Source organism: Klebsiella spallanzanii, from assembly GCF_902158555.1.
Taxonomy (GTDB): Bacteria; Pseudomonadota; Gammaproteobacteria; order Enterobacterales; family Enterobacteriaceae; genus Klebsiella; species Klebsiella spallanzanii.
Window position 1 is genome coordinate 229,034 of record NZ_CABGGS010000034.1, and the last position, 54,218, is coordinate 283,251.

At 48.3% G+C, this 54,218-nt stretch carries 73 protein-coding genes and 3 pseudogenes (2 of these 76 running past the window's edge); 54 read left to right on the top strand and 22 right to left on the bottom strand.

What is annotated here, in order from left to right; all coding sequences use genetic code 11:
* Positions 1 to 302: the start of an MFS transporter gene (locus FN082_RS18905; protein WP_142982125.1), read on the bottom strand. Its footprint begins 1,000 nt before the window's first position; the window shows 302 of its 1,302 coding nt (coding positions 1-302); the start codon lies at positions 300 to 302; the stop codon falls past the left edge of the window.
* Positions 303 to 432: 130 nt separating this feature from the next.
* Positions 433 to 1,275, bottom strand: a complete 843-nt coding sequence (locus FN082_RS18910) for a helix-turn-helix domain-containing protein (RefSeq protein WP_142982126.1) — start codon at positions 1,273 to 1,275, stop codon at positions 433 to 435.
* A gap of 434 nt (positions 1,276 to 1,709) precedes the next feature.
* On the opposite strand from FN082_RS18910, the gene FN082_RS18915 reads away from it, so the two are divergent.
* The gene (locus tag FN082_RS18915; protein ID WP_142982127.1) at positions 1,710 to 1,949 is read left to right on the top strand and encodes a hypothetical protein; all 240 of its coding nucleotides are present in this window, start codon (positions 1,710 to 1,712) and stop codon (positions 1,947 to 1,949) included.
* Positions 1,950 to 1,958: 9 nt separating this feature from the next.
* Here the strand turns inward: FN082_RS18915 and FN082_RS18920 are convergent, their stop codons facing one another.
* On the bottom strand, positions 1,959 to 2,702 hold the full coding sequence (locus FN082_RS18920; RefSeq protein WP_142982128.1) for an aspartate/glutamate racemase family protein: 744 nt from the start codon (positions 2,700 to 2,702) through the stop codon (positions 1,959 to 1,961).
* A 34-nt stretch (positions 2,703 to 2,736) separates the two neighbouring features.
* Positions 2,737 to 3,468, bottom strand: a complete 732-nt coding sequence (locus FN082_RS18925) for a GntR family transcriptional regulator (RefSeq protein WP_139539741.1) — start codon at positions 3,466 to 3,468, stop codon at positions 2,737 to 2,739.
* A 315-nt stretch (positions 3,469 to 3,783) separates the two neighbouring features.
* On the opposite strand from FN082_RS18925, the gene FN082_RS18930 reads away from it, so the two are divergent.
* From FN082_RS18930 to FN082_RS18960, 7 genes are read left to right on the top strand one after another with little or no spacing between them, the layout of a single operon-like run.
* Complete coding sequence (locus FN082_RS18930) at positions 3,784 to 4,809, top strand: ABC transporter substrate-binding protein (protein WP_208431204.1); 1,026 nt, start codon at positions 3,784 to 3,786, stop codon at positions 4,807 to 4,809.
* Position 4,810: 1 nt separating this feature from the next.
* Positions 4,811 to 5,671 (top strand): ABC transporter permease, encoded by an 861-nt coding sequence (locus FN082_RS18935; RefSeq protein ID WP_208436572.1) that lies wholly within the window; start codon positions 4,811 to 4,813, stop codon positions 5,669 to 5,671.
* A gap of 3 nt (positions 5,672 to 5,674) precedes the next feature.
* Complete coding sequence (locus FN082_RS18940) at positions 5,675 to 6,439, top strand: ABC transporter ATP-binding protein (RefSeq protein ID WP_139539742.1); 765 nt, start codon at positions 5,675 to 5,677, stop codon at positions 6,437 to 6,439.
* 37 nt (positions 6,440 to 6,476) lie between these two features.
* The gene (locus FN082_RS18945) at positions 6,477 to 7,202 is read left to right on the top strand and encodes a maleate cis-trans isomerase family protein (RefSeq protein WP_142982129.1); all 726 of its coding nucleotides are present in this window, start codon (positions 6,477 to 6,479) and stop codon (positions 7,200 to 7,202) included.
* Position 7,203: 1 nt separating this feature from the next.
* Complete coding sequence (gene hydA, locus FN082_RS18950) at positions 7,204 to 8,640, top strand: dihydropyrimidinase (RefSeq protein WP_139539744.1); 1,437 nt, start codon at positions 7,204 to 7,206, stop codon at positions 8,638 to 8,640.
* Positions 8,637 to 9,383, top strand: a complete 747-nt coding sequence (locus FN082_RS18955; protein ID WP_139539745.1) for a fumarylacetoacetate hydrolase family protein — start codon at positions 8,637 to 8,639, stop codon at positions 9,381 to 9,383. The genes hydA and FN082_RS18955 overlap by 4 nt, the downstream gene beginning before the upstream one ends.
* 27 nt (positions 9,384 to 9,410) lie before the next feature.
* A complete protein-coding gene (locus FN082_RS18960) occupies positions 9,411 to 10,289 on the top strand; it encodes an NAD(P)-dependent oxidoreductase (protein WP_139539746.1) in 879 nt (292 codons plus the stop codon).
* A gap of 223 nt (positions 10,290 to 10,512) precedes the next feature.
* Here FN082_RS18960 and FN082_RS18965 read toward each other — a convergent pair whose 3' ends face one another.
* The 3 genes from FN082_RS18965 to FN082_RS18975 all read right to left on the bottom strand — a co-directional run bounded on the left by FN082_RS18965 (position 10,513) and on the right by FN082_RS18975 (position 12,475).
* Positions 10,513 to 10,674, bottom strand: coding sequence for a YqaE/Pmp3 family membrane protein (locus FN082_RS18965; RefSeq protein ID WP_139539747.1), 162 nt, complete (start codon positions 10,672 to 10,674; stop codon positions 10,513 to 10,515).
* 273 nt (positions 10,675 to 10,947) lie between these two features.
* Complete coding sequence (locus tag FN082_RS18970) at positions 10,948 to 11,832, bottom strand: SDR family oxidoreductase (protein ID WP_139539748.1); 885 nt, start codon at positions 11,830 to 11,832, stop codon at positions 10,948 to 10,950.
* Between the two features lie 115 nt (positions 11,833 to 11,947).
* Positions 11,948 to 12,475: a GNAT family N-acetyltransferase gene (locus FN082_RS18975; RefSeq protein ID WP_139539749.1), complete on the bottom strand. Its 528-nt coding sequence runs from the start codon at positions 12,473 to 12,475 to the stop codon at positions 11,948 to 11,950.
* Between the two features lie 364 nt (positions 12,476 to 12,839).
* Between FN082_RS18975 and FN082_RS18980 the strand changes: the two genes are divergently transcribed.
* The 19 genes from FN082_RS18980 (at position 12,840) to FN082_RS19075 (ending at position 24,468) form a co-directional block, all read left to right on the top strand.
* On the top strand, positions 12,840 to 13,130 hold the full coding sequence (locus FN082_RS18980; protein WP_125286347.1) for a hypothetical protein: 291 nt from the start codon (positions 12,840 to 12,842) through the stop codon (positions 13,128 to 13,130).
* Between the two features lie 8 nt (positions 13,131 to 13,138).
* On the top strand, positions 13,139 to 13,666 hold the full coding sequence (locus FN082_RS18985) for a hypothetical protein (RefSeq protein WP_049091512.1): 528 nt from the start codon (positions 13,139 to 13,141) through the stop codon (positions 13,664 to 13,666).
* Between the two features lie 2 nt (positions 13,667 to 13,668).
* Positions 13,669 to 14,391, top strand: a complete 723-nt coding sequence (locus tag FN082_RS18990; RefSeq protein WP_016809016.1) for a hypothetical protein — start codon at positions 13,669 to 13,671, stop codon at positions 14,389 to 14,391.
* 9 nt (positions 14,392 to 14,400) lie between these two features.
* Positions 14,401 to 14,670, top strand: coding sequence for a helix-turn-helix domain-containing protein (locus tag FN082_RS18995; protein WP_049090404.1), 270 nt, complete (start codon positions 14,401 to 14,403; stop codon positions 14,668 to 14,670).
* A gap of 137 nt (positions 14,671 to 14,807) precedes the next feature.
* Entirely contained in the window at positions 14,808 to 15,365 is a 558-nt protein-coding gene (locus tag FN082_RS19000) for an ead/Ea22-like family protein (protein WP_142982130.1), read from the top strand.
* A complete protein-coding gene (locus tag FN082_RS19005) occupies positions 15,366 to 15,629 on the top strand; it encodes a hypothetical protein (protein WP_142982131.1) in 264 nt (87 codons plus the stop codon). It begins immediately after the preceding gene.
* 158 nt (positions 15,630 to 15,787) lie between these two features.
* Entirely contained in the window at positions 15,788 to 16,051 is a 264-nt protein-coding gene (locus tag FN082_RS19010) for a hypothetical protein (RefSeq protein ID WP_223227013.1), read from the top strand.
* The gene (locus FN082_RS19015) at positions 16,038 to 16,397 is read left to right on the top strand and encodes a hypothetical protein (protein WP_142982133.1); all 360 of its coding nucleotides are present in this window, start codon (positions 16,038 to 16,040) and stop codon (positions 16,395 to 16,397) included. The genes FN082_RS19010 and FN082_RS19015 overlap by 14 nt, the downstream gene beginning before the upstream one ends.
* Positions 16,398 to 16,399: 2 nt before the next feature.
* Positions 16,400 to 17,278: a site-specific integrase gene (locus tag FN082_RS19020; RefSeq protein ID WP_049091386.1), complete on the top strand. Its 879-nt coding sequence runs from the start codon at positions 16,400 to 16,402 to the stop codon at positions 17,276 to 17,278.
* A gap of 3 nt (positions 17,279 to 17,281) precedes the next feature.
* Positions 17,282 to 17,539 (top strand): hypothetical protein, encoded by a 258-nt coding sequence (locus FN082_RS19025; RefSeq protein WP_142982134.1) that lies wholly within the window; start codon positions 17,282 to 17,284, stop codon positions 17,537 to 17,539.
* Positions 17,540 to 18,616: 1,077 nt separating this feature from the next.
* Positions 18,617 to 19,570, top strand: a complete 954-nt coding sequence (locus tag FN082_RS19030; protein ID WP_142982135.1) for a hypothetical protein — start codon at positions 18,617 to 18,619, stop codon at positions 19,568 to 19,570.
* Positions 19,567 to 20,277, top strand: coding sequence for a phage baseplate protein (locus FN082_RS19035; RefSeq protein ID WP_142982136.1), 711 nt, complete (start codon positions 19,567 to 19,569; stop codon positions 20,275 to 20,277). Before FN082_RS19030 ends, FN082_RS19035 begins: the two co-directional genes overlap by 4 nt.
* 9 nt (positions 20,278 to 20,286) lie before the next feature.
* Positions 20,287 to 20,664, top strand: coding sequence for a hypothetical protein (locus FN082_RS19040; RefSeq protein ID WP_142982137.1), 378 nt, complete (start codon positions 20,287 to 20,289; stop codon positions 20,662 to 20,664).
* Positions 20,665 to 20,878: 214 nt separating this feature from the next.
* Positions 20,879 to 21,226, top strand: a complete 348-nt coding sequence (locus tag FN082_RS19050; protein ID WP_004113032.1) for a hypothetical protein — start codon at positions 20,879 to 20,881, stop codon at positions 21,224 to 21,226.
* Complete coding sequence (locus FN082_RS19055) at positions 21,213 to 22,622, top strand: baseplate J/gp47 family protein (protein WP_142982138.1); 1,410 nt, start codon at positions 21,213 to 21,215, stop codon at positions 22,620 to 22,622. Before FN082_RS19050 ends, FN082_RS19055 begins: the two co-directional genes overlap by 14 nt.
* Positions 22,622 to 23,377: a hypothetical protein gene (locus FN082_RS19060; protein ID WP_142982139.1), complete on the top strand. Its 756-nt coding sequence runs from the start codon at positions 22,622 to 22,624 to the stop codon at positions 23,375 to 23,377. The genes FN082_RS19055 and FN082_RS19060 overlap by 1 nt, the downstream gene beginning before the upstream one ends.
* Complete coding sequence (locus FN082_RS19065; RefSeq protein WP_142982140.1) at positions 23,370 to 23,603, top strand: phosphoglycolate phosphatase; 234 nt, start codon at positions 23,370 to 23,372, stop codon at positions 23,601 to 23,603. Before FN082_RS19060 ends, FN082_RS19065 begins: the two co-directional genes overlap by 8 nt.
* A complete protein-coding gene (locus FN082_RS19070; protein ID WP_096753188.1) occupies positions 23,600 to 23,836 on the top strand; it encodes a hypothetical protein in 237 nt (78 codons plus the stop codon). The genes FN082_RS19065 and FN082_RS19070 overlap by 4 nt, the downstream gene beginning before the upstream one ends.
* Positions 23,836 to 24,468, top strand: coding sequence for a hypothetical protein (locus tag FN082_RS19075; RefSeq protein WP_142982141.1), 633 nt, complete (start codon positions 23,836 to 23,838; stop codon positions 24,466 to 24,468). The genes FN082_RS19070 and FN082_RS19075 overlap by 1 nt, the downstream gene beginning before the upstream one ends.
* Before the next feature lie 376 nt (positions 24,469 to 24,844).
* Here the strand turns inward: FN082_RS19075 and FN082_RS19085 are convergent, their stop codons facing one another.
* The 4 genes from FN082_RS19085 to FN082_RS19100 all read right to left on the bottom strand — a co-directional run bounded on the left by FN082_RS19085 (position 24,845) and on the right by FN082_RS19100 (position 29,097).
* Complete coding sequence (locus FN082_RS19085; protein WP_142982143.1) at positions 24,845 to 25,048, bottom strand: hypothetical protein; 204 nt, start codon at positions 25,046 to 25,048, stop codon at positions 24,845 to 24,847.
* An 8-nt stretch (positions 25,049 to 25,056) separates the two neighbouring features.
* The gene (locus FN082_RS19090; protein WP_142982144.1) at positions 25,057 to 26,853 is read right to left on the bottom strand and encodes a hypothetical protein; all 1,797 of its coding nucleotides are present in this window, start codon (positions 26,851 to 26,853) and stop codon (positions 25,057 to 25,059) included.
* Positions 26,854 to 26,965: 112 nt separating this feature from the next.
* Complete coding sequence (locus FN082_RS19095; protein WP_142982145.1) at positions 26,966 to 27,481, bottom strand: Ref family recombination enhancement nuclease; 516 nt, start codon at positions 27,479 to 27,481, stop codon at positions 26,966 to 26,968.
* Between the two features lie 17 nt (positions 27,482 to 27,498).
* Complete coding sequence (locus tag FN082_RS19100; protein ID WP_142982146.1) at positions 27,499 to 29,097, bottom strand: ERF family protein; 1,599 nt, start codon at positions 29,095 to 29,097, stop codon at positions 27,499 to 27,501.
* Positions 29,098 to 29,397: 300 nt separating this feature from the next.
* Here FN082_RS19100 and FN082_RS19105 point away from each other — a divergent pair, with 300 nt between their 5' ends.
* From FN082_RS19105 to FN082_RS19220, 25 genes are all read left to right on the top strand, one after another.
* Positions 29,398 to 29,745, top strand: coding sequence for a hypothetical protein (locus tag FN082_RS19105; protein WP_142982147.1), 348 nt, complete (start codon positions 29,398 to 29,400; stop codon positions 29,743 to 29,745).
* Positions 29,746 to 29,936: 191 nt separating this feature from the next.
* Positions 29,937 to 30,071: a Hok/Gef family protein gene (locus FN082_RS19110; RefSeq protein ID WP_196552838.1), complete on the top strand. Its 135-nt coding sequence runs from the start codon at positions 29,937 to 29,939 to the stop codon at positions 30,069 to 30,071.
* Between the two features lie 321 nt (positions 30,072 to 30,392).
* A complete protein-coding gene (locus FN082_RS19115) occupies positions 30,393 to 30,938 on the top strand; it encodes a hypothetical protein (protein WP_142982148.1) in 546 nt (181 codons plus the stop codon).
* The gene (locus tag FN082_RS19120) at positions 30,925 to 32,334 is read left to right on the top strand and encodes a PBSX family phage terminase large subunit (protein WP_142982149.1); all 1,410 of its coding nucleotides are present in this window, start codon (positions 30,925 to 30,927) and stop codon (positions 32,332 to 32,334) included. The genes FN082_RS19115 and FN082_RS19120 overlap by 14 nt, the downstream gene beginning before the upstream one ends.
* Positions 32,331 to 33,704, top strand: coding sequence for an anti-CBASS protein Acb1 family protein (locus tag FN082_RS19125; RefSeq protein ID WP_142982150.1), 1,374 nt, complete (start codon positions 32,331 to 32,333; stop codon positions 33,702 to 33,704). Before FN082_RS19120 ends, FN082_RS19125 begins: the two co-directional genes overlap by 4 nt.
* Positions 33,691 to 35,052, top strand: a complete 1,362-nt coding sequence (locus tag FN082_RS19130) for a phage minor head protein (RefSeq protein WP_142982151.1) — start codon at positions 33,691 to 33,693, stop codon at positions 35,050 to 35,052. The genes FN082_RS19125 and FN082_RS19130 overlap by 14 nt, the downstream gene beginning before the upstream one ends.
* Entirely contained in the window at positions 35,024 to 36,037 is a 1,014-nt protein-coding gene (locus tag FN082_RS19135) for a DUF2213 domain-containing protein (protein WP_101836722.1), read from the top strand. Before FN082_RS19130 ends, FN082_RS19135 begins: the two co-directional genes overlap by 29 nt.
* Positions 36,037 to 36,828, top strand: a complete 792-nt coding sequence (locus FN082_RS19140) for an Ig-like domain-containing protein (RefSeq protein WP_142982152.1) — start codon at positions 36,037 to 36,039, stop codon at positions 36,826 to 36,828. The genes FN082_RS19135 and FN082_RS19140 overlap by 1 nt, the downstream gene beginning before the upstream one ends.
* A gap of 17 nt (positions 36,829 to 36,845) precedes the next feature.
* The gene (locus FN082_RS19145; protein ID WP_049091758.1) at positions 36,846 to 37,784 is read left to right on the top strand and encodes a major capsid family protein; all 939 of its coding nucleotides are present in this window, start codon (positions 36,846 to 36,848) and stop codon (positions 37,782 to 37,784) included.
* 3 nt (positions 37,785 to 37,787) lie between these two features.
* Entirely contained in the window at positions 37,788 to 38,042 is a 255-nt protein-coding gene (locus tag FN082_RS19150; protein WP_088296224.1) for a hypothetical protein, read from the top strand.
* Positions 38,043 to 38,051: 9 nt separating this feature from the next.
* The gene (locus tag FN082_RS30345) at positions 38,052 to 38,174 is read left to right on the top strand and encodes a hypothetical protein (protein ID WP_268887526.1); all 123 of its coding nucleotides are present in this window, start codon (positions 38,052 to 38,054) and stop codon (positions 38,172 to 38,174) included.
* Between the two features lie 9 nt (positions 38,175 to 38,183).
* Entirely contained in the window at positions 38,184 to 38,543 is a 360-nt protein-coding gene (locus FN082_RS19155; protein ID WP_049091756.1) for a DUF4054 domain-containing protein, read from the top strand.
* A gap of 121 nt (positions 38,544 to 38,664) precedes the next feature.
* Positions 38,665 to 39,138 (top strand): hypothetical protein, encoded by a 474-nt coding sequence (locus FN082_RS19160; RefSeq protein WP_064353248.1) that lies wholly within the window; start codon positions 38,665 to 38,667, stop codon positions 39,136 to 39,138.
* Complete coding sequence (locus FN082_RS19165; RefSeq protein WP_117102717.1) at positions 39,135 to 39,488, top strand: hypothetical protein; 354 nt, start codon at positions 39,135 to 39,137, stop codon at positions 39,486 to 39,488. The genes FN082_RS19160 and FN082_RS19165 overlap by 4 nt, the downstream gene beginning before the upstream one ends.
* Positions 39,488 to 40,273, top strand: a complete 786-nt coding sequence (locus tag FN082_RS19170; RefSeq protein ID WP_142982153.1) for a phage neck terminator protein — start codon at positions 39,488 to 39,490, stop codon at positions 40,271 to 40,273. Before FN082_RS19165 ends, FN082_RS19170 begins: the two co-directional genes overlap by 1 nt.
* Entirely contained in the window at positions 40,274 to 41,632 is a 1,359-nt protein-coding gene (locus FN082_RS19175) for a DUF3383 family protein (RefSeq protein ID WP_142982154.1), read from the top strand.
* A 2-nt stretch (positions 41,633 to 41,634) separates the two neighbouring features.
* A complete protein-coding gene (locus FN082_RS19180; RefSeq protein ID WP_016808972.1) occupies positions 41,635 to 42,057 on the top strand; it encodes a phage protein in 423 nt (140 codons plus the stop codon).
* Complete coding sequence (locus FN082_RS19185) at positions 42,057 to 42,542, top strand: phage tail assembly chaperone (protein WP_142982155.1); 486 nt, start codon at positions 42,057 to 42,059, stop codon at positions 42,540 to 42,542. The genes FN082_RS19180 and FN082_RS19185 overlap by 1 nt, the downstream gene beginning before the upstream one ends.
* 127 nt (positions 42,543 to 42,669) lie before the next feature.
* Positions 42,670 to 44,556 carry a tape measure protein gene (locus tag FN082_RS19190; protein ID WP_142982156.1) on the top strand — a complete coding sequence of 629 codons (1,887 nt, stop codon included), beginning with the start codon at positions 42,670 to 42,672 and terminating at the stop codon, positions 44,554 to 44,556.
* Between the two features lie 10 nt (positions 44,557 to 44,566).
* On the top strand, positions 44,567 to 44,833 hold the full coding sequence (locus FN082_RS19195; RefSeq protein WP_016808969.1) for a DUF4282 domain-containing protein: 267 nt from the start codon (positions 44,567 to 44,569) through the stop codon (positions 44,831 to 44,833).
* An 81-nt stretch (positions 44,834 to 44,914) separates the two neighbouring features.
* Positions 44,915 to 45,511: a phage baseplate protein gene (locus FN082_RS19200; RefSeq protein ID WP_142982157.1), complete on the top strand. Its 597-nt coding sequence runs from the start codon at positions 44,915 to 44,917 to the stop codon at positions 45,509 to 45,511.
* Positions 45,512 to 45,850, top strand: coding sequence for a phage baseplate plug family protein (locus FN082_RS19205; RefSeq protein WP_032749056.1), 339 nt, complete (start codon positions 45,512 to 45,514; stop codon positions 45,848 to 45,850).
* Positions 45,851 to 46,129: an HP1 family phage holin gene (locus FN082_RS19210; RefSeq protein ID WP_077265743.1), complete on the top strand. Its 279-nt coding sequence runs from the start codon at positions 45,851 to 45,853 to the stop codon at positions 46,127 to 46,129.
* A 19-nt stretch (positions 46,130 to 46,148) separates the two neighbouring features.
* The gene (locus tag FN082_RS19215; RefSeq protein WP_049091773.1) at positions 46,149 to 46,649 is read left to right on the top strand and encodes a lysozyme; all 501 of its coding nucleotides are present in this window, start codon (positions 46,149 to 46,151) and stop codon (positions 46,647 to 46,649) included.
* Positions 46,646 to 47,179 carry a DUF2514 family protein gene (locus FN082_RS19220; protein ID WP_049091742.1) on the top strand — a complete coding sequence of 178 codons (534 nt, stop codon included), beginning with the start codon at positions 46,646 to 46,648 and terminating at the stop codon, positions 47,177 to 47,179. Before FN082_RS19215 ends, FN082_RS19220 begins: the two co-directional genes overlap by 4 nt.
* Positions 47,180 to 47,539: 360 nt before the next feature.
* On the opposite strand, the pseudogene FN082_RS19225 reads toward FN082_RS19220, so the two are convergent.
* The 6 genes and pseudogenes from FN082_RS19225 to FN082_RS19250 form a co-directional block, all read right to left on the bottom strand.
* A pseudogene (locus tag FN082_RS19225) lies at positions 47,540 to 47,739 on the bottom strand (hypothetical protein).
* Between the two features lie 346 nt (positions 47,740 to 48,085).
* Positions 48,086 to 48,286 (bottom strand): annotated as a pseudogene (locus FN082_RS19230) (type II secretion system protein GspD); the annotation flags it as partial.
* On the bottom strand, positions 48,267 to 48,506 hold the full coding sequence (locus FN082_RS19235; protein ID WP_142982158.1) for a hypothetical protein: 240 nt from the start codon (positions 48,504 to 48,506) through the stop codon (positions 48,267 to 48,269). The pseudogene FN082_RS19230 and the gene FN082_RS19235, both read right to left, overlap by 20 nt.
* A gap of 34 nt (positions 48,507 to 48,540) precedes the next feature.
* Positions 48,541 to 48,792 carry a hypothetical protein gene (locus tag FN082_RS19240; protein ID WP_142982159.1) on the bottom strand — a complete coding sequence of 84 codons (252 nt, stop codon included), beginning with the start codon at positions 48,790 to 48,792 and terminating at the stop codon, positions 48,541 to 48,543.
* Between the two features lie 2 nt (positions 48,793 to 48,794).
* Positions 48,795 to 49,112, bottom strand: coding sequence for a DNA-binding protein (locus FN082_RS19245; protein ID WP_047643566.1), 318 nt, complete (start codon positions 49,110 to 49,112; stop codon positions 48,795 to 48,797).
* A gap of 11 nt (positions 49,113 to 49,123) precedes the next feature.
* Positions 49,124 to 50,176, bottom strand: a complete 1,053-nt coding sequence (locus tag FN082_RS19250; protein WP_142982160.1) for a phage/plasmid replication protein, II/X family — start codon at positions 50,174 to 50,176, stop codon at positions 49,124 to 49,126.
* A 167-nt stretch (positions 50,177 to 50,343) separates the two neighbouring features.
* On the opposite strand from FN082_RS19250, the gene FN082_RS19255 reads away from it, so the two are divergent.
* Positions 50,344 to 50,796: a transcriptional regulator gene (locus FN082_RS19255; RefSeq protein ID WP_047643564.1), complete on the top strand. Its 453-nt coding sequence runs from the start codon at positions 50,344 to 50,346 to the stop codon at positions 50,794 to 50,796.
* A 65-nt stretch (positions 50,797 to 50,861) separates the two neighbouring features.
* Here FN082_RS19255 and FN082_RS19260 read toward each other — a convergent pair.
* The 5 genes and pseudogenes from FN082_RS19260 to FN082_RS19280 form a co-directional block, all read right to left on the bottom strand.
* Positions 50,862 to 51,884, bottom strand: a pseudogene (locus FN082_RS19260) (hypothetical protein); the annotation flags it as partial.
* A 214-nt stretch (positions 51,885 to 52,098) separates the two neighbouring features.
* Positions 52,099 to 52,332, bottom strand: coding sequence for a hypothetical protein (locus tag FN082_RS19265; RefSeq protein ID WP_050009898.1), 234 nt, complete (start codon positions 52,330 to 52,332; stop codon positions 52,099 to 52,101).
* Positions 52,333 to 52,366: 34 nt separating this feature from the next.
* Positions 52,367 to 52,618 (bottom strand): hypothetical protein, encoded by a 252-nt coding sequence (locus tag FN082_RS19270; protein WP_142982159.1) that lies wholly within the window; start codon positions 52,616 to 52,618, stop codon positions 52,367 to 52,369.
* 2 nt (positions 52,619 to 52,620) lie between these two features.
* Positions 52,621 to 52,938, bottom strand: a complete 318-nt coding sequence (locus tag FN082_RS19275) for a DNA-binding protein (protein ID WP_047643566.1) — start codon at positions 52,936 to 52,938, stop codon at positions 52,621 to 52,623.
* A gap of 11 nt (positions 52,939 to 52,949) precedes the next feature.
* On the bottom strand, positions 52,950 to 54,002 hold the full coding sequence (locus tag FN082_RS19280; protein ID WP_142982160.1) for a phage/plasmid replication protein, II/X family: 1,053 nt from the start codon (positions 54,000 to 54,002) through the stop codon (positions 52,950 to 52,952).
* Between the two features lie 167 nt (positions 54,003 to 54,169).
* Between FN082_RS19280 and FN082_RS19285 the strand changes: the two genes are divergently transcribed.
* Positions 54,170 to 54,218, top strand: partial view of a transcriptional regulator gene (locus FN082_RS19285; RefSeq protein WP_047643564.1) — the start only. Its footprint extends 404 nt past the window's final position; 49 of the gene's 453 nt are visible here — the first part of the coding sequence; the start codon lies at positions 54,170 to 54,172; its stop codon lies beyond the right edge, outside the window.

The following is a 54,218-nucleotide window of genomic DNA, read 5'->3' on the forward strand; positions in this document are numbered from 1 at the left end:
AAATGAAATGTCGAGCCTAAAGCAAGTAATGTGGTGCCGATGATAATCATGGCCATGGTAATAATAAATACTTTACGCCTGCCGATGCGGTCTCCTAAGCGTCCGCCGGTAAACGCACCAAGCGCAATACATAATGTGAGAAGTCCCGAAAGAATACCTATTTCCGTTGCGGTGGTGCCTATTGTTTTTTGATAAATAACCAGGGCGGTACCGTTTGACACAATAGCGGCGGAGTCGATGTAGGATGCCATTCCCGACACGACCCCGACATACCAGGGGTTGGGTACTTTTTTTACTGACATACTTGTTATCCTCTCTAAGGAGATAATTATAATGAGATAAATATTTGAGGTATGACGATATTCCTTTTCCTTGCATGGAAATACACCTTGTAAATAAGGTGTTTTAATACATGTTTGCTGACTATATTAATTAACGGGTGAGTTTTCTCTCCTGGGACGGCGGGTAGCGGAAGCGCCGCTTATAACTTTCCGTGAATCTGATGGCATTTTGAAAACCGCAGATAATGGCTATCTCATTGATGGTTTTATCCGTGGTACGTAATAGTTCCTGTGCTTTCAACAGACGAAATAGCTGCTGAAAATTCCCCGGCGTATGGCCGGTGATATCTTTAATAAATCTGAACATCGTGCGTTTAGCCATGCCGCTTTCATCGCACAGATCGCCCCAATGAATATGCCGGAGATAGTTATATTTCAGAAAATTAAGCAGATATTTTCTTCCAGAGGCATCAAGAGACTGGCGAGTGGCTCTTCGCTGCGTGCACTGGTACAGCGCGTCTATAATGCCAAAGAAGGCCATTTCGGTGGCCGAGAAATAGGCATCATCGAAATCGTCATCCTGACGACGATTAATAACCTGGCTAAGATTAATGATCCTCTCCAAATCATCCGATGATAAAGAAACATTGTGCTGATTGTTAAGGCTGTTGTTTTTTTCTATTTTTGCAATGAGCTTGCTAACATTTGACAGGAACGCAAAAGGGCGGCTTTTGTGGATCAGGACATTAATTACCGATAAGTTGTTTGTGGATATATAGCTATGCGTGTCGGTTGTTGAGACAAAAAAGAAGTCGCCTTTATAGATAAACTGTACGTTATCGTTGATTATATGAAATCCGCTACCTTCATATACGATAACGATCTCATCAAAGTCATGCCCATGAACTTCTTCAAGATTTTGTTGACCAAGCATAAAAAGGCAGAAGGCATGTTTTTCTGACAAGAAAAACTCGTGGCTTTGCATAATTTTCATATTGTCACCTGCAGTAAATTGCAAACAATAACCATAGCATATCCACCTTCTCATGTTTATGAATGAAGTGTCTGGTTCTTTTTATTGGTGAAATATTCAATTTGGTAACGTATTTGTATTTAACAACAATAGTTATGACAAGTCTATATGGCAATTTGGCACTCAGCCGTAATTACATGTGATTCAACCTTCATTTTTTTACAAATAGGGAGGGTTCAGTGTCAGATTAGTTTTGCGATTTGCAATCAGAGTTGAAAGATTAATTAACGATCGATAATCCTTAATTAGCCTTCGAATTATTGTGGTTTATCACCAGTATGAAGACAAGAAGGGGAGATCCGTGAAGACATGGTTTTGCAGTATCAGGATTGCCTTGACGACAAATCGCGATAGACTGAACGTCCATGTGGATAATACAGGATGTTAATTTCAAAATGCATGACTCCCTCTCCCTGCTGCTAAAAGCGATCATGATTTTACTTCTTGCCCTGGGAATCTGGAGCTTTATAAGACGGAAGGCGAAAAAAGCGGTTCTGGGTATCGACCCGGCTATTGCTGAAGCTAACGCCCGCGAACGTTACCGCTGGCGTTACGCCCAATGGGGATGGCAGACGCTACAATATATTTGTCTGCTGTATTTAGTTGCCTCAGCCCTTAAGTTCATTCTGAGTTAGGACAGCGGGTTACGCGCGATTGAGTAAAGCCAGCATAGCATCATCCAGCCCTTGATTTGGCTTAAGCGGGGGAGGCGCAACGCTACCCGCCCTGGCAATACCTGAATCAAGATGATAAAGCACCTGGGCCTGAGCCACGCCGCAGGATACGCCATCTACCACCGGAACGGGGATTTTACCCGCCAGCGCTCTCGCCAGACCGGCTAATGGTGCGCCGGCAAGAATCAGGACATCGGCGCCATCATCATTCACTGCCTGATGGCAGAGCACCAGCAGGCGCTCTGCGTGCTCCAGCTGCACGCTACCGGCATCACGAAGCGGACTATCCAGATAACGAATGCTGGCAAGACGAGACAACATGCCATAGCGATCTACGCACTCGCGATACCAACCCGTGATACGTCGGGAAATGGCAATAATCGAGAAACGGGGTCCGAGCTGCGCTGCCGTCATTAATGCTGATTCGGTCATACCGATCACGGGTACGTCCAGAACTTCTCTTAGCGGTAAAAGACCCGGATCGCCAAAGGCAGCGACCAGCAGCGCGTCGTAGCTTCCGAGCCGTTGACCTGCAATAGTGGCAACGGCGTGCCCGCCCAGCAACGCTTCAAACCGGGTTTCAATATAGGCTACGCCGCTTTGCGCGGTGGCCATAATAATTTTCGTATCCGCCGCCGCCGTTCGCCGGGCTTCGGTTTCAATCAGCGCGGTAACGCTTTGCGTAATGTTCGGATTGACTATTAATAACCGCATTGCAGCTCCTGATAATGTCCAAGAAAATAGAGCGTTAGCCAAAAATCGCTTCCAGATCAACATCGGTATCGTCATCTACCGAGAGATCCAACGTGGCTTCAATATGATCAAGATGACTAATCATCAGGCGAATGGCTTCTTCTTCGTTGTCCTGTTCCAGCGCGTCAACAATAGCAGTGTGCTCATGATTAGGGCATGCCGGAACGTTCGGAGAGTCATACAACAAAATGATCAGGCAGGTCAGGGATGCTAGCTCGCGCATCAGCTTTGTCAGCGGTGCGCTATCGACCATTTGCGCAATCAACAGGTGGAACTCGCCGGATAAGCGAATAACTGCGTGTTTATCGGCCGCCTCGCGGGCCGCTCTTTCCAGGCTGATATGTTGATGTAGACGTTCATAGAGCGAACGGTCAGCTCTGGCGACCAGACTGCGTATCAAAGCAGGTTCAAGTATTCGCCGGGCCTGAAAGATGTGCCGGGCTTCTTCGATCGAGGGGCTGGAGATAAAAGCACCGCGGTTAGGAATTGTCGTTACGACGCCTTCATAAGCTAAGCGGGCCAGTACTTCGCGAATTCGGGTACGGTTAACCTGGAAAACGCTGGCCAGCTTTTCTTCCACTAATTTCGTGCCTGGAATAAGTCGATGTTCCATAACAGCGTTGAGGATACGTTCATAAATGACATCACGCTTGTCGCTCGTACCGAGGATTTGCCCGGCGTTGCGCGCTTTACGCGAGCGAGGAGTTTCATTGTTTTGGGTCAGCACGTGAGGATCCTTTTAAAATTGCCACTATTTATATTAGTACTGTCACAAAAAATAACAAGACTCGTATTATTCATGCACTAATTTGGTTCGTTTCTGCAAAAAATCGCCAAAATAGTGCATAAAAATGAAGGAGTAAATCGCTATTTTTTTCAATGAATAACAATAATTCCATTTAAATAAAAATATAAAAATCAACATATTAAATGGGTTTTTTCTTTTCTAATAACAGTAAAAATCGACTTACTGCAGTTGTGGCATAAAGTCTGCATTCATATTGTCACAATATACACTAAGTTAGTGACAATAGGAGGCTTTATGTTCACTTTGAACTCACCATTCCGCATGATTATACGCACAGGTCTCATGCTATTCCTTTGCCTGGGCGCCATAACGGCGGCCCGGGCCGACGATCAAAACACCATTAAACTCGGCTATGCAAAGTGCGCTCACTGCACATCGCTCTCCCTAACGCCGGAAAATGCTACAGGAATAAAACTGGAAGCCATTCCGTTTAATACCGGCAATGACGTATTAACAGCGTTATTGTCCAAAAGTATTGATATTGCACAGGTCACCTATCTGCATTATGCCACCGCGCTCGATAAGGGATTTGAGGTTGTCGCGATATCAGGGCAGATAAGCGGAGGTTCGCAGATTCTTATTGCTAACTCGTTGCCCGTTCAGCCCGGAAATTGGCAAGAACTGGTCAAATTGATCCGTCAGTATAAAGCGGAAAATAAGCCATTCCGCGTGGCGGCATCGCGCGGCAATGCGCAGGATATTCAGATGCGCGGTGCGTTCCTGAAACACGGTATTGACATTAATAAGGACGTTCAATTTGTCAATATCCCTAACCCTGCCGATCACACCCAAGCCCTGCGCCGCGGAGAAGTGGAACTGGTGACGTCAGTTGAGCCGTTTGCTACGCAGATCCGCGACGTAAAGGCGGCGAAATTCTTTGATTATCCCTATGACCAAGCCGCAGGTAAGTTAACAAACCTGATTATCACCCGTCCGGACGTGATTAAAGCACATCCGCAAGGTGTGCTGGAGACCGTGCGCGCTATCGTGAAGGTCAACGGGCTTATGTCCGCCGATAAAGCGCTGTTTGCCAACACCATCCAAAAAGTGACTGGCCTTGATGCGGCTATCGCCCGCGGGGCGGTCGACAATCTCTACCCCGACTATGAGATGCATCGCGCTTCGGCGGTTGCCATCGCGCAAATGATGCGCCAGCTCAAGTACATCAATAGCGATGTCAGCGAAGCGGTGGAGAAAAATATGGACTACCAGTTCCTTGAAGCCGTTACCGGCAAACCGAAGACTGAATTAGGGTATTGATATGAAAAGCTCCGCCATGCAAAGCCGAGCGGCAGGCCGCTCTGGTAGAGCCTCAATGTTTGGTCGCATCTATCAACGCATTGAGCGTTTTATCATCCCCGTGCTGCTGATTGTTGGCTGGGAACTCTTCTCTCGTTCGGGGGTTTTACCTCGGGCGCTACTGCCAGCACCATCTCAGGTCGTCATCGCCTGGGCCGATTGGGTATTCGCCACCGATGGGAATACGCAGAATTACAGTGGCAACTGGATTTTTGACGTCGCCTCGAGTTCATATCGTGTGTTCGCCGGATTTGCACTTGCTGCCGTTCTGGGAATTGTTGTGGGTATGGCGATTGGCTGGTCGCGGACGGCTGAGAATCTGTTCGAACCGGTACTGCAAATTTTGCGCCCTGTACCGCCGGTTTCCTGGATCCCGCTGGCAATCATTTGGTTTGGTATTGCCGATAAACCAGCGATATTCCTGGTCTTTATGGGGTCGTTCTTTCCGGTTCTGCTGAGTACCATTCATGGCGTGAAAAGCTGCGACCGCAATCTGTTACGTGCAGGGGCCATGACGGGGGGAACGCCGGGGAAACTGCTGGTACATATCGTTTTTCCGGCGGCGCTGCCCGCTATTTTCTCCGGCTTACGTATTGCTATCGGTTCCGCATGGATGCTCACCGTCACCGCTGAGATGGTGGCGGTGAAAAGCGGTGTTGGCTACGTGCTGTGGGATTCGTACTACTTCCTGCGCTACGACATCGTCATTGCCTCAATGGTCAGCATTGGGCTGCTGGGTTTCCTCAGTGATTACGTTATTAAGCGCATCGGCGCATATTTTCTGCGCTGGCAACGTGGTTCCACTTTACAAAAGGAAGGTTGAGAAATGGCTCTTATCACCGTGGATCGCGTGTCGCGCGTATTTGATGACCCTAAACGCTCTACCGGGGTACGGGCGCTGGATAACGTCAGCGTCTCCGTAGCGCGCAACGATTTCCTTTGCCTGTTAGGCCCCAGCGGCTGCGGCAAATCGACGTTACTGAACATGATTGCCGGGTTTGATCACCCCAGCGAGGGAAGCGTTATTGTCGGTGGGCAACCGGTCAGCGCACCGGGGGCCGACCGCGGAGTGGTCTTCCAGCAGGCGAATCTGATGCCCTGGCTACCCGTCTGGGAAAATGTGGCTTTCCATTTGAAGATGCGTGGCTTTGGCAAAGACATTCGCCGGGAGAAAGCACAGAAATTTATCGAAATGGTCGGTCTGAAAAATTTTGAAAACCACTATCCCAGTGAGCTCTCAGGGGGAATGAATCAGCGCGTGGGTATTGCTCGTGCGTTACTGATGAACCCCGAAGTTATCCTGATGGATGAACCTTTCGGCGCCCTTGATGAGCAAACCAAAATGGATATGCATGCCGAGCTTATTCGTATCTGGCGAGAGAGTAAGGCAACCATTGTTTTTGTAACCCACGGGATTGATGAATCTCTGGCGCTTGGAACCCATGTCGCGGTGATGTCAGCTCGCCCGGGGCGGATCCGCGAACTGCTACCGATAGACCTCGATCGCCCACGCGATCCTACGAGCAAAATCTTTAACGATTACAAACGCCATATTCTGTCGCTGCTACGACCAGAACCAACGGAGGAGTAAGCCGCAATGAAAACCAAGAACAACGGGGAGTATCAGTATGACTAAGCGGATCCGGCTGGGGATACTTACGCCGTCGTCAAATACCGCGCTTGAGCCGCTGACCCAGTCGCTGATCGCTGATTTTCCGGAAGTCAGCGTGCATTTTTCCCGATTCCGCGTGACTGAAATCGCACTTAGCGATAAGGCGCTGGGGCAATTTCAATGCGAACAGATCATCGAAGCCGCGCGATTGCTGGCGGATGCGAAAGTCGATGTCATTGGCTGGAGCGGCACATCTGCGGGCTGGCTGGGCTTTGATGCCGACGTTGAGCTATGTGCCGCCATCACCCGGGCGACCGGAGTTCCGGCAACAACATCGGTTCTGGCTTTGAATCGCGCTCTGGCTCTCTGGCAGGTTCGTCAGCTTGGTCTGGTAACGCCGTATCTGGCCGAGGTGCAGGAGCGCATCATCGCTAATTATGCGCAACTAAACATTGACGCCAGACATGAGAGCCACCTGGCGTTACAGGATAACTTTTCCTTTGCTGAAGTGGACGAAACCACGCTGGAACAGCAAATCGCTAAGGTTGTTGCATTGGGGGCGCAAGCCGTCACCACGTTTTGTACCAATCTGAACGCCGCGCGTAGCGTTACGCAGTGGGAGCAGGAATTTGACGTTCCCGTGTTTGATACCGTAGTGACTGTGGTGTGGGATATGTTGAAAATGATGGGCGTCGATACGCGCCGTGCTACCGGCTGGGGTCGGTTGATGGCGGAGGGATAATATGCAACCGTTCGATACCGTAATTCGCCGTGCTCGAGTCGTGACCGCCGCGGATATATTCACCAGTGATATTGGCATTATTGATGGGCGTATCGCCGCGTTGGGCATGGAGTTGCCACCGGGTAAATGCGAGATTGATGCTGCCGGGCGCTATGTGACGCCTGGAGGGATAGACAGTCATGTGCACTTAGACCAGCCGAGCGAGGATGGGGCGGTGATGGCTGATGATTTTCTCAGCGGCACGCTCTCGGCCGCATGCGGTGGAACGACGACCGTCATTCCATTTGCCTGCCAGCAAAAGGGAGGTTCGTTGCGCGAGGCCGTCGAAGATTACCATCGCCGGGTAGGTGATAAACCGGTGATAGATTACGCCTTCCACCTGATTGTGACGGACCCAACGCCCGATGTGCTGGAAAATGAACTACCGGCGCTGATCGCCGAGGGGTACACCTCGTTTAAAATCTATATGACCTACGATGCGCTTAAGCTAGGCGACCGGCAGATTCTTGAAACGCTGTCGCTGGCACGTCGTGAAGGCGCGATGGTGATGCTACATGCTGAGAACAGTGATTGTATCGCCTGGCTGACGGATCGCCTGCTGGCGGCCGGTCTGCACGCGCCGCGTTATCATGCCGTCGCTCGTCCAATGCTTGTTGAACGCGAAGCAACCCATCGGGCAATTGCCTTTGCTGAACTGGTTGATGTGCCAATCCTTATTGTTCATGTATCAGGTCGTGAGGCGGTGGAACAGGTCCGCTGGGCGCAAAGCCAGGGCCTGAAGGTTTATGCCGAAACGTGCCCACAGTATCTGTTTTTAACCGCCAATGATCTGGGCTGCGATGACAGCTTTGAGGGCGCACGCTGCATTTGTAGTCCACCGCCGCGGGATGCTGCCAACCAGCAGGTTATCTGGGACGGCCTGGAAAACGGTGCTTTCGAGATCTTTTCCTCAGACCACGCTCCGTATCGATTTGAGGGGCCGGATGGTAAGAAAGCGCACGGCGAACAGGCGTCCTTCGATAAAATTGCTAATGGGATCCCCGGCGTTGAGACCCGGATGGCGTTGCTGTGGTCGGAAGGTGTACGAACAGGTCGAATTACGCCGCAGACCTTTGTCGCGCTAACATCAACCCATGCGGCAGAACTTTACGGTCTCTATCCGCGTAAAGGCAGCATTGCTATTGGCGCTGATGCCGACCTGGTTATCTGGGATGATGATCGGGTATTTACGCTGACCAACGACATGCTGCACCACAATGTCGATTACACCCCCTATGCCGGTATGCAGCTAAGTTCCTGGCCCGCGATGACGTTCTCGCGCGGGGACATTGTCTGGGATGGCGAGCCGCGAGGAGAGCAGGGACGCGGACAGTTTCTGGCCTGTGAACGCCCTGGCCCGGCTCAGATCCGTCGGCGTAAAAGCGAGCTACCTTTATGACTGATGTAGAGCGCGTTGCCGCGCGTTTAATTCGCGGGTGGCAGACTGGATCACGGCAGTCAACAGCAGGATTGCACCTGGTATCTGATGCTGACGCCTACGCCGTACAGCAACGGGTGGCCGATGCGCTGGGGTGGTTTAGCGATGATGCAACAAATATCTGGAAGCTGGGCGGGGCGCCGGGAAGCTCCTCCAGCACGGCCAGGATCCCTACGACGGCGGTGTATACATCAGGCTGGCAGATTCCTGTTGGATTCTGTTTTGCCTATGGTATTGAGGCTGAAATTGTTGTGCGGCTTGGGAGAGACCTGGATGCCGGTTGTTCTCTTTCCGAGGTTTATTCCGCCATCGACGTCTGGATGCCGGGAATCGAACTGTGCGATTCCCGGTGGGATGAAGTGGACGCGCCAGGCGCGCTGTTACGCCTTGCCGACCGGCAGCTTAATCGTGCGTTGATCCTCGGTGAAGCGCAGGCGTTTATGCCTTATCCGCAATGGGGCACGATGGGCGTTTCTGTGCAGGTGAATCAGACGCTACTTACGGCCGGATGCGGAATTCATCCTTTCGGCGACCCATTGAGTGCGATCCCCTGGCTTGCCCGCCATGCGGCAGCGCAATCTCAACCTCTACGCGCGGGGGACTTAATCGCCACGGGCAGTTGGAACGGGTTGTACTGGGCTCCGGCAGCAGCACGTATCGCGGTGAACTTTGCCAGTGCAGACCCCGTGCTGCTGCTAACATAATCCGTATTAACAACGTATCAGGAATAAATGATGAACTTACCAAAGGTTACGGTGCTGGGATTGGGCGCTATGGGACATGCATTTGCCAGTAACTTGCTGAAAAGAGGTTTTACCGTCGCCGCATGGAACCGCTCTCCGGGGCGAGGGGAAGATCTAGAGGCTTATGGTTTGACGTGCTATGCGCAGCCCCAGCAGGCCGTATCGGACACCGATGTTATTATCAGCATGCTGAGTGATGCCGAAGCCACGCTTTCGGTGCTGGCTGAGATCGCCCCGGCCTGTAAGTCGCAGGCAATTTATTGCCAGATGGGGACTATTGGCGTACAGGAAACCCTTCAGGCTATTGACTTGCTCAAGCAGGTCCAGCCAGCGATGCAGTTTGTAGATGCGCCGGTTTCCGGTACTAAAGCGCCAGCAGAGAACGCACAAATTCTGGTTCTCGCCAGTGGAGAGCAGGAAAAGTGTGCCGCCGCTGAGCAGGTTTTTGCTGCCATTTCGCGTGGTACTCAGTGGTTTGGCGCTGCGGGTAACAGCCAGAAAATGAAGTTAGTACTGAACGCGTGGCTAATTTCGATGATGCAAGGGGTAGCCGAGAGTACGCTTTTAGCAAAAAATCTTGGCTTCAGCCCAGAGCAGTTCTGGAGCGCGCTAGAGGGCGGTCCGCTGGCCGCGCCGTATGTTAAAGTAAAACTGGACGCTATCGCAAAACATCAATATGCGCCGCAAATGCAGCTCGTGCATGCACTGAAGGATGCGAAGCTGGCGCTAACGCTGGCTTCTCCAGCGACAATGCCGGTGCTGGATAAAATTACCGATATCTGGAAAAAAGCGGCGGAAGAAGGGTTTGCGGCGCAGGATCTGTCATCGGTTTACCAGTGGCTGGAGAGTCAGTCTCCAGAAGCTTAGTTTGACAGGTGATTGCCGTCTTTGCAGGGAGGAGAGGAGGTGGCAATGTTTTTTAGGCAAGATGCTTATATTTCGCTTATTTTAGTCGTTTCACAAACATGTGAATGTTCAGGTATAATATCTTGATTGTTTGTCCAGGAGCGATTACCGCTCCCGGTGTAAGAATAGCAGGGCTTTTAAATCACAAAATTCGAAAGATAATATCCCTCTTCAACACGCATCATTAAGTATTCTTGGTCTGAACCCAAAAGGCATGAATTAACCCAGGAATGTACCCTAAAAGCGTCAGGATAATATTAAGGATAAATGCCCAGCCAAACCCTTTACCCAGCAGAACGCCTAACGGAGGTAGAATAATTGTCAAAACAATTCGCCAGAAACCCATAATATCTCCCTATGTAGTTAGTCATTTAATAATTATTTTAGCCGCTTCGCTTAGTTTTGCAACCTGTCTATTTAATTATAGCTCGGACTCGCTCACACCAGGTTGATGAGAGTATGTGTTATAAGTTTGATATCAGAAAAAACCTAAATAATAGTAAAAATAGATGTTACGGTAAAAATACACACATAAAAGGATCCTTACAGGCCAATTTTTTGTTCCAGAAGAATCGCTGCGGTATCGTTGGGATGCTGCACCGCAGCGACAATATTTCGGTTATGCTACTCCAGTGCCACCATCTGAGCACCAGACTTGACCGGAAGAGTAAGAACTACTGTCCGAGGCAAACAGAACATAAAGAGGCGCAATCTCTACGGGCTGACCTGGTCTACCAAGGGGGGTGTCCTCCCCAAATTGCTGAACCTTATCCTGTGGTTGTCCGCCGCTTGACTGAAGCGGTGTCCAGTATGGACCTGGAGCAACAGCATTAACGCGGATACCGCGAGAACCTAACTGTTTTGCCAAAGATTTGGTAAACGCAACGTTGCATGCCTTCGTCTGGGCGTAATCCAACAGAATCTCGCTGGGTTTAAATGCCTGGACTGATGATGTATTGATGATAACAGCCCCTTTAGTCATATGACGAAGCGCTGCTTTGGTAATCCAGAAAGGAGCGTAGACGTTTGTTTTAAAAGTGGCATCAAACGCGGCAGTGCTTAACCCTTCAATAGATTCACAATACTGCTGTCTTCCAGCATTGTTGACTAGAATATCCAACCCGCCAAGTTCTGCTACCGCCTTTTCAACCAACGTATCACAAAATGATTCAATACGAATATCGCCAGGGATCGCTACCGCTTTCCGGCCCTCAGCTTGTATTAGGGCAATAACGGCAGCCGCGTCGGACTCTTCTTGCGGGAGGTATCCAATTGCAACATCAGCACCTTCACGGGCATAAGCAATGGCAACAGCCCGACCAATACCGGAATCCCCCCCGGTAATCAATGCTTTTTTTCCGCTGAGTTTTCCTGAGCCGATATAGCTTGTCTCTCCGTGATCGGGCAGAGGCTTCATTTCAGATGCTAACCCTGGGGTCTGCTGCGGTTGTTCCACAAACGGTGGACGAGGGTAATGTAGCATTGAGTTATTTCCTGATGTCATACCAGCCTCCTTAACAAATGAAATGTAATATTAGTCACTCACAGCGATTAGGTGCTCAAAAAATCCAAATTCAGAATAATTAACGCTTTAAAGTCAGTGATTATTTACCTGTTCATCAAATCAACATATAATACCAGAATAGCGCAATCTCATCTTTTTCAGGCAATGCTTTATAGAGATAACGATCGTATCCACCTAAAGAAAATCCATAATTTCTGTAGAATAAACATGCGGGAACATTGACGTTTTGCGTCTCAAGCTTTAAGCCTGCAGCGTTCATACTTCGGGCCCAGACATGAGCAGCAGACATCAGTTTGTTAGCCGTGCCGCATCTGCGTTTAGAACTTTCTATGGCGATGTAATCAACTGAGACAAATTTATTCCAACTCAGTGAGGCAGTGATAAATCCCGCAATTTCATGGTGTTCAGTCTCAGCAATGAGAAATATTGAATCCGAATTAATACAATGATTTTCCAAAGTCTGAATATCGAGTTCATAAGTTTTGATGTACGAACTTACTAGTGGTTCAATTAACAAATCGTTATTTATAAAAGGTGCGCTGGCGGCATGAGTAATGGTGAATGAAAAATCACAACATTCCAAGCGTACAAGATCCGTTTTTAATCCTTTTCGAATATGCATAGTATTCCTTGTGTTAGTGTGTTCCATTAATCATAGACAACATTGTTAAAAACAAAAGGTTCTCGCATCGCACCAGAAACATTGGGAGGCAGAATTCATTTCCATCTTAGGATATGGGAGAAGGCGATGAGCCTGAGCGAGCTTCATACGAGGCCAGATATCGCGCGCAACGTAATTTCAATAGTGATCGTTCCAGGATGATATCAACATCAGATTTCAACAGGGCAATCTGATAAAAGAGACATCTGAAAGACTGCAGGGATGAGGGAGACTAACATGGATTAAAAGCTTAAGGTCTAATTTAACATAATATACATTGCAAAAGGCCATGATTGAGTAACCACAATTTTAGTGGGTAAATATCATGGCTATTTTTGGCGTAAAGTTAACCAAAACCAGCAATACACAGCATGTTGTTAGTGCTTTACTCCTGATTTGTTACCGATTAGGTGAGGGCGATAACGTCGCTCACCTTTTCGGTGATGAAGTCTCCAGTATTTCCCCGCGTCAAAATGTTCAGGCTCTACCTGAGCGAATCGCAAAAATCCTCTCTGAAATCTCCCGTCGCGGACTGTTTTTTCACGTAGCGCCGCATGGAGAAAATCACGGCATATTCATTGCCACACATCCGAAAATCCTAACTAAACACGCATAGGGGGCATCATGCGCGATTTTGCTCTGGTATTTCGTCATGCGTGGGAACTGGCAAGAAAGGGCGCTGATACCTTCGGTGGTTCGGCGCGTCAGTATTTCCGCGAATCTCTCATGCTGGCCTATAGCAACCTGAAGCGTAATGTAACCGCTAAAGACCTTGTCAAAATAATGCAGGGTCGCAGGCTGTCTATGAGCCAAATTCGGGAGGAAGTAAACGCCAAATTTAAAAAACAAACAGCAAAGAACATTGCCAGAAGAATTTGGAATATGTTCCGCTCGCCATACGTAGAAATTGAGAAGATCAAATGTCAGGCGACGGGAAAATATTTGTATCATCTGAAGAACGCACAGAAGAATTTTTTTGTAAGCGGTGCTATTACTCGCGCTCTCAAATCGGCAAGACCTGAGAAGAAAAAGGCTATAAAACCTCGACCAGCAATGACGAAAGAGGAAATAAATGCCTGTCGGTTGGCTAATGCCTTCCATAGTGCATTAAGCACAGGGGTGTATGTAGCACCTCAACTTATTGAGAATTAATAATGAAAAAAAACCAGAAAGTCATTCAGTTTCGTGGTGATGAAGATATGTACCATCGAGCACAGGAAAGAATCACCAGTCAGGAGATTCTTTTCCCTGATGTTATGCGAGCCGCGCTTAGAGCCATTGCTGAGGGTGATGTTGCGCCGTTTGCAGATATCATCAATGAGGCCGGTCACACTGGTGATGAAACCAATCAGGCATGGCTTTATCACAAATGTCATGAGCTTTTCGAATATCGTGATGGTCAGTTATTACGCAAGTCACGCAAAGGAATGGGTGAAAAGGGAACCCCGGCATATATCCGCATCCGGGAAGGTGAAGAACATGTATTAATTCAGGGTAATCATTATCTGTTAAAAGATATCGTCTGGTTAATGGCTAACGGGAGCATTGCCGGAGAAGTTATCTATAAAAACCCGCATCGTGTAACCAATAAACACGCAATTGAAAATCTCATTTTAAACCCGGTGGAAATTAGGCAGGTAACGATAACAAAATATTTGAGTGGATCTGAAAAGATCGACATTTGCAGGGGGAAGCAGAGAGCCATAGCTATTAATACCGAAAGCGATATAAGTGCAGCCGGAGCAATTGAGAGACTCATTAACAGAGGGCAAACAATCCCGTTACTTTTGCGCGGCGATGATGGATGGGTTGCATCGCGAACCGCTATTCACGCTTTCAAATTGGGTGATAACCAGTACGTAGTAAGCATTACATAAGGGGCTTTTATGTCGAATGAAACAGTAAAAAAGGTCATGGCAGAAAAGCGCCGTATGACCATCGGACAGTTAACAGACCAGCTTGTTAGCGGTGCTTTACGCCGTGAGTTAGGCATGGATAAAACCGAATTTGCCACGCTGGTTTCAGTTATGCGATCCACTATCCGGCGCATTGAAGGGCTGGAGGCAACGCCACGTATGGGGCTTATTTTCAACACCGCCGCAGTGTTGCGCATTGGTATTGACTTTCCAATCACAGAGGAAAGGGCAAAAAAATGACCATGAAAAATGATATCACCGAACTGGCTCAGAGAGAGAAATTCGAAGCATGGGCAGAACATGCTTGCGCGGCTCCGTGGGGCTACCTCAAGAAGCGACGTACAACGGAAGGCTATTTCGAGCAGATTTACACCTGCATGTGGACAGCATGGAAAGCGGCTGGCGCTGAGCTGGTAGAGGCGCTGGAGAGGGCGAAGCACGATTCAGCGGTTGATTGGGAGGCCGCTGCATCGCTGAACGTCGAAAATCAGGAGCTGAAACAACGCATCGCCGAGCTTGAAGAAAGCAACGCTCAGGTCATCCAGTCTCGCGACCACTACAAACGCATGACCGAGGAAGGGCTGAAGAAACTGGCGGAGTCCCGCACCGTCACTGCCGCCGCTGCTGATGTATTTTCCGAGCGTCAGCGGCAGGTTACAGCGGAGGGTTGGACTCCAGAGCACGACGACGAATACACAGATGGTGAGCTGCCGAGGGCTGCAAGTTGCTACGCGCTCATGGCGTGGCGCGAAAAGTGCCTGAGCGACGGTGAGTATGCAGTCAGCCAGAAAGCACTGCCATATTACTGGCCGTGGGATCCCGCGTGGTGGAAACCGACTAGCCCACGGCGCGACCTGGTTAAAGCTGGCGCGTTAATTCTGGCGGAAATTGAGCGTATCGACCGAGCCGCTGGCATCAAGTGGGAGGCTGAGTAGATGGCTAAATTAACCAAAAAAGAACAAGCCTGGGTGGATGAAGTTAACGCTGTAATGGCCCGCTGCCCGTCTCCGAAGAAAATAGGATTTTACACCATCGGCGACCCGTCAATCGCACTCTACGACCTACGCAGGATAGGTGAGGTAATGGCAAGACTGGATGGCCGAGCCTCATCTGACTGGTGTACCGCCGTCCAAAACATCGGTGCAGGCTTTGATGAAACCATTGAATTTCCGTCTGCCGTCGAAAGCACAGCAGGATAAGGGGTGGCTATGACCAGCGAATTAACCAGAGAGCACATTGAAGATACTAATTATCGTGGTTTTTGGCGTGTAACCGTGTGGGCCTGTTTATTTTGTGTAATATTTTTCTGGTTGCCTGCTATTTCAGTAGCTATTTATTACTTTTCCTCGGGGAATTAATGCGCCGTTATATCATTACCGATAAAGACATTATCGAGGCATTCCAGCGATGGTCTAGCCCGGAATTAAAAAACCAGAAAATGCATACCAGCTTCATACGTGAGGCTGTTTGTCGCGCACATCCTGACAAGGTAATTCTTCAGTATGACGTTCGCCAAAAGCTAAAAAATATGGCCTCACGTGGTTTAGTTACTGAGGTGCGTTTAAGTCCTAACGCAACAGCCTGGATGATAATAAAAGGTGATTCAAATGGACAAAATTAAGACCAAAAGAAGCGAGCGCCGTTTGTCGCGTGACCTGATAGAAGAAGGGTTAAGGCTGGTGGCAGAGCGTAGTGAGCGGGAGGGAGTGAACAAAGATACCGCTAAACGTCATGCTTCAGCCATCAGGGGCGTGATTCCGGCGCTGGGTGTAGTAAAGAGTAAGGTTGTGAAGCCGGGGGTTTGGGTTTCGCTCTACACGCGCAGCGATGCTACATCGACCGTCATCAGCAATATGAAGTTTACCGCCGTCATATTTGAGTGGGCCGGACAGCAGGAATATGAAGATTCGGCATTTTATGCCGCTATTGCAAATGCCATCCGTACAGCGCTGGCTGTCAGGGGGTAAGGATGCTCAGTGATTTACTGATAATGGTTGACCGCCGTGCTCAGGCGGTCAGTTTGCGTGAAAAAACCATTATTAACGAACGTCACGCTGTCCGAATGCTTGAACCTGTTTTATCTCTTGGGGTACGCGCTGCAAGCGTACCTGATACGTGGGTAAGGTATGCCGACCGCTGCATTGATAATGGGCTGGCGGCGTCTACGGTTCGCCAGCGCATAGATTGCGTTGCGGCTGTTGTAGCCTGGGTGATTCATGCTGATATTAAATTCAAGCCAGCCGCGCCGGGCTCTTTGGGTAGGATGCTTGATGCCATGCGTACAGCGGCAAGAGCTATAGGAAAACGGATAAAGCGTCACAGAGCATTGAGCAGGCCAGCCCGCGTAAGTGTTGATGAGTATTCTACGGTTGTGCGTGAGATAGAGTCTTTGCGGGATCCATACAGGGCCGCAGCCCGTATGATGCTGTGTTTTGGGATGAGGGCAACAGAAACGCTTTCACTATCTCCCTCATCAATTATTTCAGGTGGGAAGTTGTTTGTACCTGACCGCGAGACTAAAACTCACTCCGATTTGCTTTTACCTTTGCCAGTTAAATACATTCCTTTAATCGAGGGGTGGCTAAGCGTGATAGGTGAGTCAGAAATAAAGTACAACACGCTTGTAACGACGATTTCCCGCGCCGGGATTAAATGGCGCTGCCATGATTTAAGAAAATTATTCAGAACTTCCGCCGCCGTGCGTGGTGAGGATTATCTTGCAACAGAATTGATATTAAATCACGCGGTGAAAGACGTTCCGAGTGTTTATTTGCAATCTCCACCGTTCGCGGCAATGAGGCGAGTTTTAAATAATTCGATTGAAGAATATTTACAGGTTAAAGGGTAGGGAATGGAAAAGTCAGCGATTAAAGATAATGATATTATGTATCAAAAGAAGTATCCGAGAGATTGCCTGTTTAAGTTGCTTCAACTACGCACTAATTTAAAAGCAAAGCCAGATATTTACCGGGTAGAAATGATTAACCGCAGTGGTGATAAGATTTTGATGGGAGGGCGGCAAACAACACAGGAGGCGATTTCTCTTTATCAAGATATTGCGACACTTAGCCCATCAGAAGTGGAGGCGGCATTCAGTAGTATGGTCTGACAGCAGACGACAAAAACGAGCCCGGCATATGCCGGGTTTTTTTATGCCTGAAAATTGCAGTCAATAAATGTAAGTGAAAGGTTAAATTTTAATTAACAAAAACACAACATAATGCATGTTAAATAAGGTAACAATAAAGTTAAATAAATGTTATGTGGATAGTTTTGTGTGCATCATGAAATTATGATTATGTAAATGATAAAGATCGCGTTTTAATGAAAATAACAAAAAATAAATTTAACGATTAAAATTCAATGGGTTATACTTTTGTGATTGTTTTTCATTCAAAAGTGGCTAGGTTTTTGGCGTCAATACCTTGCGTTTTTGCATTCTGGAAATTTAAAAATATTTAAGTGAACAATTCATCAATCGAATCATGGTGTTATGGCTGTGAGGCAAACGGATATATAAGGTTTGACATTCAGTGTCAGCATGAGTAAAAGACCAAAAAGAGGGCAATTAAAGCCATTTTATTTAAAAATGTTTCCACTTGAAATAAAGCCGGACATTTACCACCTTACCTATAGCTATACGAATCAATAAGCTATGTTATTTTTCGTGGGGTTTACTGTTTTATTCGCCGGAAATGTTTCTGCAATCTCATCTGACCAGTGCATTTAACATCTTGACATGAGTTTGTTATGAGTTAGCAGAAAGGGGGAAAGCATAAGCATGTGGGGTGGCGGAAAAGATAAAATCGCGCTCAGGCTTGTTTCCACCAGCGATTGCAGGAATCTATCACTTTTCACTGATGTTTGATAACGGTTAAATATTTGACCGTTCAATTATGTTTGCTCTGTTACATATTCATTGCGTTAAAACTGAGCATAACAAAAGCAACAAATATCAAACATTCATGTTGGCACGTTAAATGTTATCCACATTGAAAGTGAGTAGTGATGCGTGGTTGGGGCGATATTGACCACTAACTTAAATCGTGCAGGTGGGTAGTTTCATGCTGCTTATCCACAGATTTAGCCTTGTGCATAATATTGACACGCATTACCGCTGGAGCCGTTTCTGTAATTAGTCAGGCCATTGCCTTTAAATCACCTCTATATAAAGGAGGTGAACTTCATGGCTTACGGGCGTCAGTTCGAAATAACCGTTAACTGCACAGATGGTGAGACGATCCACGTTACTGATGTGGACGTTGATTTCTCGTCTGTGCGCGACGATGAGAAAGAGCCAAATGAGGCTGATTTAACGTTGTGGGGTTTAACACCACAGACGCAGAACGCCATTGCTCAGGCTGGGTCAACCGTCAGTGTTGCCGCTGGCTATATGGATGAAGGAATGTTTACCCTGTTTCAGGGTGAACTTATCAGCGCCGTAACTATCAAGCCTAACGAGGTCTACGGCCTGAAAATGAAAATCTACGAAGCGCTGATTCCGTTCCGGGCCAGCGTCACATCGCGCACGTTTCGCAAAGGCCAAAGCCTTAAAGATGCTGTTTTACAGGTAGCGTCCGATATGGGGCTGGGTTGTCAGTTCTCTAAATCAGCGTCATCTCTCACCCTGGCTAAAAACGTCAGCGCTGCGGCATTGTCCCGTGATGTGCTGACCAGCCTTTGCAAGCCAGTTAATGCCAACTGGTCGCTTCAGTATCAGTCAATCATTGTCACTGCCGGTGATTCAATCCTTACAGGTGCTGCTGTTTTCTCCCCTGAAACGGGCTTGCTTGGTGCGCCACTTCTGAAGGTTCACTCCCCGAAACGCACGAAGAAAAAGAACCCTTCCGAAAAAGAGCAGATCCAGAAGAAGCACGACAAAAGCATAACTACCTATGTCTGGCCCCCGAAGGGATCACAAGTTGACTACTCAAAAGGTGCTCGCCGCCAGATGGGGGTTATTGAGGCTGTTACGTGGGAATCATTGCTTTATGGCGGGGTTGAGATTGGCGAACAGGTAGAGCTTTCTTCTCCATCAATGGGCGAAGGCTGGATGGTTATTGTGAAGAAGATTTCCCATCGCTTTAGTACCCGCGACCGTCAGGCGTGGTCATCGTCATGGGAGGGCATCATTGCATGAGAGCCGGTAGCCAGATTCAGGCCATTGTTGAGCAGGCGCTTAATTCAGCGCTTTTTTCGCTTGAGGCAACGATTGTTTCCGTCAGCGGCGGGCGGGCAACTGTCCAGCCATCCCCAAAACGCATATTCGGTGACAACTCGGAGCCGATTGCTTATCCAGCTGTTGAAAACGTTCGTTTAGTTTCGCTCGTCTGGGATAGCGGTAAGTCAGGCGTTAGCGGGCGAGTTTCTCCGGGGGATGAATGTCTCCTTATCGCGCTTTCTCACGGAGACGGCGACGAGCCAGACCATAAGACCATTTCAAACGCTATCGCTATATGTGGATTTTCAGACGTTGCCAGCCACCAGATGCCGGATGAGGCAGGGTTAAGAGTGTTCAGCGGTAGCGCCTTTATTGAATGGGATGACGGAAGCATTAAGGGCGATACCGGGCAAGGCGCAACTTTCGAGTTTACGGGCAACAAAATGACCGTTAACGCGCCGGGCGGTATCGATATGACAGCGCCAATGACAACCATAAACGGGAATTTGACGATTTCAGGATCCATCAGTCAGGGCGCAGAAGGTGGCGGCAATGCTGACTTTGGCGGCAACGTCACCATAACCGGCGATAGCAAAGCCGCTGACCACATCAGCGGCGGTAAGTCCTTCAATTCTCACACGCATAAAGAAAACGGTGAGGGCGGTCAGACCGACGCCCCGACATAAGGAAAAACCATGAAATTAAATGACCATGCGGCACAAATCGCACTTTCTAACGGTGGCTTTCTGATGGCGGGTGACTACAGCACAACCGTTAGCAAAGGCGAGATTATCAACATCACTGAGCGAACCGGGCTTGTAGTTGAGCGTGTCGAGTGCATCACCCTGATTAACGCGCCGTTGTATATGGTCATGGCGACGTGCAGGGAGAACAAAGACCAGTACATGCCATTTTACAGCGATTTGCCGTTTGAATTACCGCATCAAGCGGCGATGGCGCAAATGTTAAATGATGCAGGCGAAGGCTTTGACCTTGATGACCTGCTGGATATTGAGTCGCTGGATTCTGCTGTGACGGTCGTCCACGTTGAAAAATGGATGCACACCGAATGAACATCACAACAACTCAGTATCGACAGGGTTTAAAGGGCTGTTTCATTTCCGCAGAGAGGCCGCAGGCTGGCGACTCTCTGACGCTGGTAATGCCAACATGCAGAGGGCGGCGCATTATCCCTGTTGGCGAGGTTCAGCGTGTCGAGGCTGTAGGTACTAGCCGTTGCCTCGTATGGGTTTCAAAGCTGGCATTCGTTGAGGGGATGAATTACTGATGCTGGACATTATGCAGGATGAAAGCGGAGTCATTCTCCGAAACGGCGATTTAGTGCTGGATGGTGGCATTGATGGCATTGCACAGCAGGCAGAAATCCGCGTAGGCACTAATCGCGGCGAATGGTGGCTTGATGAAACTCAGGGGTTGCCTTGGTTGCCTGGCATTATGGCGTCACGTCTGCCAGTTTCGATTGTCTCCAACATGATTAACGCAGAGGCACGGCGCACCACTGGCGTGACTGATGCCAGAACTACAACCATCAATGACGTTAAGGGGGATTACACGATCCGCTTTGCGGTTTATGTCGGTGCCGATAGTACGGAGGTAACGAGTGGAATTAATTAATGATGGCGGCTGGCACGGTGCCAGACTGCCAGAGCTGCGCGGCGACATTTACCAGAAATTGCGCGACCTGCTGGGGGATATAAGCCCGGACGGTGATTCCCTGATTGGTCAGGTTATGGCGGTTGTCGCTGAAAATGACCTGAATATAGTGGAGGCCATCGGCTGGACGTTTGCTGGTTTTTTCATTTCATCAGGCGAAGGCATCCAGCTTGACGGTATTGGCGAAGGTTTTACCCTTCCTCGCTATGGATTAACCCGGTCATCTGCCGATGTGGTTTACCTGCTGGCTTCAGGGCAGGTAATCGCGTCTGGTGAGACTTTCACTATCTCCGGTATTTCTGGTGACTGGTCGCCATCAGGAAGCATTCAGGCCAATGGTAAAAGTGCTACCGGGGTTGTGCTGGAGGTTAAAGCTGATGCTATCACCACGGGAAATACCTTCACCATATCCATCAACGGTAAGCCATATTCAACGCAGTACCAGACGGGCGATACGTCTGATTCTATTTTATCCAGGCTTTATCCCATCATCACCGCCGCTGATACGTCAGTAACCACATATTCAACAGAATACGGGTTGTTGCTTTATGCAGCGGATGGTAAATCGCTAATCCAGTTTTCATTTTCTGATGATGTTTTTTCCATCATTCGTACCGGAATGCCCGCAACAACATGGTATGACAGCGATACGGAGTTTCCTGATGTTCGATTCGGCTATGTGGCAACAGATGACATTCTGATTCTTGCCAACGGTAGTAAAGGCTTTGAAATAGAAGATGACGAGCAATACAGAGAACGTCTTTTCGAAGCAGCGGAAGCAGGGCGAAAGAATGTCAGTGCATCAAGACCGGGCATAAAAAATGCCGTTTTAGCGGTTGCGGGTGTAAGCCACGTCACTGTTAACACCAACAGAGGCATTGAGACTGATGCTGATGGTCTTCCGGGAAAGTCTGTACAGGTGTTTGTTGCTGGTGGTGATAGCGACGCGATAGCGCAGGCGATATATGATGCGGCGGCGGCTGAGTGTGGTTTCTACGGCAACACATCGGGTACAGCCACTGACGGTACAACTACCGAAACAGTGTATTTCACTCGCCAGAGCTTCCAGCTTGTGTATGTTTCCGTTTCTGGTGATACATGGGATACAGAGACAACAGGCAAGCCCGACGATTACGAGAGCGTAGCTAAAAGCGTTATCACTGGCTATTTCTCACAGCTTGAAATGGGGCGTGACGTTTTTGCGGGGCAAATATCTGCCCGTTTGGTTACGGCTTTTCCGACGATGACGGATGTTACGGTAACTGTAGGTACTTCCGAATCCCCATCAGGGAAAACCGTACCCATAAGTAGCGGCGTTGTTGCTGTTACGGATTCTACTTCTGTGGTGGTGTCGTAATGGAGCCATCAATCAAAAAACCGGGGCAACTGGCAACTGAACGATTTACCTCAAAGGTCAGGTTACAGAGAAATATCGACCTCGTTTCCGGCATCAAGGCCAACCAGCAGGGAATGGTTGATGCACTTGGCTATCTGAAAAAGGGTTTCTCTATTACAAATTCTTCGGGCCTTTTGCTTGACGCATGGGGGGAAAGATTCGCCATCCCCCGAGAAGGCCGCGACGATGATAGCTACAGAATAGCCCTGTTGCAGGGGGCCGGAACACAATCTGTTTCGCTTCAGTCACGCCGCGCTGTAGGTGGATTCATCCAGTTAGCCTATAGCCTTACATGGTTACGACTGAACCGCGTAGGGCTGTCTACAGGTGCTATAGGCGCGGCTTTTAACCGCGTACCACTACGCGCTGTTTTCGTCCAGTGTGGCGCGATGGCTCCAGATATCGAACTACCGGAAACACTGGTTGCGGCAACCTTTGCCGGGGATATATACAGCGCTGCAACACCTCCTAACGTCAAGCTAACCCACCACGCGCCAATGTTTCCCGGTAATGCGTTTCCGGCTGTGTGGGGCGGCATCAAGTACGAGAGGACGCAAAAAACAGTGATGGCTACAGCAACTAAAGGGATCCGTGTCACCGCGACAAAGTCCCTGCTGACGAGGATAGAGGGTACGAAAACGGTTAACGGGAATGAACTTCTGGAGCCATTCAACACGCTTGTAACAGTCAAAAAGATGAAGGTGACAAATGGATAGCTGGGCCAATACTGACAAAACTTACACGGGGCAAGGCGGTGCTGATATTCCAAACAAGCAAGAGCCATCAGAAGAAATGCAGGCTACCGGGTTCGCGCCGACCTACTTTGATGTAAATGGCAATCTGGTGTTTGGTGACGGGATAAGCGCTCAGGTAATGAATTACATCCTTAATGACCTGTACAAAAAGTATCAGGAGCTTTTAGCCAGGGTAGAAGCGCCATGAATACATTTTCGACCGTTGCTCGTAATTATCCTGTAAGTGGCGGCATTTATCCGAGCAAGAAACAACCATCGGCAGCGAAACAGGCTGATGGCTTTGCGCCGACTTACATCAATGCAGGCGGAAAATTGATTGAAGGGGATCCGGTTGACGTGGCGGAGCTTAACTTCATTTTTAACGACCTGTACGCGCAGGCGGCACACATTGACCAGCTTCTTACGGCTAAGGGGAAATAATGGCATTAACACCAGATGAGCTAATTGCGATATCAGACCTTGAGAAAGCACAGATTGCAGACTCTTCTGTCGTGCCTGATTGGGTTCTTCCTGCTGAAGTCAGGGGGAGTAGTGCACCGATAAATGGCATTCCGTACCCTCAGCACACCATTGACGTATTTGGCGGGCTGCTGGCTGGCGAATGGTCACTTAAGTTTCAGAATCCGTTACAGCGCGTTGTTTGCGATCTGGAGATATTTCACGGCGAGAATGCACCAGAATCGACGCCCCCGGACTTGTCAGCATTACAGTTAACGGCGACCGGCTTTGATAAAGCTGTGATTTTTTGTCCGGCAAAAACTGTTACAGATGCAATGCCAATAAACTTTATGGGGTTGGCTGTTTCCGGCGTTACACCAGTTTACAGGCTGGGAGGCAAACGCAGATTTCTGGAGCAGTCTGGAATGGTTGTCATCCCTTTAACCGTGATTCTACTGTCAACGCAGCCGCTGACTAATCAGGAAACAAGCCGGGCTCTATCCGTGTCCCTAAAGCGCAGGAATGAGAATCAGATGACTGTAGCGCCTATTATCAGCGGGATGGTCTACAGTAACCCGTTACCATCAGCCCGAGATATCGCGCAGGCGTCGTGACCGCTGAGAAATAAAAAACGCATTTAACGACTTTGTGTCAACATTTCCCCGGTTTGTTAGCAACAATTCGGGGATTTGTCTTTTATGAAAGCGACAGCACGAAAAAAACCAGCGTTTAGAGATTTCTACGAAAATGGCATGTTTTCGCGAGTCATCGCAACCAGAACAAGTAACAACAGGTGGCAATTATGCGGAATGCACAGGAACGGCAATGCAGTGATATTCATTGAGGCAGCCAGGGGCGGGATAAGAGAGTGGTCGAGCCTGGAATATCTATCTGAATTTTGTGACTCAATCGGGGTATCACTCTGGGAAGTTCACCGGGGAAAGGTGAGAAACTGTCATCCGGCTGATGCCGAATGACAGCCTAAAAAATCTAGCTCATTTGCGTTTTTTTCTCGATGGCTTCCTCAGGGGTTAAGCCATCATCATAAAAATCAACCCACAAACCTTTGTATGATATATCGTGTCCACTTCCCGTTTCTTTTACGATATCAACTACCTTTAGATACCACTCGACAAATTCCGGCCTATCGATTCTGCGAAGATTTTCCATTGGATTATCGTCAATAAAATGCATAAATATCCTTACATTACAGGTAGTAAAGTTGCTCGACATTTCCTCTCAACACCATCAACACTTGTGAGAGTCACGGTCAATGTATCGCCAGTGCTGTTAAGTGTCCATGAAACTCTTACTCCAGTGGCGTTGTCGTCGATACCTATTCTCGCCGAAGACACATACATGCGGGAGGTGATATTAACAATTGAACGATAGTCCTCAAATTTGAAAAGAATGGGAATATCCAGGAGGTCAAATCGTTGGTCTGAAAGTCGGCATTCGATATGTAGCTTTCTCGTTACGTATGCTTCCCACTGAACAGGGCCAGATTCGTCATCAACAGGAACCTCAAGTGGAAAGCTGATAACGGTGTCTTTTACCGCTGCCAGAGTTCCGGTCTTTGAGTCAAGACAATCGCGACCAAACATGTGTTTTGATGAGCCTACATTTACATAGTCAGGCATACCCAAACACGCAGAAACAACCATGCTGGCGGATTGTTTGCGGCTTAGTGCTTTAGTGACATACCCGGATAAATCACAGCCTGTCGCGGTGAATTTGGGGGTTCCGCTACCGATCACCGAAACGCCGAATGAAGGAGATGAAACACCAGCGCCAGTATCATCAACACCGGCTCTGGTTCTGATGCCGTTGATTATAAACTCACCGGAATCGATGATTAGAAAATTCGCTGAATAATCAGAGCCAACTGGTTCATTTTTACCAGAACGGCGAACCACAGTACCAATGACGAACCAGCTTGAGCCCCCTGAAGCTACAATGCCAGCCCTGCCAGCCCGGTCACATATCTCACCAATAATGACATTATCGACTGCATTATAAGAAAAGAAATTATCGCCAGCATTCCATTCATTTCTTACGGCCATAAATGTATTACTATTTGCACCTTGCTGTAAGTTCACCCCTCTGTCATTGGCGTTTATTACGCACCCGATTAAGTTAGAGTCAATGAGATTACGGACACCATCACCGTTACCAGAAATTGAGCATCTTGTGGCAAAAAGAGTGCCAGTATAACCAGACCAGCCGAGTCCTACTGCAAAACGATAAATACCACAGCCCTCAAAACGAGTGCCATTGAATTGGGCTCCTGAGTTAGTCGAGTATAAAAGTTGAGTAGTTTTATCTCGACCGTCAAAGTTGATGTTTTTAAAGTCGTGACGACCTGTTGAGTAGAAAGGAAATTTTGCGCCAGCAGCAACGCGGATAACCACTCCGCAACCTAAAAAACTACTGTCACCAGAAATGGTGTACGGTCTGCGGCAACTCCAGCCCTGTATCGAAAACCCCAATGGAAGGGTCGCCGGGTCAGAGCCGAGTTCGAGTAAACCCAACATCCACGGAATATCCAGTACCATAACCCCATAAGCTATCGCAGCTTTTAATGCGTAATCAGCAACGACAACGCTACCAGAAACCGTCTGAAGCTTTATCCTGTCTTCTGTGGTCAAGTATTTGAAGATAGATTCACGTATTACTTCCGACAGAGGCGCATTTCCATCATTTACATAACTAGCCCCATTAGGTGAGCTTAGGTCAGCCTGAGAGCGGGGGATAACCCATTCGCTCCACGTCATTGACTGAGCGTCATAGGTTGATGTAGCGAGAATGTTTTTATCCGATATGAAGGTTCTTCGCTTTTTCTCTCCCGGATACACAGTCAGGAAACCACCTTCGGGATCTGGGGACGAAAGATTGCCTTCAGGGATTGGATAGATGCCAGACAATAAAATGCCATCAATTTCAGTATTGGTGCTGAGTGCCGATTTCATCATCAGCGCACCATAATTATTTTCGGACATAAGCACCTCATGGTTGTTAACAGGTGCGATTAGACCGAATACAAGAGGGAGGATACAGAAAGGGGGCGAGCGGTAACGCCGCCAGATGGGGCATGGCGGCGTTTAGTGAGTGTCAGGATATCAATTCAAGGCATTGGGTGTATAAATCGTCCTGAGTGCCGTTTAACGCCTCAAATACGGCTTTTCCTCCGCATGTTCCATCAGCATGAACCGGAATCAGCCAGGCATAAACCGCGCGTATTGCTGCTGGCGCTGCGTGCTGGTGGTGATGGTCACACAGTGGTAATACGCGAGCGTGTGCGCCTGCTGTTGTTCTCCCGTCGATATGATGAAGGCTGACCACATCGTTAATAATCCCGTGAACATAACAGGCAATACAGGGTAGAGCGCCGATTTTGTCCATCAGTGAGCGTTCAGCGGCGCGGGGTGTTCGGCCTTTCAATCCACGCGAGAACGGTTTATTTTTCGCCCGTTCAATATAGCGAGATTGTCGCTCCCGCTGTTTTTCATACTGAGCCTGACGCCATTCCGGGGATGCCTGTTTCTCGCGCTGGCGGGCTAAGGCCCGCTGCTGATATTCACGCTGCTTTTCAACGTGACGTTGTAACTTTTCCTGTGCGGTTTTCATGTTGAGAACCCCGCATATCAGTAAGGAAGGTCAGATTCAGGGATGTACGCCGGGATTTCATTGTTGAAGCCACCACTTTCAACATGAAGGATTAGAGTTTCGATATAGCCAGCGGTGTACGCATCGCAGCGACGCGCAATTTCATGAAGCTGTTGTAGCTTGATATCGGTGTCAGCGTTGCCCGTCGCGATTTCCTGCGCAATATCAACCTTTTGTTGCATCGCATCGACGGTGAGTTGTGCTTGTGCGGCTGTAATGGTGGTTTCGCTGGCCTCGTTATCGCCGTCAGCGCCGACGATATCCATGATGGTACGGGCAACTTTCATTTCAGGATTTGCCAGCGCTTCAAAGTTCACATCACCACGCATCAGCGCCAGCGTATAGAATTCACGACAGGCGTTATACCAGTTACGGCGGTGATAGCTTGTGTCACTGTGTACTGAGCGCATATCCAGACCATGCGACACATGAACTTCCATCTGACGCATAGCGATTTCGATTATTTCCGAATCGTGTCCCGCTTCAACGGCAGTAATAAAAGCCTCTTCATCGTCATCAAGCGGGGTGCAGTCAGGAATAAACGTCCAGGCGACTGGGGCTGACATATCGCGGGTATCATGCACATCGCTTGAATCCGCGCTGGAAATCGCAACAGAAGAAAGGGATTCTGCGATATCCATAGCAACTTCAGCGCTAACGTGTGCGCCGGTTCTGGTGTCGATAAGTTCGTCACCGTCTACCTTAAAGAATCCGTCCTGTTTGTAGAAACTCTGCCAGTGCTCATCTGTCAGGCCATAGCGCAATACAGTGTCGCGGGCCATTGCGTCATCATCTTTGGCATTGTCGCGGGAATGGATAACATCCTCTGCAACTTCTGACGGTGTACGCAGAAACGGGTTACGGGCTTTAGCCTGGGCAATTGCCGCGCTGCCAATGAATTCACCAGCCGCGACCAGCATATTCAGAATGGATTCCGGTTTAGTGCGTTCTGATTTGGTCGGCTTCCATTTGCGGCTACTGTTCAGAGAGCGGGCCTTACGGCGTTCGCGCTTACTGTCTGCCTGGTCAATATCGTCATCACCATCAGTAATATCGAGCGCCTGACGCAGACCATAGCGACGAAAATAGGTGAAGGACGCGCCGACGCGCTGGCACTCATCAAGGCGCTTATCTTCCTTGATAAAGGCCGGGAGCCGGAAAGATACTTCCGTGCTGGTTGGAATATGGATAAAGGTTGTCACCATTTCCAGCGGAAGCTCGTCACCTTTTTCAAACTCCTGTTTGAGCATCAGTCCATGCTGATAGATAGGCTCGCGTAGCATGTCCAGCAGTTGCGCCAGTGATGCAAAAGTAAAATCCAGCGTTTCGTTATAGTTGTCGCGTTCCGGGTTTTTCAGTTCGCGCACCAGATGCGCCAGCGCTTCCTGAGCGTTGGCATACTGTTTGCCGGGCGCTACATAGACTTCAGGCGCGGTCACTTCCGTTTTTTCGACTTCATTTGAGGTGTTTTTGTGAACGGGAATCATAGCAGCAGTCGCATAGCCAGCGGCTTTAAGTGCCATCATGGTATGTACTGCAAGTTCTGCGGCATCGGGGATGGTGAGTAATGTAGACATGATTTATGCTCTCTGGTTATGAGACTGAAAACCCACTTTTGAGATGGGCGGGGTGGAGCTCAAAACCGCAACCAGACGGCGGACTTATTCACAGACGGAGAGGCCTGCTATTCGTCGCACTCCACCCCATAATTCAGCACTCGCGTAGCAGTAGCTACCAGAGCATAAATTCTGGGTACAAAAAAATCACGCTGACGGGGTGATAGTCCGCTGGTTGTGGTGTTTTGAGCACCTTTATAGATCTTATTTCAACTACAAATTAGAATCAAGCCAGAATTGCGCAAAGCAAAGGATATTGGTTTGAAAACACCGACATATGCGGTCATCAAGATAAATTCAGCAGGTGAGGCCAAAGTCACAAAACAGCTAGAGGATGAAATTAGAGTTACAGCCGCAACGGCAAGCAGAGCGTGGAGAAAAGAACGAAAAAATGCCCGTTTAGCAGGTGTGCGATATTTCCGCCTTAGATGTCTTTCAGTTGATGGTGATATCTGGTGGGTAAACCCTGTACACGCAACTCTTGATGGGACGGCTTTCCACATCAACGAAGTTTTCAATTGTCGATGTTGCTTTCCTGAGTGGTTATTTTCTGAAAATGATGTTGCTAAAGCAAAGGTCGAGGTTGAAAGGCGAAAAGCAACTATTTAATTGCTAAGTATTTTATTGCTATACTTCCGCCCGGTGCTTGAGGCTGTCTGTCTCATGTCACCATGCGGCAGATAGAAGAAAGCCCCGAAGGTCAATTTTCATTAACCAACGAGGCCTCTAATCTTGCGTGACAACACGATTATAGCCTCCCAAAAGCGAAGGAGGCAACTTTGTTTTACAAAGGAGTTTTTTTGTTTATCGCGATATTTATCGCGGCGTTACTGGCGTATACCGCCCTTAACCGGACGCTTTGCGAAGCGTCCATAGGTCAGGGAGGTGTGCAGGTAGCGGCAAAGTTTGCCTACGAAGCTAAGGAGAGTCGCTAAATCAGGGCGGGGATTCGTCCCCGCCTTTCTGGTTGTCTGGCATGGCCTGAGCACCTTTAAACGCCGCTCCTTCGGGGGCGGCTTTTCTTTGGCGTTACCTCTCGCATCATCTTTTGAATCCTCAAGGTAAAAAACCATAATGGCACCTGCCACGGACAGGAAGCATTGCCTGTTACCTTTAAACCTTTGTTATTACCCTTGTGATTTCAGCCATTCCGCCCCCGGAGTGGCTTTTTTTTATTTGTACTACACGCCAGCGGTAACGCTGTTTTTGATCCTCTTCTTTCCTCGCTACGCTGCAAGCCTCACAAGGGGGGAATTGTGACAATAAAAATAAACAGGCGTGATGATGCATTTGCAAAGCTGGTGGCTGAAGCGCGGGAAGCGCCGGGGTTCAGCTATGCAAAGTCTCGCAACCGTGATTACAAGGGATTTAACGATGATTTTCAGGCTGAGAAGTTACTCAAAAATGACGACATACAGCAAGCCGTCAGCGTTTACAAAAAGCACATCATTGCGGCGGATATTGTCGGGCGTCAGGAGGCGCTAATTGACCTGTCAGCACGTTTCCGCGCGCCGGACGCAACAGCGGTAATGCTGGAATTGCAGGCGCTGGAGAAATTGCGACTAGAGCCGGAGATATTCCGTAGCCGCATGGCGGCAATTGATACCCGTGCTGTTAAAAACATCAAAAAAACAAAGCACGGATGGCAGGTTGAGGGGCTGGATAAGTCACATCTTGCGGCGCGGATCCTTACGCTTGCCGGGGTGGATATCAGCAAGCCGATAACCGACGAAGGTAAGCGCCTTGCGCGTGAAACTTTAACCGAAATTTACCGGGATATGGGCGGCGATGACGGCGATTGAGATAGCACCAGAGCATGATTTAGAGCGCCGTCGCTACTGGCTGTCAGAGAAAAAGAAAATGGCAGAGTGGCGGCGCGTCATGCGTTCGCTCACGACAAAACCGCACCGCGTTAAATGTCTGCGCGGCGGTCGTGGTTCCAGTAAGTCATGGAGGATTGCCGAAGCACTGATTCAGCTAACTGTGCGATATGACCTGCGCATTCTGTGCTTGCGTCGGGTGCAAAAATCTATCGACGCATCATCACATAAGCTACTCAGCGATACGATACGCCGTCTGGGGTATGAATCAGAATTCACAATAACTCAAAACAGTATCAAGTCTAAATCCGGTGCTGAATTCCGCTTTTTGGGCTTTCAGTCGAACCTCGACAGCATTAAATCCATTGAAGGCGTGGATATTTGCTGGGTGGAGGAAGCGCACGCGATTTCGGCTGAAGCGTGGGAAACGCTGGCCCCGACATTGCGCCGTAACGGTGCTGAACTTTGGATTACCTTCAACCCGGCTTTTGCATGGGATGAAACCTACGTCCGATACGTTCTCAATGCAGAGGATGACTGGTTTATTGAGGAGGTGAACTGGTATCACAACCCATATTTCAATTCGACGCTGGATAAAGAGCGGCTTTATACGCTGAAGTATTACCCGGACAAGTACGACAACATCTGGAACGGCGTTCCCGTCAGTGATTTACCCGGCGCTGTTGTTAACCGTGGCCATCTTGAAAAGTTAGTTGTTTCTCACGATTCGAAGCTGGCGAAAGCGTGTCGAACTGGCATTAAAACGGCTGTGCTCGATGTTGCTGATGATGGCGATGATGATTCGGTGTTGTCGTTCTTTGACGGGCGTTTTTTGTACCGTATGGAGCGATTACAGGCACGTGACACCGTTCAGCTTGCGCAACAGGCGTTAAAGATGGCGACGGAAGAAGGCTGTACCGTCCTGATTTACGACTCTGTCGGCGTTGGTTCTGGTGTTAAAGGCGAGTTAAATAAATACGAAGATTCAGAAATTGAGTTTCGTAAATTCGTCGCTCAGGGCGAAGTGTTGCGTAAAAAGTCCAGATATCGAGGCGGGAGGTCGAACGAAGATACCTTCCACAATCTGCGAGCACAGGCATGGTGGGCGTATCGGGATGCGGTCAATGACTCTGTGCGATGGATGGAGACGGGAATTATGCCACCTGATGGCCTTTTCGCTATATCTGACCAGATACCGCGTCGGTATCTCGATCGCATCCTTTCTGATTCTACTGGCGTCATGTGGGAAACCACGCCTGACGACAAAATCCTTATTGAAGCGAAGAAAAAAGTTAAAAAACGGCTGGGCGTGTCCACTGACTACGCTGACGCCATATTCCCACATCTGGTACGCATGAAATCAGGAATAATCGAATGACGAACAAAACCAGCTTGATTCCCACTGAGGGAATTTTAACGAAAGAGGGCTTGCTGCCGGCTAATTACAATGTTGATGGCTATGTCAGTATGATGACCAGCGCAGCGGCAAGCTCAAAAGGCGCGGCGGGCATGAGTTCGCCGACAGCCAACCGCATGAAGGCTCGCGCCGCAGAGGGGATGATTCCGCTGGTGGCTGCAATGACCGGGGAGCTATCCGGCATAGGCTGGCGCATTATCAGCGAACCGGTAGCTGCTGCCATGCTGAACGGATTCACAGTAGTTACTGAAAATCCTGATGATTCAAAGCGTATTCAGCAGATTTTTGACGAAATGGGAGCGTGGCAGGTAGTGGAAAATGCCGCTATTCTGAAGCGTCATCATGGATGGTCTGTGCTGGTTATGGGGGAAGAGTGGGTACGTTGCCACGGCTCGCACTGGATTACCCCGTCGAATGACTGGTTTGCAGACTATAATTCGCCTTTTTTTGGCCTGCCGGAAGGCTGGCGTATCCAGCTTAAAAGCCCCATCGGTGGCGAAGTGTTTATTGAGCAGGAGGATTCGATCCTCTTTGGCGATAAAAACTACCAGCCGATTTACGCGATGGTCGGTATCGAATTTGGCGAACCATTGTTGTGTAAGCCTTATGCAGCTTTACAGCGGCTGGGTCTTTCGCATGAGCTAATCATCAGCATACTTTCTCTTTCCGTTCAGGATATCTATAAAAAGAATGATTTAGCTGAAGACCTGAAAACGGCTAAAGGAGAGGCTACAGCGGCCCGCAGGCTTGCAGGGATAGCGGCAACCCGTCAGTTAAATGACATGGTAGCGATTGACGCAGAAGAGGAGATTAACCGTCTACAATCCACCATGACCGGAACCGCCGACCTTGTTGATATGGCTATTAAGCTGGTATGCGCTGAAACGGGTTTTCCCATAGCTATGCTGGCAGAGCGTAAAGGTGGTCTTTCCAATAGCGATACCAGCGCCGATGCACAATGGCAAAATCTTGTTTCTCATATCAACACCAATTACATCATTCCGGCCCTGAAAAAGCTGGCTTTTCGCTATACGGGGATCCGCGCTGACTTTGTGCCGAATAAATCTCAGGGACAAATAGACCGCGAGGTAGACCGGGACAAGAAACGAGCAGAAACAGCACAGCTTTACTATTCCATGCGAGCTATTACCAGCGAAGAGGCCCGCGCAACGGCGCAGGAAACCGGAGCGGTGGTTATGCTTGCGACCACTCCGCCTGCAACTGGCACCATTGATGACCAGAATAACGACGATTCGAACCAGAACAACGAGAATCTGAACCGGAATAGCACCAAAAAAGACAACGACGAGGCCAATAATGGCGAAGAGTGAACCACGTTACGACGCCGGGTATCCGCTGGCTATCGAACTGGTTTACGCTCAAAGGCTGGGCGATAACGCCCGGCTTGTTGGTAAATGGGTTCGCGATGCCTGTTTAAAGACATACAGGGCAATTGGTAAATCCGGCGCGGTACTCAATACCGATGCCGCCGATGGTAAAGATATTTCCGTTGATGACCTGCTGGGAGATTTTATCGCCGCCGCAACGGTCAAAAAAGCGCGCGTATATATAAAGAAGAAAGCCGGAAGGAATTATTCACGCATGACGCGTGAGCAGCAGGAAAGGCTTGTCCGGTCTGTTGCTCAGGAACTTTTTCCAGATGCATCAATTTTTCTTAAAGCCATTCCGTCACTGCTAAAAGATGGTGAATTTGGGGCCGTCCCAGCCTACGCATTCAGTGAAGTAAGGCGGCAGGCAGGAATCAGCCTGGCTAAAGACGTTGCCAGAGTGACCGGCTCAAAGCCAGATACCTACCTTCGTGTTATCAACCGCGCCGCTGATGAGGTTCAGGCCGCTATTGTAAATGGTCGGTTTGGCCTGACTGATGAGTATTACCAGAGCTATTACCAGCGTTTCCGCGTCGATGGCGTGAATCTTATTGACCTGAAAACAGGGCTATCAGCCACGCCAGATACTGCTGGGGCAATATCTAAACCGCTCGCCAGCTTAACGGATCCGATGAGAGCCGCGAGCACGGTTCCATCATTACCGGCTATGGAAGCGGCAAATACCCAACTTGCTAACTCGGCGGTAGACGATTTCCGGCTGATTGTTCGCGCTGCCGCCGATATTGATTTGGCACCGGGTATCAAACTGCCAACCGAAAATATGGCTGACCTGATATCCATTGATATCTATGACGGCGATAAAAAGCTGCTGGAGCAAACAGCAGACTGGCTTACGGAAAGCATGGGGCGCATGGAGAACGTCACCGATGAGGCGCTACAGCGCGGACTTAAGGTCGTTCAGCAGGGGTTACGTGAGGGGCGGGGCGTTGACTATATCGCCGATAAACTGGCAACCGAAATGGAAATTCCCTATCGGAGAGCCCGCAATGTCGCCCGCAATGAGATAGGTAATCAGGCCTGGAATCTGGAGGAAGCCAACGCCCGTATTGCCGGGATGAAAATATACCGCTGGCGGGGGATGTTAGACGAACGCGAGCGAAAATTGCATGTTGAGCGCGAAGGTAAGGCATACGAGCCGACCAGACCGCCACAGGACGGGAATCCGGGGCAACCGCATTTATGCCGCTGCTTCCCTGAATGGTTGTTCTCTGCGTCGGACGTTGAAGAAGCGGAGAAAGAAATTGCTGCAAGAAACACAGGTCAACGTTGACGCCATCAAGCAATGGGAGATAACCCCGGAAGGTTATCTCCAGATTGATATCCCTATCGCCCGTCCGGGCGTACTGGTTTATGACCGCAAGCGCGGTGATGCATTCACGGCTAAAGAGTACCGCTCAGCCGATGAATTGTTTAACCAGGACTCAATGAATACCTTAATCGGCAAGCCTGTGACGGTGTCACATCCTCGCAATGGTCTGGTGACGTCAAAAAACTACCGGGCCGTTTCTGCGGGTGTTGTTACAGCTGTTATGCGTCAGGGTGATGAACTTATTGCCCGCGCACTGGTTCAGGATGAGAAGTCCATCCGACTGATTCAGCAGGATAAAAGTTTACGGGGTGCTTCGGCGGGGTATCAGTGCGACGAAAAGCCAAAAGAAACAGGACTATCCCCGGACGGGCAAACGTTCGACACGGTGCAAAAGGGTATCAATTACAACCATTTGAGCATTGTGCGTAACCCACGGGTAAAAACTGCAACATTCAATCTGGACGGTGAACCGATGGAATTAGAAGAGGCGTTAGCCGAAATTGAAAGCCTTAAAGCGAAAAATCAGACGCTTACGGCTGATTTAAGCAAAACACAGGGCGACCTGCTGAAAGCAAATACCCGCCTTGTGAATATGGACTCAGCCAGCAATGAAGCCTACGAGCGCGGTGTTGCTGATGGTCGTCAGGAAAATGACCTGAAAGCAGCAGCTAAACGCCTGAACATCAACACCGACAGTCTGGGCGATATCAATCTGGTAAAACAGGCCATCATTCGTAAGGCAAACCCTGAAGTAAACATGGATAGCTGGACGGATGAGCAGGTGGATGTTGCGCTGTCTATGGCGCTGGTTGCCTGCGGTAAGAAGTTCGAACAAACCCCGCGTAATCCCCGCGCAGCAGTTAACACCGATGAGCAGGGTGCTCAGAAGTCAGCCCATCAGGATTATCTGGCTCGCACCTTTGGCAAAAAAGAGGCAGGCAAATAATGCAGACCACGATTAAAGACGATTTTGACGCGGGCTTGCCGGGTGATTTGGCGGTGCTGCCGTCTTTCCGTTCCTCCGCTCGCGTAACCTCCCGTCGCGCTGGTGGTGAAGTTGCGCCGGGCGATGCGGTGAAACTGACCTCCGGTAATGATTCAACCTGCGTTGCCTTACCTGATGGTGGCGATGTTACCGATGCCATCGGAATTGCTGTGACCGCGCATTCCAATATGCCAGCCACGCCGGGATTTGGTAGCAACATACGCATTGGCGTGGTCACTATCAATTGCCCGATTGGTATTGTCGAAAATGGCCCGATCCGCGTGGCGGTCAAAACGGGTGAATCTCCGAAAGTAGGTGATTTAGCTGTGCCAAAAGGCCGCAACGCCACTACCGGATATATGGAGTGGGGTGTTGCGGCATCCGGCGATAAAAGCCGCTTCCGCTTTGAAACGCCACCTCAGCGCGGTGGTACGGCAATTGTGATGGTCATTGATGGCGAACTACTCAGCGCCGGATATCCCCGCGAAGTCGCTGTAACTGGCGTTGCACTGTCGCCTAAAACCGCCTCTAAAGCCGCTGGCGCGACTCAGCAGTTTACGCCGACAGTTTCTCCGGCAGGTGCGACCAATAAAGACGTTACCTATGCATCCAGCAATGCGAACGTAGTAACAGTGGACGCATCCGGCCTTGCCACGGTGAAAAGCGGGGCAACAACCGGACAGACGGCAACCATTACGGTACGTACTGAAGACGGTGGTTTCACTGACACCGCTGTAATCACCGTTAGCTAACAGGGAAACCCCAAAAGATGAATGAGAAATATTTAGCCGCGCTTATGGCGCAGCTTTTTACCGAAGCTCAGGTAGCTGGCGCGGTGCCGGGTATCAACGTTGACGAGCAAGGGCTAATTTTTGCCCGTGACCTTATTTCCATGTCAAACGATGTTTACATGGAAGAAATGCCCGCGCCTGTCGCGTTGACTATGTTCCAGCAGGAGCCGGGAATCAACGAGGGCGCTAAGTGGGCGGGTTATCGCATGTATTCCGCGCAGGGCATGGCTAAAATCATGGCAGCATTCGGTACAGATATGCCAATGATGAGCGCCAAAGGCCGGGAATACTTCGCGCTGATGTACGATATCGGGCTGGGCTACGGCTACACCTACAGTGATGTTATGGCGGCGGCAATGTCCGGTACTCCGCTTGATAACATTCTGGCGCTCAATACCCGCGAAGCGCATGAGCGCACCGTTTCTAATCTGCTATGGCGCGGCAACAAGGAATATCAGATTATCGGCTTTATCGAACATCCGAATATTCCGCTGGTGGCGCTACAAGGTGCCTGGGCGACTTCTGACGGCGATAAGATTTGCGACGATTGCTCGGCGCTCATCGCTGCGGTAAACACCACGAAAATCTACGAGGTGAATGAATTTCACATGCCGTCTAAGGCGTGGGCGCGAATTCAGGGCTTGCGCCTGAGTGGTACGCTCGGCACGGTACTGTCATTCCTGCGTAGCTCTTACCCGGAAGTAACTTTCCGCAAAAATTCCGATCTGGATGATGACGGTATCTGTATTGCGCTGGCAAACAATCGTCGCCACTTCGCCCAGGCTACTCCTGTGCTGTTCCGTCAGTTGCCGGTTCAGCGTAGCGGGTTAGACCTGTCTATTCCGTGCCTGTCGCGCTCTGCTGGCGTTATCGTCCGTGCGCCGCTGGCTGCTGCCAAATCCTCAAAGGTGATTTAACTCATGGCTGAGAAAGATAAAGTTTTTCTGACTAACACCACTCAGGCACCGATTCACATCGGTGCAAAAAACAGTGAAGGCACCGTTATTACTATCTCAATCGCTCCGCTGGCAGCGGTCGAGGTGGACGGCGCAACACTGACCATCGGCGGCGTTAAGCAGTTTCTGGACGAAGGTCGATTAAAAGAAGTTTCAGCCGCTGAAGCCAAAAAGCTCAATAAAGAGCATGACGGCGTAGTCGATTCTGACGACGAGTAAGGAGGGAGCATGGAATACGGAAAAATGAGAATTCGTGACTTCTTGGCTGATAACTGGTCACTTTTTGAGGCGTTTTGCGCTGAAAATGGTGACGACCCTGAAGCAATCGAAAAAGTAGTAACCGACGAGTAAGGGCATAGCATGACGGTAAACGACTGGCTCGCCATTCTGCTACCGGGGGTAACACTTGATGAGGGCGCTATTAGCGCCCTTTCTTCTCAATGTGAGCGGCTTTACGACCTGCGGGCCGCTGCGGAGTACGGTTACGACATTGAGCGCCTGAAAGCGCTGTATGTTGCTGCCAATCTCGCCCCAATAGCAGTAGAAGGCATAAGCGCAAGTGTTCGCGGTGTTGCAAGTCGCCGGGAAGGGAAAGTAGCAGTGACATTCACAGAAGCCGCGCAAAAGTCTGGCTGGCAGGGTACGCAGTGGGGGCAGGAATTTTTAGAAGCAATGGGGGATTTGACAGGCGGTTGCATCCTTATCGGTCACGCATCTTAACGGGATTTTATTCTGAAAAGTGCGATTGGCCAGCCATGGCGCCCACAGTGAAATAAATGGAGATGTGCGATTTTGCAGATAAATATTCTGATATTTGAAAATGTTTAACGGAGTTTGATCCATGCGTGGAGGTGCAAAGTTTGAAACAAAGGGCTTTGACCGCGTTATCCGTCAGCGCGTGAATGCGCTGGCGGGAGTCAAGCTTACCGTTGGTATTCACAGAGGGAAAATGAATCAGGGCGTCGATGTTGCGCTGTATGGAGCCTGGAATAACTTTGGCACAAAAAACGCTATGGGATGGGAGTTAATACCAGAGCGTCCGTTTATGCGATTTGCGGCAGACAGAATAGCTGACTGGATGCGCACAGACGCTTACAAAGAGGTTCTGCGTGATGTTGCACGAGGTCGTATTACTCCGCAACAGGCTATTGCCCGCATAGGTGCGCAGGCTGTTTTGATTACCAGAAAAACAATCGCTGATTCCGCGCTTTACCGTCCTAACTCAGATATCACCATCGCCCGCAAGGGTTCAACAAAGCCGCTTATTCATAGCGGTACGCTTATTCAGACGGTCAATTACAGGGCTTTTGCATGAGACGATTAATTAATTACTGGCGTCCATTACCGATTGAGATAGTTGGCGGTATGCCACGCGAGGGATATTCAGAGCAACAATCCGCTTTCCTCAGTATGCAGCCGGTTGATGGCGGCGGTTCATTTCGGGCGTATCTAACTGGGCGCAAACCACAAGATTACATGGAAGCCATTGGCGAAACGGATTTAGAGGTTACAGAAGAGGGCGAGCATAACGGAGCTATAGTCCTGTGTGCGGGTAAATATTACGAAGTGGTGCAGAGGCAGGAGTGGCAAAACGGCGTTATTAACCACTATGAATATTTGCTATTTGGTATGAAAGAACGGGACGCGCTCGCGCTGGTGGGATAATGACTAATTATACGGTCAAATTAATGACCGTTGACGGGGAATTATCATATTCTGATTATCGCGCAGAAAAGGCGACATTCACCGCTAACGGTAACAGCAAAGATATTTTATTCACGCCATATAATTTTCGGGATCCGTCCGTAGTCAGTTCTGTTGTGCTGGATAATGGCAGCGAAACCACTATCAATATTCCGGCTGATTTCCGGCTGGATGTTGGCGATGTTGTCAAATTCCCGACTGGCACACTCAAAGAGACCGATACGCAGGCCAGACCAACAATCCTGAGCGGTGCTCCCTACGTTGCAATGGTACGGGCAAGACAGGCAATGATTGAGTTGATGGGCGATAGCCCCATTTACGCACAACAGAAAATTCCCGAGTCAAAGGATCCGTTTACTGCCGTCCATCTTCTCACGTCATCGAGAGAGCCGCAGGCATTCGCAAAGTCATGGGATGGCGATTACCGCGTTTATCACTACAACTGTGAAGCAAAAATTATCGTTATCCGGTCATCAGATGACGCACAGGCATTTCTGGAAAACTTTTTGAATCAGGTCGATTCGACTGAAGGTGATTTCTGGCAGTTCGAAAATAACTGCTGTATTGACCGCTCGGGCGATTTCGAGAATAGCTCCCCTCTAATTGATAACCTCGTTTACCAGCAGATGGCACAGGTAACGCTGTCTTTGACATTTGTGTACCAGCATTACAAACGAGAGAGTTGGATTGAAAGCGCGACGGTCACACCGTGCGATAAAGTCACTCTCGCTATCAGGGGCTATTAAATGGCGAATTTAAGTCGGCTTTTTAGTGTAAAAATTGGGCGTCAAACTACCGCCGCTCAATATGGCGTGTTTGGCGTCGGGTTAATCCTCGCGCCGGGCGCGGCATTTTTCGGGAAAAAATTTACAGATTACGAATCCGCAACCGTCGCGGATTTTGCCGATCTCTACCGGGTCTATACCAGCGCTGATGATGCCATTTCAGACGGCGTATCCGGCGATAATCTACTGGCGGTTCAGGCGTATTTCTCTCAAAGTCCGTCACCGGATACGCTGGTTGTCGGCGATTTCTCAGCCGCTTACAGCAAAACGATGATTGCCCTGACGGGGGTTCCGGTTTCCGGCGCACCGACAACCACAAAGGCCACCATTGGCTATGTGAAAGGTACGGAATATCGCTACGCCAGTTATAACGGTACTACTTGGGCCGGGAGCACTGGCGCAGCGGCTGATATCGTTGCTGATGCAACGACTACAGGTCAATTTCTGGTTGATGGTCGCATTGTCTATCTGGAAGGTGCCGAAGTCGTCCATGCTGACTCTACAGCGTTGGCTGCTGGCGTTAGTGCTGCGATTGCAGCCATCAAAAACCAGTACAACAAGTTCTTTATGTGCATGACGCCGTCGCGGAATCTGTCGATTCAAAAAGCTATTGCTGATTGGGTCGAATCGCAGATTGATAAAATGGCGGTGTTTATCGACGACTACACGTCTTCCACCTGGGCGACTGACAACATTACGAAATACCTTTTCGATAAGAATATGGCGGGTTCGTTTGCCATTTCTACGAAACTGGAAAAGAACTTCCTCGACGCTGCTATCGCCGGGCGTTGTCTTGTCATGCAACCGGGCTCAGAAACGTGGGCGCTCAAGACACTTAACGCCGTTCAAAGTGATGGATTCACCGAAACCGATTACCAGAAAATTAAGGCGCTAAACGGCAATACCTTTGAAGACTATGGTTCCGGCATCACGGTAACTTACCCCGGCACGTGTGGCGACGGAGAAGCGATTGAAGTTGTGCGTTTCTGCTACTGGCAGGCTGACCGGATGCAAAAAGACCTTGCCACGCTGCATATCAACCGCAACAAAGTGGGGCACGACATGCCGGGCTATGAACTGGTCTGTAACCAGATGGAAAGCTCGCTGAAGGCGGGCCAGACTGCTGGCGGCATCATGGAGAACTTTACCGACGATAACGGCGATTACGTCCGTGGGTTTACCGTTGTGCGTCCGACAATGTCAGAAATCAGCGCCGTGCAGCGTATCAAAGGCGATATCACCATTAAATTCTCTTTCTACCTCCGCTACGCCATTAAGCATGTTGACGCTGTTGGCACAGCAATGACTTACGGGATTTAACTATGTATTTAGGCGTAATGTCCTCTAAAGACTGGCTGATTACCGTAGGCGTTGTGCCGGTAATTGGTCTGGCTAAAGACAGCAATATCACGCTCGAAATGACGGATGACCAGATTACCGTTTCTTCCGGCATTGGCGGCGACTGGTCTTTTATCGATAATCCGACTGAAGAAGGGTCTTTGACCTTCGTCACGCAGCGAAATTCCCCGGTTAACACAGCTCTTTTTCTGATGCAGAAAACGAAGTCTGTAGTACCCGTCACGCTAACCAATACGCGCAATCTGTCGGTACACCGCATGGGTTACGCGATGTTTGCCCGTCAGCCTACTGATGGCGCAAATAATGGCGCTGGTGCTCAAACACTGGAATGGAAACTCGTTACTGGCGAGGTGGATTCGGTCATTAATGGAGTGAATATTACCTGATGGACGACTCAATCAAACACGTTGAAATCAACGGGCGTAAATTCTGCGTTATTCGAATGAGCGCTTTTGATGCCATTCACTTTAATTTGCGCGTGGCGGAGATTCTCGCCAAACACGGTATCAGCCAGGTAGAAAGTATTCTTTCTATGTCGTCGAAGATTTTCGGTGTGCTTAACCGGGAAGACCACGACGAACTGTTGTTTACCTTACTGACAAAATCCCGCGCTCAACTGGTCGATAATGGCGAGTTTCTGGATAGCTGGGACGCAGTGAATACCAATTTCACCGCGACCAATATCGCCGATGTTTATCTGGTGGCGCTGGAGTGCCTGAAGCTCTCCATTCTTCCGGTTACAGCAGGGTTAAAAAAAAATATTGGTCTGGACACAGCGGGAACGATGCAGGGAGCCATGCGGAAACTGTTCAGCGCCTTGCTGAAAACCTTGACCGAACCGTCCGCACAGAACTCGTCATCTGGCGAGTGATAGAAAGCGGCCTGATTAGCTACAGCGATGTAGTGTCAGGCCGCGCCTCCTTTGATTCCATTATGAGAGCCTCCGCCGTTATCCAGTTTGATAACGCGGTTCAGCACGCGCTTAGTAAGGTGAAAAAATGACAGACCAGTCAGCCGATCTCGTAACTAAAATTGACGTTATTCCTGACCTTGACGGGCTCAATAGCTTTGATGCCGCGATTGATAAGGCTATCGCAAAGGTTAACCAGCTTGACGCCGCTATCAAACGCGTCAACAACCTGAAGCCTGCAAGCCCATACGCGCCTAGCAGCGCATCAACAGCGCCGACAGCCGCAGCGACAGCAGCAATCGCCACAGTAGCCGCTACAGGCACGAATTTGATTGCTCGTACACCTTTGGCGGAGACTGTGCGCCGCGAGTCTCAGAAGGTCGCACGTGCAGCCGTTCAGGGCATGGGTAACGGTATTGGCCTTCCTCTTCTGGGCGGTGGCGGTTCTGGTGGCGGAGGTCTGCTATTGCCGCCGCCGCGTGCTGGTGGTTTTAACCCGTTCGACGCGTCCAATTTTCCCAGCGAGCCGCTAAATACCAGGAAGAAACCAGTTGCTGATGCCGTACAGAGCGGGATACGTAACCCGTTTGGTGTTGATTCTATGCTGGCAGGGGCTGGGCTGACTGTTGGCATTATGGCAGCGGGTAATGCACTGGCTGACAGCCTTGATTCAATCCAACGGCAGCAGGCGCAGATTGCGAGGTTGACGCAGACAACCGGCGACGCAAAAGAGGCGTTCTTTGCACTTAATCAGGCCGCGAGTGATGTTCGAAGCGACAGCGGGGCGTTTATCTCAACCTATACCAATATGGCGACCGCCACGCAGAAACTTGGAAAGTCTCAGGAGGAAACAATCCGGGCGACTCAGGGGCTTGTTGGCGCATTACAGCTAGGTGGCGGCAGTGCTGAAGCGGTAAACGCAGCGCTTTACCAGATGGGCCAGGCATTTTCTTCTGACAGGTTCGGCGGGGATGAGTTTAGATCCTTCATGGAGGCCATCGGTACAATGGCCCCGGAAGTGGCAAAGGCTTTCGGCACGGATGTGAAAGGGCTACGGGCAATGTCAGAGGCCGGGAAGCTGACGGCGGAAACTATGATTAAAGCTTTTGAGAAAATGGCGGCGAGTAATGCCGACCTGCTTAAAAAACAGGGCTGGACGTGGGGCCAGACAATGACAGTCATGAAAAATGACTGGCAGGCATTTTTAGCGCAGGCAACCATCGGCGGAGAGTGGAGAAAATTCACTGATTGGGCCGCAAATACACTTATTCCTTTAGCCAGAGGCGCAGAAAAAGAGGTTGCCGCGTTCTGGTCAACGCTGGCAGATGAAAGCAAGTCAGCGATTCTGATAGGTATTCTTGGCGCTGTTGGGGCGGCATTTACCGCGTTGGCTATTCCAGTTATTGCAGCAGTATGGCCTTTCCTTGCGATTGGTGCTGCTGTATGGGTAGTTTATGAAGCATTTGTAGAATGGAAAGCATGGTTAGATGGCAAGGGAGGAACCATTTTTGATAGTGTTTTTGGCAGTTTTGACGAATTTGAACGGCGTTACCCAAATCTTATAGCAGCACTCAGAACGATTATTGATTTGGCTGGAAAAGCTGCTTCGGGTATAGACAACGCAACTAAGCAAAATGGCAGCAACGGGATTATATCCGATGCTATTGAAAATCCGTGGATGACGGCTTTTAAGGGGCTTTATAACCTTACGCCTCTGCCAAATACATTCAGGTCATTGGGTGGGTTAAGTGATATGTTTGACCTCAATCCCTTACCGGGCATAGAAAGCGCTCTTGGCATCCTTCCTTCAACGGCTACAGGCACACCAAACATTAGCAATAGTGGAAATAAAACAACTACCATTATTGTTAATAGTCCAAAAGAGGCCGCTGATACGGTAAATAATATTGATGAGCCGGGTACTCTATCTGGTGATATTGGTGGTAATATCGCGGAGTCAACAGGGGCAAGATAAGGATAAGATAATGCCAAAGAATGAGTTTAAGGATTTCGCGACCTTCGAAACTCTCATAACGCCAAAAATAATCACTGTTGTTTACTGGTTGGTTACAGTGCTTCTCATCCTCGGCAGCATTTTAAGCTGGTTGCGTCAAAGCGAAGGTATGAGTATCAGTTTTGCTGTATCTCTAGTGGCTACAAGGGTGATTTTTGAATTAATCATGGTTTCATTCAAAAACAACGAGTATCTACGCCGAATTTGTGAAGCGGCAGAAGCCAAAAAGAGCGATTAACCGCCAGCGGTAACAGCATGTAACCCACACAGCTAAGATGTGAAAATCCCCTCTACGAAGGGGATTTTTTTTGGGGTTTTTATGGCTGAAGGTATGGACGCGGCGATTAGTGCGCCAGGCGATAAACGGGCTGTCATGGTGTTCGAATCAGGTGTGACGGTGTCACTTAGGCTCAAAATACGTGAGGAAGTGTCGGCAAAAAGAACCATTGCACAAGGTAAGATTGAGACGGGCTATAAAATATCAGATGGTGAAGTTGACGATCCAAAGGTAGCCAGTTTTGAGGGAATCATCACCGGCACTAATTTACCTTTTGCGCCGCTGCATATGATTTCTGCCATGAATCAGGCTCAGGCCATTCAGGCAGCTTACGATACAAAGGAATTTGTATCGGTCTATACATCCTTCATGGCAATGCCTCAATGCCGCATCACATCACTTTCAATTGAAGCTGTTCCGAAGAAAAACAGCTATACCGTCAAGCTCACCGCTCAGAAAGTTGAGACGGTGACATTCCAGCGCTCACGCACAAAATCAGCGCAAGCAAAAACTTCCAATCCGGCAGGGAAGGGGAAAACGTCCGCAGGTAAAAAGAGCGCTACCACGGTAGACGCGAACAAAGAGCCGCAAAAAGTCTATGCGCTTGAAAAAATGCGTCGTGTGTTGGGAGGGGCGTAAATGGAACCTGCTTACTACGAGATTGGTGTTATCGCATCGATCCCAGACCAGGAATTCACATCATCACTGAACGGCGTGGTTTTGAATATGCGCCTGTTTTTCGCAACAACTACAGAGCTGTGGTGGCTTGAAATATCTAACGCAGACAGGACGGTTACACTGTCACAAATTTGCTTGCGTCCGGGAGTCTGGCACGGACTTAGCGGAAAATTGCCGGGCTATGCTGGCGCGGGAGCGATTGGCGTTGCTCGTCTTAGACCAAATGAAAAATTTGGAGACGTTAATGCTTTTGATGGAGGCTTTGGCCTTTTCTTTTACGACGAACTGGAGAGTGATTAAGTGGGGAGACTCTGGAAGCGATTTATTGAATCACTTTCGCCTAAAAAGCTGGGTGTTCTGCTGGCTTTGGTGGTGGGGTTCACGCTGGGTGCGATTAAGTTTTGGGACTGGTTTAAATACAGGGTGGGAATTATTACGGCGGCTCTTGCGGTGCTTTCTCTTAATGAATGGGCAGTAATTATCGGCATTTTATGCACAGTGGTGACATGCCTCGTTAACTGGTATTACGAGCGCAAAAAATACCTAATCGCTTTAAGTGGGGGGGCGCGTGGGGAATAAGAGCAAATTAAGTGCCGTTATGCTGGGTTTGATTGCTGCCGGGGCAAGCGCTCCGGTATTGATGGCGCAGTTTCAACACGAAAAAGAAGGAACCAGCCTGACGGCCTATCAGGACAAAAGCCGGGGTATATGGACTATTTGCGGCGGTGTGACTTACGTTGACGGCAAGCCGGTAATCAAAGGCATGAAATTAACGCGAGCACAGTGCGATAAAATAGACAAAGCTGAACAAGCTAAGGCGCTGGCATGGGTGGATAGAAATGTCAAAGTACAATTAACGGAGCCGCAAAAAGTTGGAATTGCTTCATTTTGTCCGTGGAATATTGGCCCCGGTAAATGTTTTCCATCTGGTTTTTATCGTGACCTGAACGCGGGAAACTTTAAAGGCGCTTGTGCGCAAATTAAGCGCTGGGTATGGGATGCCGGACGTGATTGTCGCATCCGGGAGAATAATTGCTATGGTCAGGTTATCCGCAGAGACCAGGAATCAGAGTTAACTTGCTGGGGCATGGACAAATGAAAACAAAATATGCCGTGTTAATTGGCCTGATTATAGCGTCGTCATTAGGTGGCGCTGGTTATGTCATCCATGAATCAGCTTTTGAGGCCGGGAAAAAGGATAACGATAAAGAATGGAAACTGAAGTGGTCGGAGCGCGACAAGGCCGATAAGGGCGCGCAGTTGAGACAGGAACAAGCGCAGCGTGAAGAAGAAATCAGGCGTAAGAAGAAAACAGAGGAAATTGTAAATGATGCAGAGCGGGAAAAACAAAAGGCACTGGCTGAAGCTGCTGACGCTGATAATGTTGCTGACCAGTTGCGCGGGCAACTCGCCAAAATCAGGCGTGAACTCGCAACCAGTGAAACCGGCCGGATTTCCGCAAATGCCGCCAGAAGGCAGACAGCCGCCGAAACCGCAAGTTTGCTTGCCGACCTGTACGAAGAATCAGACCGTCGCGCGGGAGAAATCGCTAAGTATGCTGATGCAGCAGCAAGCGCCGGGAGCGTCTGCGAACGCACATATGACGCGGTAACGCGATCTGTTGAGTGATCGAAACGGATCAATTAATGCCCGTATGTGATTGATAATTTGGATGGTTGAATGAAAAGGGCGGGGATGTGATGTAGATTGCTTGTTTGTAGTTGATTTTTAAACTGACTACGGATACGCTTTAAGACACGGAGAACAAGGGTTTTCTGAGATTAACGCGCATAACAAGCGGTTTACTCGTTTTGGTCTGCAATTTAACATAATATACATTATGCGCACCAATGGTAAGGATGGCAGAATCTGGCGGGAATCGTTGACACTGGCCGTCAACTGGCTACTATCGACAGTGATTCAAAATCATCCGTTTCTCCAAACGAATCAGAATCAAATGTCTATCAGCAGTAAGTGAACGGCCTGACCTCACCAATCAGGCCTGTTCATCCAGTTGCAGTTGGTAAATCTGTACCTGACACACGAGAATCAAACACCACTTCTTCAGTGCCATCACCATGATGCCGGATAATCTGGTAACCGGATTGTGGGTTCTGACTCTCAGCTTCATAAGCAGCCCGGAATTCTGGATCTTTGAGAAGCATCACTTTCAGCTCCTGATGCGTCATGAATTTTTCCATGATAAGCCCCGATAAATGCTGCCGCGCCGAATCAGCCATAACGCTGAAAATGGAAACTGTACGGCTTGGCCAACCCCGGACAGCAACAAAACAAGTTTTGTCACTGACCGGAGTTATCTTTCAAAACAGACAGTTAACGATTTTTTGTCTGGTGTTTATGCGTGAAATTTCGTGCGTACGAAATTCACCACCAATAAACAAACGGACGATGACTGACCGGAAAAGCAATGCCGTCAGCATCATGACCACGCATTACCTGGTTGAGAAGCCTTCTGACTTCACGGCGCTCAGGCCTGGTCATCATCATATTGCGATACCAGGACGGCGATTTATCAAACTGAGGCGTATAAGTCCATGTATAACGCGGCTTAACCGGCTCTTTCGGCGTATAGGGCGCGATAAAATCAACACCCTTTTTCGTCCATATTCGAATGTTCATGTTACCAAGATAACGGGTTACAAATTCCCGTTCATCAATATCAGGTGTTAACCTGAATGTAATCATTCGTTCATCATTAACAATATGCGGATTTAACGGTACGCAATACCCAGCGAACGCCAGCAACACCGGCATAAAGTGTTACCAGTGAAGCAGCAACGGCCATAATCGCAACCAGAACTGTACTGAAATCAATGCTGTTCGTCAGCGGCGATAAATCAACACCACCTGATGCCGCTCCTTCTGCGGCGAAAGTCGCGCCAGAAACAGCCATTAATGCAGGTACAGCCAGAAAACTAACGATTTTTTTAAACATAACTCTATCTCCATTACATGTTAAAGGTTCGCATTCAAGCAGTACGAACCATCTTTATTACCTGTCCCACACCTACAGAAAAAAGCCAGAGCAGCAGGACAGAGCCAAAACCTAATGTCCAGTAATTTCCCATTGCAAAATAATCAATTTGATGAAATGGTTCAGAACGTACCATTATTGCCTGACATTCTTTTGCATTGTTCGCATTACATAAATAACCTTCAATACGGTAACCATTTTCAGGAATATGATTATCAAACTGAATATCGAACCCTGATGTATCCATAATCAGCCTTTTATTTCAGTAATACCGCCATCTGATGAAATGTTATAAGTTACTCCTTCCCTACCCTCCATTGACCAGACGCGAACATATACGGGTATCTGGACTAACTTACCGATAAAATTATTTGCCTGATTCATTACACCGGCATTAACAAGAGCCTGAGATACACGAATAATAATCTGGTCTTGCTTAGTGCCGCCAAAACCATCAGGGATCTCTAAGCCAATACCAATTTCATTATAGTATCCCTGACCATTGACTTTATTGCGCTGGCGAGCACCAAGCATTTTACCTTTTACAAAAAGACCATAATTAGACATATCACTCTCCTTTAATGCCAGTTACTGGCATGTGAAATACGGTTATAATCGAAAATTAAACCTTTCTCATAAACCCATGATGGAATTTTGGCTGGTTTGGCTTCAAGAGTACGAACCAACGGAACAACGTTATTAGAATCCGGTGACTCACAATAAAAGTTAATATCTATTCCGAAAGAAAGTAATTCTTTACGGTGTCGGTAGAATGTAGGTTTCGGTAACATTTCTTTCATGTTCGCGCCCTGCTTCCACAACAAATATGTAGACTGTATTTTTCTTGGGAGATTAATTATTTTTTCATCAGTTAATATAGTATTTTGATTCATTTCTATTCTCCCTACATAGTCAGAGAATAATTTATTGGGCGCCTCAATATTCCAGCTATTACCAAGCGTAAGATTTAAATCAATTAATTCAGTTGTTCTTAACGTTAATTCAATACGTAATTTATCTTTTGACCAATCCAGTAAACCAGCTTTAACGAATTCGTCTGCCATCTGGTGCCCTTTTTTACCAGATGTGTGTTCATCATATTTTGAATAAAATTTCAAACTCCAACGACGGGAGTTTTTTCCTAAATAAACAGTGCCACCTTTACCACAGGCGCGACCGTGGCGAGTTTTCGCTTTAAATTCTGCGGCATATAACCATGCGCGGACATTTTCTAATGTTGACAATGAATACATGTAGTTGATATCGATGCGCGAGATCTTAAATTGCCCTGCCATTACCTGTCGATAGGATGGAAGATCGTGAGGAATATGCAGTAATGCCAATATTCTGGCGTAAGCTGTTAATACCAACCCTTGCAAATCGTCGGAACCGATAACAGAGTGACCTTGCAAAAACTTTGATGGATTGCCGTCAATATAGAGATGTGTTGCCCGACCTTCGCCATCAGATCCAACAGATCTTACTTTCATTGTGGATTCATACGAACCGCGAACGGTCAACCGTTTTACTGTTTCCCACTCCACTGCACCGTCAGCATCAACGCTGACGACACTACCAGCCGGTAACGGTCGGTGTGTGCAAGGTAGGATCCCGGTAAACCAGTCAATCATGTATCGCCTCAGAGAACAATTTTGTGACCAGAAAGCCTGTCAAGAGCTTATTAGTACCAATTCAGTCACATAAATGTACCACCCAAGATCTCACCTCTCAAGTGATTTTGTACTGGATAAGTGACATATTTGTTCTTTTGAAATGAGTCAAAAAAGTAGGAGATAGAATGAGCAACAACTTCAATAGCAATGGCTACCCGGAAGAAATGGCAGAAGACATAGACTTACAGCGGGCCGAAAGGATAAAAAAAGCGATCCTGGGCAAGTTCACATACGAAAGAATGGAAGAACTGTCTGGCATCAACATTGGCACACTGAAACGGATCGCAAACGCACAGAGGGATGCGAAAATCAGTGAGCTGGAAAAAATTGCTGAAATCACTCAGACAGACATATTTGAACTGATTTTTGGCTCCAGTAGCAGCGATATCTACGATTCCAGCAAGCGCTTCTTTGAGACGAGAAGTAAAGATGCGGCTCAGGCGGCTCACTTCATCATCTACAATCTTCGCACCCTTGATGATGAGGACATCCTTTGTTTGGGGAGGGTTTCGAGCGCCCTGCAAACAGCAACAACATCAAGAAAATGGGATGAGCTTTTCGGGAAGAAGAAAGGCTGAGTCTCAGGAATGAGACAAACGTGCAGTATTACGGGACTTTAAGCACCTCACTGTAAATAAGAGAAATCAAGATACTCCAGATAATCAATCATGGACTCAATATTTCCGGCCTCCAGTACTTCCGTCATAGCTTTATATTTTGTATTAGTCCAGATAGTAAGCTCACTCTTTTCATTAATATCTTTTACGGTGTAATCTTCTTTTTCAGGTACGGCGCAAATTGTCGAATACCCACCATTTGACTGATTAGTCGTTTTACAAGGTGTGTTGTGATACTGATATTGCTTGCCTGCTGTTAAATAAGCAACGCTGTAATACATGGGAAGCCCTGCTACATTTTCATACATGGGAATATCCGCGGGAAATGAAGATGCAGCCGGGTTGCTGTACAGTTGTGTAATCTCAGGTATTTCATAAAATGAGGATGGATAAGTAAACTTATAATCCTGTTCAGTAAAGGAAACATCCCCATTACTGTTTACTACTTTATTCGTTACAGTGCGTTCAAAATTCGTTAGTGTTTCGGTATAGGTACGTGAGTTATAGTCATTAAGATAATTTCTGGCGATTTCGGTTGGATTATCACCATAGTAATAAATCAATTCTTTCGAATCCTGATAATAATAAAGCGCATTCTCTGGTGTGGTATATCCTGTTTCAACACCTACGACTGGAGAACCCGCATCCACATTATTGCGACTAACATGAAGGATTACCGGGCTTAATTCCTGTGGTTCAAAATTAACGGTAATCGTCTTGTTTTCACCACTTTGACCACTGTACGTTACTTCATATAAATTATCGGAGATCTTTTTACCGTTAGTCATTACCATTACCGAGCCGTCAGATGAACTCAAAGAAGACGGAACAAAAGATGATACAGCAGCAGCAATACCCGCCCACGTCGCAACACCGCTCATTTTGTATGATGAGGCAGCAGGTAAGTATTCGGCAGCATTAGCCGCAGCGCGGCCAACAAAAACACGTGTTGCTGTAAGCTGTGATGCCGTATAAATCGCATCATTAGCAGCAAAGCGACGAACAAGCACCCGGCCAACGACTTTAGGAATAACAGCCCGCGCAGCCACTGCTGCAATTGCTGGTACAAATGAATATGAATATCGGGGAAAGGAAACCCAGAGAAAGGAAAAAATAAAGAAATAAACCGTCAGCCTCTTAGCCCAAGAATAACGACATAAGCTGAGACGATCCCCCATAAAAGGGAACCCAATTTCCATAATTCAATCTCCATAATAACCTCAAGTAAAACGGGCGATATTGAATCGCCCATGAATAATGAATTTATGCGGATTTAACGGTACGCAATACCCAGCGAACGCCAGCAACACCGGCATAAAGTGTTACCAGTGAAGCAGCAACGGCCATAATCGCAACCAGAACTGTACTGAAATCAATGCTGTTCGTCAGCGGCGATAAATCAACACCACCTGATGCCGCTCCTTCTGCGGCGAAAGTCGCGCCAGAAACAGCCATTAATGCAGGTACAGCCAGAAAACTAACGATTTTTTTAAACATAACTCTATCTCCATTACATGTTAAAGGTTCGCATTCAAGCAGTACGAACCATCTTTATTACCTGTCCCACACCTACAGAAAAAAGCCAGAGCAGCAGGACAGAGCCAAAACCTAATGTCCAGTAATTTCCCATTGCAAAATAATCAATTTGATGAAATGGTTCAGAACGTACCATTATTGCCTGACATTCTTTTGCATTGTTCGCATTACATAAATAACCTTCAATACGGTAACCATTTTCAGGAATATGATTATCAAACTGAATATCGAACCCTGATGTATCCATAATCAGCCTTTTATTTCAGTAATACCGCCATCTGATGAAATGTTATAAGTTACTCCTTCCCTACCCTCCATTGACCAGACGCGAACATATACGGGTATCTGGACTAACTTACCGATAAAATTATTTGCCTGATTCATTACACCGGCATTAACAAGAGCCTGAGATACACGAATAATAATCTGGTCTTGCTTAGTGCCGCCAAAACCATCAGGGATCTCTAAGCCAATACCAATTTCATTATAGTATCCCTGACCATTGACTTTATTGCGCTGGCGAGCACCAAGCATTTTACCTTTTACAAAAAGACCATAATTAGACATATCACTCTCCTTTAATGCCAGTTACTGGCATGTGAAATACGGTTATAATCGAAAATTAAACCTTTCTCATAAACCCATGATGGAATTTTGGCTGGTTTGGCTTCAAGAGTACGAACCAACGGAACAACGTTATTAGAATCCGGTGACTCACAATAAAAGTTAATATCTATTCCGAAAGAAAGTAATTCTTTACGGTGTCGGTAGAATGTAGGTTTCGGTAACATTTCTTTCATGTTCGCGCCCTGCTTCCACAACAAATATGTAGACTGTATTTTTCTTGGGAGATTAATTATTTTTTCATCAGTTAATATAGTATTTTGATTCATTTCTATTCTCCCTACATAGTCAGAGAATAATTTATTGGGCGCCTCAATATTCCAGCTATTACCAAGCGTAAGATTTAAATCAATTAATTCAGTTGTTCTTAACGTTAATTCAATACGTAATTTATCTTTTGACCAATCCAGTAAACCAGCTTTAACGAATTCGTCTGCCATCTGGTGCCCTTTTTTACCAGATGTGTGTTCATCATATTTTGAATAAAATTTCAAACTCCAACGACGGGAGTTTTTTCCTAAATAAACAGTGCCACCTTTACCACAGGCGCGACCGTGGCGAGTTTTCGCTTTAAATTCTGCGGCATATAACCATGCGCGGACATTTTCTAATGTTGACAATGAATACATGTAGTTGATATCGATGCGCGAGATCTTAAATTGCCCTGCCATTACCTGTCGATAGGATGGAAGATCGTGAGGAATATGCAGTAATGCCAATATTCTGGCGTAAGCTGTTAATACCAACCCTTGCAAATCGTCGGAACCGATAACAGAGTGACCTTGCAAAAACTTTGATGGATTGCCGTCAATATAGAGATGTGTTGCCCGACCTTCGCCATCAGATCCAACAGATCTTACTTTCATTGTGGATTCATACGAACCGCGAACGGTCAACCGTTTTACTGTTTCCCACTCCACTGCACCGTCAGCATCAACGCTGACGACACTACCAGCCGGTAACGGTCGGTGTGTGCAAGGTAGGATCCCGGTAAACCAGTCAATCATGTATCGCCTCAGAGAACAATTTTGTGACCAGAAAGCCTGTCAAGAGCTTATTAGTACCAATTCAGTCACATAAATGTACCACCCAAGATCTCACCTCTCAAGTGATTTTGTACTGGATAAGTGACATATTTGTTCTTTTGAAATGAGTCAAAAAAGTAGGAGATAGAATGAGCAACAACTTCAATAGCAATGGCTACCCGGAAGAAATGGCAGAAG

Coding starts and splice junctions, on each gene's coding strand:
- FN082_RS19145 (WP_049091758.1), top strand. CDS start 36,846: ATGAATGAGAAATATTTAGCCGCGCTTATGGCGCAGCTTTTTACCGAA.
- FN082_RS19095 (WP_142982145.1), bottom strand. CDS start 27,481: ATGAAAACCGCACAGGAAAAGTTACAACGTCACGTTGAAAAGCAGCGT.
- FN082_RS19085 (WP_142982143.1), bottom strand. CDS start 25,048: ATGCATTTTATTGACGATAATCCAATGGAAAATCTTCGCAGAATCGAT.
- FN082_RS19025 (WP_142982134.1), top strand. CDS start 17,282: ATGGAAAAGTCAGCGATTAAAGATAATGATATTATGTATCAAAAGAAG.
- FN082_RS19035 (WP_142982136.1), top strand. CDS start 19,567: ATGAGAGCCGGTAGCCAGATTCAGGCCATTGTTGAGCAGGCGCTTAAT.
- FN082_RS19075 (WP_142982141.1), top strand. CDS start 23,836: ATGGCATTAACACCAGATGAGCTAATTGCGATATCAGACCTTGAGAAA.
- FN082_RS18995 (WP_049090404.1), top strand. CDS start 14,401: ATGTCGAATGAAACAGTAAAAAAGGTCATGGCAGAAAAGCGCCGTATG.
- FN082_RS19235 (WP_142982158.1), bottom strand. CDS start 48,506: ATGTTTAAAAAAATCGTTAGTTTTCTGGCTGTACCTGCATTAATGGCT.
- FN082_RS18965 (WP_139539747.1), bottom strand. CDS start 10,674: ATGGGTTTCTGGCGAATTGTTTTGACAATTATTCTACCTCCGTTAGGC.
- FN082_RS19020 (WP_049091386.1), top strand. CDS start 16,400: ATGCTCAGTGATTTACTGATAATGGTTGACCGCCGTGCTCAGGCGGTC.
- FN082_RS19090 (WP_142982144.1), bottom strand. CDS start 26,853: ATGTCCGAAAATAATTATGGTGCGCTGATGATGAAATCGGCACTCAGC.
- FN082_RS19000 (WP_142982130.1), top strand. CDS start 14,808: ATGTGGACAGCATGGAAAGCGGCTGGCGCTGAGCTGGTAGAGGCGCTG.
- FN082_RS19120 (WP_142982149.1), top strand. CDS start 30,925: ATGACGGCGATTGAGATAGCACCAGAGCATGATTTAGAGCGCCGTCGC.
- FN082_RS18970 (WP_139539748.1), bottom strand. CDS start 11,832: ATGACATCAGGAAATAACTCAATGCTACATTACCCTCGTCCACCGTTT.
- FN082_RS19250 (WP_142982160.1), bottom strand. CDS start 50,176: ATGATTGACTGGTTTACCGGGATCCTACCTTGCACACACCGACCGTTA.
- FN082_RS18990 (WP_016809016.1), top strand. CDS start 13,669: ATGAAAAAAAACCAGAAAGTCATTCAGTTTCGTGGTGATGAAGATATG.
- FN082_RS19060 (WP_142982139.1), top strand. CDS start 22,622: ATGGAGCCATCAATCAAAAAACCGGGGCAACTGGCAACTGAACGATTT.
- FN082_RS18985 (WP_049091512.1), top strand. CDS start 13,139: ATGCGCGATTTTGCTCTGGTATTTCGTCATGCGTGGGAACTGGCAAGA.
- FN082_RS19100 (WP_142982146.1), bottom strand. CDS start 29,097: ATGTCTACATTACTCACCATCCCCGATGCCGCAGAACTTGCAGTACAT.
- FN082_RS19245 (WP_047643566.1), bottom strand. CDS start 49,112: ATGTCTAATTATGGTCTTTTTGTAAAAGGTAAAATGCTTGGTGCTCGC.
- FN082_RS19175 (WP_142982154.1), top strand. CDS start 40,274: ATGGCGAATTTAAGTCGGCTTTTTAGTGTAAAAATTGGGCGTCAAACT.
- FN082_RS19165 (WP_117102717.1), top strand. CDS start 39,135: ATGAGACGATTAATTAATTACTGGCGTCCATTACCGATTGAGATAGTT.
- FN082_RS19150 (WP_088296224.1), top strand. CDS start 37,788: ATGGCTGAGAAAGATAAAGTTTTTCTGACTAACACCACTCAGGCACCG.
- hydA (WP_139539744.1), top strand. CDS start 7,204: ATGCAACCGTTCGATACCGTAATTCGCCGTGCTCGAGTCGTGACCGCC.
- FN082_RS19030 (WP_142982135.1), top strand. CDS start 18,617: ATGGCTTACGGGCGTCAGTTCGAAATAACCGTTAACTGCACAGATGGT.
- FN082_RS19065 (WP_142982140.1), top strand. CDS start 23,370: ATGGATAGCTGGGCCAATACTGACAAAACTTACACGGGGCAAGGCGGT.
- FN082_RS19155 (WP_049091756.1), top strand. CDS start 38,184: ATGACGGTAAACGACTGGCTCGCCATTCTGCTACCGGGGGTAACACTT.
- FN082_RS18960 (WP_139539746.1), top strand. CDS start 9,411: ATGATGAACTTACCAAAGGTTACGGTGCTGGGATTGGGCGCTATGGGA.
- FN082_RS19280 (WP_142982160.1), bottom strand. CDS start 54,002: ATGATTGACTGGTTTACCGGGATCCTACCTTGCACACACCGACCGTTA.
- FN082_RS19070 (WP_096753188.1), top strand. CDS start 23,600: ATGAATACATTTTCGACCGTTGCTCGTAATTATCCTGTAAGTGGCGGC.
- FN082_RS19200 (WP_142982157.1), top strand. CDS start 44,915: ATGGCTGAAGGTATGGACGCGGCGATTAGTGCGCCAGGCGATAAACGG.
- FN082_RS19130 (WP_142982151.1), top strand. CDS start 33,691: ATGGCGAAGAGTGAACCACGTTACGACGCCGGGTATCCGCTGGCTATC.
- FN082_RS19160 (WP_064353248.1), top strand. CDS start 38,665: ATGCGTGGAGGTGCAAAGTTTGAAACAAAGGGCTTTGACCGCGTTATC.
- FN082_RS18975 (WP_139539749.1), bottom strand. CDS start 12,475: ATGCATATTCGAAAAGGATTAAAAACGGATCTTGTACGCTTGGAATGT.
- FN082_RS19180 (WP_016808972.1), top strand. CDS start 41,635: ATGTATTTAGGCGTAATGTCCTCTAAAGACTGGCTGATTACCGTAGGC.
- FN082_RS19215 (WP_049091773.1), top strand. CDS start 46,149: ATGCTGGGTTTGATTGCTGCCGGGGCAAGCGCTCCGGTATTGATGGCG.
- FN082_RS19185 (WP_142982155.1), top strand. CDS start 42,057: ATGGACGACTCAATCAAACACGTTGAAATCAACGGGCGTAAATTCTGC.
- FN082_RS19205 (WP_032749056.1), top strand. CDS start 45,512: ATGGAACCTGCTTACTACGAGATTGGTGTTATCGCATCGATCCCAGAC.
- FN082_RS18935 (WP_208436572.1), top strand. CDS start 4,811: ATGAAAAGCTCCGCCATGCAAAGCCGAGCGGCAGGCCGCTCTGGTAGA.
- FN082_RS30345 (WP_268887526.1), top strand. CDS start 38,052: ATGGAATACGGAAAAATGAGAATTCGTGACTTCTTGGCTGATAACTGG.
- FN082_RS19220 (WP_049091742.1), top strand. CDS start 46,646: ATGAAAACAAAATATGCCGTGTTAATTGGCCTGATTATAGCGTCGTCA.
- FN082_RS19005 (WP_142982131.1), top strand. CDS start 15,366: ATGGCTAAATTAACCAAAAAAGAACAAGCCTGGGTGGATGAAGTTAAC.
- FN082_RS19270 (WP_142982159.1), bottom strand. CDS start 52,618: ATGGATACATCAGGGTTCGATATTCAGTTTGATAATCATATTCCTGAA.
- FN082_RS19170 (WP_142982153.1), top strand. CDS start 39,488: ATGACTAATTATACGGTCAAATTAATGACCGTTGACGGGGAATTATCA.
- FN082_RS19195 (WP_016808969.1), top strand. CDS start 44,567: ATGCCAAAGAATGAGTTTAAGGATTTCGCGACCTTCGAAACTCTCATA.
- FN082_RS19125 (WP_142982150.1), top strand. CDS start 32,331: ATGACGAACAAAACCAGCTTGATTCCCACTGAGGGAATTTTAACGAAA.
- FN082_RS19275 (WP_047643566.1), bottom strand. CDS start 52,938: ATGTCTAATTATGGTCTTTTTGTAAAAGGTAAAATGCTTGGTGCTCGC.
- FN082_RS19240 (WP_142982159.1), bottom strand. CDS start 48,792: ATGGATACATCAGGGTTCGATATTCAGTTTGATAATCATATTCCTGAA.
- FN082_RS18920 (WP_142982128.1), bottom strand. CDS start 2,702: ATGCGGTTATTAATAGTCAATCCGAACATTACGCAAAGCGTTACCGCG.
- FN082_RS19050 (WP_004113032.1), top strand. CDS start 20,879: ATGCTGGACATTATGCAGGATGAAAGCGGAGTCATTCTCCGAAACGGC.
- FN082_RS19140 (WP_142982152.1), top strand. CDS start 36,037: ATGCAGACCACGATTAAAGACGATTTTGACGCGGGCTTGCCGGGTGAT.
- FN082_RS18980 (WP_125286347.1), top strand. CDS start 12,840: ATGGCTATTTTTGGCGTAAAGTTAACCAAAACCAGCAATACACAGCAT.
- FN082_RS18915 (WP_142982127.1), top strand. CDS start 1,710: ATGCATGACTCCCTCTCCCTGCTGCTAAAAGCGATCATGATTTTACTT.
- FN082_RS18955 (WP_139539745.1), top strand. CDS start 8,637: ATGACTGATGTAGAGCGCGTTGCCGCGCGTTTAATTCGCGGGTGGCAG.
- FN082_RS18940 (WP_139539742.1), top strand. CDS start 5,675: ATGGCTCTTATCACCGTGGATCGCGTGTCGCGCGTATTTGATGACCCT.
- FN082_RS19190 (WP_142982156.1), top strand. CDS start 42,670: ATGACAGACCAGTCAGCCGATCTCGTAACTAAAATTGACGTTATTCCT.
- FN082_RS18945 (WP_142982129.1), top strand. CDS start 6,477: ATGACTAAGCGGATCCGGCTGGGGATACTTACGCCGTCGTCAAATACC.
- FN082_RS19010 (WP_223227013.1), top strand. CDS start 15,788: ATGCGCCGTTATATCATTACCGATAAAGACATTATCGAGGCATTCCAG.
- FN082_RS19015 (WP_142982133.1), top strand. CDS start 16,038: ATGGACAAAATTAAGACCAAAAGAAGCGAGCGCCGTTTGTCGCGTGAC.
- FN082_RS18910 (WP_142982126.1), bottom strand. CDS start 1,275: ATGAAAATTATGCAAAGCCACGAGTTTTTCTTGTCAGAAAAACATGCC.
- FN082_RS18930 (WP_208431204.1), top strand. CDS start 3,784: ATGTTCACTTTGAACTCACCATTCCGCATGATTATACGCACAGGTCTC.
- FN082_RS19255 (WP_047643564.1), top strand. CDS start 50,344: ATGAGCAACAACTTCAATAGCAATGGCTACCCGGAAGAAATGGCAGAA.
- FN082_RS19265 (WP_050009898.1), bottom strand. CDS start 52,332: ATGTTTAAAAAAATCGTTAGTTTTCTGGCTGTACCTGCATTAATGGCT.
- FN082_RS19040 (WP_142982137.1), top strand. CDS start 20,287: ATGAAATTAAATGACCATGCGGCACAAATCGCACTTTCTAACGGTGGC.